Source organism: Niameybacter massiliensis (genome assembly GCF_001282685.1).
Taxonomy (GTDB): domain Bacteria; phylum Bacillota; class Clostridia; order Lachnospirales; family Cellulosilyticaceae; genus Holtiella; species Holtiella tumoricola.
Genome location: NZ_LN875035.1, coordinates 56,294 through 113,964 on the forward strand (window position 1 = coordinate 56,294; position 57,671 = coordinate 113,964).

Here is a 57,671-nt window from a genome sequence, read left to right on the forward strand (position 1 = left end):
AATGTAGTAGTTCCTATTCTTAATACAATGGCGAATGCTTTAGAGATGGTTACAAGTAAGTTGGCAGCATTCATGAATGCTTTATTTGGTACCAACTTTAATTCAGGTCCAGGTGCAAATACAAGTCAAGATTTTACCAGTATGGGAGAAGAGGCTTCAAAAGCAGGAGATGAAGCAGAAGAAGCAGGTAAAAAGGCTCAAAAGGCCCTTATGGGATTTGATGAAGTAAATAACTTAAATCAATCCAATGGTGAATCTAATGAAAACTCTGGCAATATCATGGATACCATTACAAAGCCTGATGTAAGTCCTTTAGAACAGGCTGCTGCTACTTTTGCAGATAGGTTAAAAGTAGAGATAGATAAAATTAAAGGGCTCCTTAAAGATGGGTTTGAAATTGGAATAGGTGGAGATTATAAAGAACGTTTAGAGGAATTATTGGCTTTAATCCCACGTATCAAATCTGCGTTACAAGATATATTTGATGATGATATCAAACAATCATTTAGAAATATGGTTGAATCTTTAGCGTTATCAGCAGGACAAACAGCGGGTTCATGGGGCAGTGTTGGAATAACTATTGCAACAAATCTATTAGGTGGTGTAACAAAATATCTAGAACAAAATGGGCAGTTTATTAAAGATAGATTGATAGGAATATTTGATACAAGTTCTGAGATAGCTACAATATGGGGAGAATGGGTAACTACATTTGCAGATATATTTAGCGTATTTGGTGGTGAAACAGGACAGCAGATAACTGCTAATATTATCGGAATGTTCTCTAATGGATTTTTAGGTGCTACAGAGTTGTCATTAAAGTTTGGTAGAGATTTATTAGATACAATCACAGGACCTATTATTGAAAATAAGGATAAATTTAAAGTTGCCATAGAGAATACGCTCAAACCTATAGAAACGATCACAGGTGATATAAAGAATTTAGTTACTAATACCTTTAAAAGTATACTGGATTCATACAATAAGTACATACAGCCGACATTTAATAACATTAAAGAAGGATTTAGCAAGATCGTTTCATCTTTGTTAGATGCATATAATACTCATATTGCTCCAACGATAGATAAACTAGCTAAAAAGTGGAGTGAATTCTATAGTGATACATTACAACCAGTAATTGATAAAGCTATTGATGTTTTAGGAAAACTAGTACTGGCCGTAAGTGAACTATGGAATAATTGCTTAGCTCCATTTGTATCTTGGGTTATTGAGATTATGGGACCAGGAGTTTCTGCTTGTTTTGAAGCTATAGGAAGTATATTTTTAATAATCGTAACAGCTATTGTAGAGCAGACAGGTAATTTGCTAGATGCCTTTAGCGGACTTATTGATTTTATATCAGGTGTATTTAGTGGAGATTGGGAAAAAGCTTGGAATGGTATTAAAGCGATTTTTGATGCAATTACATCAAGTTTTGAGACTATCATTAAGGAACCATTACAAAAAGGCTTGGACTGGGTTAAGAACACATTTAAAACAAGTTGGGATTTAGTATGTAATGGATTAAGTAATTCATGGGAAAATATGTGGACTTCTATAAAAAATGGTACAAGAAATGCAATAAATTGGATTATAGATAAAATGAATAATTTTATAAATGGCATAAATTCAAAGCTTAGATTTACTTTGCCTGAAATAATGGGTGGAGCAACGATAGGTTTTGAAATACCAAATATACCAAGACTTGCAAGAGGTGGAATTGTAGATGGAGCTACATTTATGGGGAATTACATTGCAGGAGAAGCAGGGAAGGAAATGATTGTTCCACTTGAAAATACATCTTTTGTAGACAAGCTTGCTTCTGCTTTAGGGAATGCAGTGTTAGTTAGCATGCAAGTATGGAATCGAGCAAGTAATTCAAATACAGGAGGTCCTACAGAAGTTGTATTAGAGCTTAATGATCGTGCATTTGCCAGAGTTATAATACCTGCATTACAAAAAGAGATTAAACGAACAGGGGTGAAATTAGGATGATACGTATCAATGGCGTAGATGTTCAAACACCTAGTAGTTATATGGTAAATATTATGGATATTACAAAGTCAGAACGTAATGCAAAAGGTAATATGCAAATTGATTTAATTAATACAAAGTATAAGTTAGAACTTACATGGAGTTTGCTTACACAAACTCAGATTACAAAAATACTAGATGCATTAGAAGCACGTGTGACATTTGAAGTTACTTTTGTCTCTCCAACAGGCTCTAAACTAACTAGGACCTTTTACAAGGGAGATAGATCTGCACCGTTGCTTGACTATTTAGATGGTCAGGCAAGGTGGAAAGATTTTAAAGTTAACTTAATCGAGGTGTAAGATGAAGCAAACAAATTTACAGTTTAAATTAGGAATTCAAAAAAGTGTAAGGATACTTGATACACGTTTTGTCTTTTATAATGGACAAGACAAGTATGTATTAACAAGTGAAGATATACAAAGTTTTACATATAATAGTGCCTGTGAAAAACATTTGGGTGCTATTGAAAAGAAAATCTTGATAGGTAAGCTACTTAAAAATAATAAGACAAAAAATATTCAAGAAGGTACAATGCTATACAAGGAAATATGGGTAAAGTATGAGAATAATTGGTATAGTGATTTTCAAGAACCTTTTATTGTTACAGAGAAAAAAGAACTACAGGAAAGCGGTTTATATAGTTTTGAAGCCGTTGATACTTTAACACCCATACGAGAATCCGCTATGCCATTTGTGAGTCATTTTAAGAATGTACCTTTAAATAGCTATTACAAAGAGGTTCTGAGTAAGTTATCACCTATCTATAGCTATTCTGATAGGCTACTTAATCCTAACTTGAAATTTGCATTTCTAAAGAGTACAGATACACATGAATGCTTATTAGAACTTTGTATTGCTTCACAAGCGTTACTTAAATCAGACTTCAATTTAGTACCTTTTGTCTTTGGCCCTATTTGTGATCGTTTAACTTATGAAACGGGATTAACAAGTTATACCATTGATACAGGCTCAACAGAGATTTATCAAAAAGTATATACAAGTTTATTCTCACCTACTGAAAGTGATATACAAAATTTAGGACATGTGCAGAAGACATTACCAGCTTATGCAAGTCAAGTCAGTTTAGGAGAAGTAAGCTTTCAAGATGCTAGTATTGTACAACTTATTAAATTTGATAATCGTGTGACGATTGCTGATTATACTTTAGGTAGCGACAAATGCATTGTAAAAGTAGGGCATAACGAAAGTGATATACTAAATCTTAAAACAACGTTTAATGGTGTTAAATTAAATGCATTACAAACCGTAGATAGTGAAGAAGAAACAAAAAAGACTTTAACGATTTCAAATATATATATGCAAAGTCCTATTGCTTATAATAAAAGCATTTTTAAAGGTATACCTATAAGCATTAAATATACTGGAAATAGCTTATATGAAGTAGGCGATACGATTGAAGTAGATGGTAAATATAAAGTACTTCTTTTAGAAAGCGAGCTTAATTTTGAAGGTTCTTTAAGAGGAACACTAAAAGGGGTGGTGCTAAATGATTAGAGAGCTTAGTAAAAATATTTTACCAAACGTACCAGAACCTTTAACAGTAACAGGATCATATACACAAACACAAAGCCTAACAGATCTATTTAAGACAGAATCTTATACATTAAGTTTTGATGCACAAGATATTCAAGGTGATAAGAACTACTTTTTAATGTATCTTACGTATGATGATGGCACTGTGCATACATACTTTTTACCAATACAGTTTTTAGGAGAGCAAAGCATTACATTTGATGTAGAGTTTCCAGTAAGTACGATTCAATTTTACATTTATGGCAGTTGCACACTAAGTCAATTAAAACTCCAGAGTGTTATTACAGACCCATTAACAGATGAGCAGAAAGAATCTATAGATAAAGTTACAACTAATAGTGCTTATTGGGATAGGATACTTGCTATTACTAATAGTTTAGGTAATGTTATTACGTCAAAGTTAGAAGGCACGATTAATACGTCACTTAACATGATTACAGATAGTAAAGGTCAAATGTACTGGGAAGATGGAAACTTTATTTGCCGTGATGGTGAAACAGATGCAACTTCTACAATGGCTATGAAGTTTTCTCCAGCAGGTTTTATGATTGCTAGTGGTAAAAATGTGAATGGTACTTGGAAATGGCGTACATTTGGTACAGGTAAAGGCTTTGTAGCAGATGAGATTATATCTGGTACATTGAGTGCAATTGCTATACAAGGGGTAACGATTACTGCAAGTACACTTACAGGTGGTACGATTAATGGGGTAACAATTAATGGTTCTACAATCTATGCAGGTGATAAGAAAGCAGGTAATTACATAGAAGTTTCACCCAATAACCCTGTTAAAGTATGGCAAAATGGAAAGGTTGTTTCGAGTTTAGGTTATAGTGCTATCGGTGGTGGTAACATTACTGTTTATGATAAGCATGGTGCCAAGGCGTTTTCTATTGAGTGCTTAGAAGATGGTGATTTAGAAGTCTTTGGTAATAGTGATAATGCACTTATACCAGATCCTAACCATGATGGCTATTATATTCCTAATCCTAATGCAAGAAAAGTTATCTTTAAAGCAGGTAAAGTTCAATTTGACTCACAAGTATATGCTCCTAGCTTATATGGGATGTCTGGAGCTGGTGAGAATACACCGTATTTAACAGAAGATCGCTTTAATGCCATTTTAACGACTAAGCTTTTAACAAATGAGATTGTATCGGGTACTTATCTTAGACAAACTTTAACAAACTATGCAGATAAATCACATACCCATACAGGCTACGCTGCTTCTACACATAGCCATTATAACTATGCGGAGTCTAACCATAAACATACTGATTATGCTTCATCTTCACATACGCATAGTGGCTATGCTTCCTCTACACACAGTCATAGTGAGTACGCTTCGTCAGGGCATACACATACTGTTAACTCTGACGGTAGCCACAGCCATAGTTTTACTTCAAACTCTTGGGGAGGTTCTGTTGGTACTGCTGGTAGTCATACACATACCTTAAGTAATTACTCAGATATTCGTTTAAAAGAGCATGTTGAGAGATTAGACGATGAAAAAATATTTGAATTTTTAAAGACATTAGATATTGTATCCTATAACTTTAAAGATAAAAATATAGATCAACGTACTTTGGTTGGTGTTATTGCTCAGCAATTAAGAGAAAGTGAGTTTGGCAAGCTTTTTACCATACAGGATGAAGAAGGTTACTATGGTGTGTTCTATCAATTTTTGGCTACTTCTGCAATTGGTGCAATAAGGGTTTTGGATAAGAAGAATAAGGAACTTGAACAACGATTAGAAAAACTAGAATTGCTTATTAAGGAGTGATAAGGGTGATTAATTATAATATAGATGTATATTTAAGACATACTGAAATGGAAAACATGTATGTAAGGGAATTGATTGAACTTGTAACAAATGATTATAACGGCAATGTATTTAACTTTACTATTTATGATACAGATAAAAAAGCTTATGATCTAACAAGTAAAACAGTTAGCCTTATTGTAAAAAGCGAATTAAGTACAGTAATAGAAGATAATTGTACAATTGTTAATGCATTAAGTGGTACTGCAAAGATTACATTGCCAAGTGATATGTTTTGTGAAAAGGGTACATATTATGCTGAACTTCAGATATGGGAAGGACTTAATCGCATTACATCATTACCTTTTGATTATACAGTAAGATTAAGCCTAGATAGTAATGAGGCGGTAAAAGCTGATAATAGATTCAATTTATTACAGCAGGCATTAAGTAATGTTTCGAATGCTGATGCTGTTTCTAAGGAAGCCTTGCAAACAGCTAATAATGCAAAGACTATTGTAGATGATTTGGTGCCTAAAACAAATCAAGCAGCTCAGAATGCACAAGAAGCATTAGATAGAGCAACTGGGGTAGCAACTAAAGAAGAACTCAATAATAAAATTGGTCATGATGGGATTTTCGATGAAACGAATTTTGATTTTATTGGTGATAAGATTGTGCATGATGGGTTGGTATCACACAAAGAAAATCAAAACCTTAATGGGTGGACGTATTTATTGCAAACACAAATAAATATTAATGAATGTAATTTTTACATTAAAAGTGAGCCAATAAATATCATAGGAGCTGGTGGTTTATATATTTTAGGAGAATGGTCATCAACGATGACAAATGCGTTATCGATTAGACGATTAGGGTCTAGCATTAACATTAGATACATTAATATATCTGGGGTAGGTGCTCCGATTGATAATTTTATTACAGGATTACCATCAACGACTAGTTCTATAGAGGAGTATGTGTATATAAAAGACAATACTTTGTATATAGTATCAAATGGAACAACATATAGTAAAAAACTGCCAGATGATATATCTAAAAGTAATTTATATTTTTCACATGTAAAACTATATGGAATATCTACTGGGAATGAAGCAAAAGGTTATTTGAAATATGCTTTTATATATAATCGCCAGCTCTATCCGCAGGATATCCAACATAATATCCAGACTATTAGTAATTCACCAAGTATATCACATCTTGAAACTACAGACAGTTCGGGTAAAAAATCTATTTTAAAGGTTAGTTCAGATAGTGAACATGTAACAATGCGTAACGGCTATAACGTAGAAGAGTATGCAACAGCTAGAATGTTGGAAAGCGCAAAAGAATTTACCAGTACAAACGGAGAACCAATTAATATACCTAATGCACAAGATAAAGGCAAAGTGTTAGGCATGAGTATTAAAGGGAGAACGGTAAAGAATATTATTAAAAGACCAGAAAACATTTTTACAGCAGAAGCAGCGGTAGAAGTAAGGTTCTTTAAGGCATATTTTGAAGGCGCAACAAACGGTAAGTATACTTTGATTTTTGAGCTAGAGAACGACGTAAGTAAGTTAAATGTGTCAATGAGAAATAATGACGATACACAGATGCAATCGAGTTTGTATATAACGTCAACAAGCACAAAAGGTACTATTGAGATTTTAATTGATGTAACAAGTGTAAAGACTAGTGACGGGTGGGTAACTTTTAGAGTAGAGTCAACATCGAACCCTGTAGTTATTAAAAATGTTAGACTTTTAGAAGGCGACTTAACAAGTAAAAATATAGGAGTTGTACCATTTGGCCTTTCCTCAACCCAAGCCATTATAGATTGCAATAGACTAAAATACCCAATTTATCATCCTACAGAAACTAATCCAGATGGAAGTAGAAAAGTTATTCTATTGGGTGAATTAGGTGAGTCAAAGGACATCTTAGATTATAGAGATGATGGCACGGGAATCCTGTCACAAAACATATTGTTTACAACCGCCAATAGCAACACTTGGACTAAAGCTGTGGAAACGGATACAATGATTAGCTTTGGAACAGCACTTCTAAATGCTAAAGGGTTTACAAATAGTTCGGTTGCCGCTTGCAGGTGTGAACCCATTAAGGTATTCGCTACTACAGCTATATACAATGCCACAATAAAAGGTATAGCTATAAATCAAAATGGTTGGTTATATTTGTCTGTTTTAAAAACTGACTTAGCTACACTTGATTCTAAAGGTGTAAACGAATGGTTAACTAACGTTGGGTTTAAATTGTGGTATCAATCAGCTACGCCAGTGGTTGTTCAAATATCAAAGGAATTAATGCCCACAATAGGTCTAAATAAAACTAATATTTGTAAAGTTGACAGTGCAGTTGCACCAACTGAATTTAAAATAGTAGCACCAGTTGATCGTGTAGCAGAATTAACAGCTAGATTAGAAGCTTTAGAAGCTAAAACAAATACACAGCCAGTTAATACGGCTTTTGTAGAAGAAACATACGCTAAAAGCGTAAATAAAATAGAAGAGGTGATTAAATAATGACAGGTAAACAATTAGCAGTATATGAAACAATGAAAAACTTTATCAGTGCAAAGTACTACACAACAGAAAATGATGCAGTAGAAATCTTAAAGGCGTTCCAGGTTACACAAGATATTACACCGGAGCAGTACACCGAGTTAATATTATTGTCCAGAAGTGTATATACACCACCAGTAGAAATGACACCTATTGAACCATTACCTGGAGAAGTACCACAAGTATAGAAGTTTATTAATTAAATATAAGGCATAGAGAAGGCACCAGAGATGGTGTATTTTTTATGCCTTTTCTCCATTTAGAAAGGAGTAATGTATGGATGAACAATTATACAAAGACATAAGGAAAATTAGTGATGATATGATCTTTGTTAAAACTACATTAGAAAATATGACTAAGAACCAAAATGAAAAATTTGAAGCACTTGAAGAAAAACAAGAAGCTAGGATTAAAGCGCTTGAAGAGAAACATGATGAAAAGATAAAAGTAGCAAATCATAGAATTACTGATCTAGAAGAACAAAATAAGTGGTTATGGAGAACCGTATTAGCAGCAGTCATAGTTCAATTAGTATCTTTGTTTTTTAGATAGGAGTGTTGAGAATGGGATTAAGATGGGTTAATACACATAAGCAAAAGAAGAAAAGACAATATACGAAGCTAGTAATGGACTTAGTATTAGGGCTGACGTTAATTACAACGTTGGCATCTATTTATATCAACTTTAAGAATGGCATGGGGCTGGACGGGATTGTGGCTAACTGTTGGGATGGTCTTAAGTATATTATACCCAGTTACTGCGCTAAGAGTTATTTTGAAACGAAAGAAGAACACAAATACAATGGAGTGGAGGATGATGTAGAATGTTAGAAATCAACTTAGCAACAATCATATTGATATTGGGTGTACTTGTATTTGCTGTAAATGTTATCGTAGAGGTTACTAAAAACCTCTATCCATTAGATCAAATACACACAAATTACTATGTAACAGGACTTAGTATTACACTTACAGTATTGTCTTACTTTGTGTACTTGAGCTACACATCAAGTAAGTTTATTTGGTACTACTTTGCAGCAGTCATTGTAGCAGGATTTATAGTAGCTTATCTTGCTATGTTTGGCTGGGATAAACTCATGAAGTTATGGCATGAATCTAGTAAAAAGGATGGTGATATACGATGAGTATTGAACGATGTGATGACATTGACCAATTACACCCTAAAGTAAAAGAACTCGCCGAGAAGCTTCTAAATGAGGCTAAAAAACAAGGTCTTAATGTGAAGATTATAGATACATATCGTTCTAAAGAACGTCAAGACTATTTATATGCTCAGGGGCGTACAAGGCCAGGAGCTATTGTAACAAATGCAAAAGGTTCAGATATGAGCTCTTATCATAATTGGAGATTAGCTTTTGACTGTATTCAGAATAAGAAAGGTGATGAATATAATAGTGTATTCTTAGCTAAACTTGGTAAGATTGGTCAATCAATAGGACTAGAATGGGGAGGTGGATGGAGTGGATTTAAAGACGCTCCACACTTCCAGTATACATTTGGTTTATCTATTAAGGACCTAAAGAGTGGCAAAAAACCTCCGCAAGTACCTGTAAAAGATGTGGCATATGAAAAGGCCATACAGAATCTGGTGCTGGAAGGGATTATCGGAAGTCCAGCAGCATGGAATAAGATTAATCTAAACAATGTACTAGCACTTATTAGTAAGATAGGCGTCAGACTATTTGATGTAAACGGATATGATCTTGCAGTGGCTAAGATGGTAGAAGCTAAGATTATTAGTTCACCAGCTATATGGAAAGATAAGAAGTATACTGAACAGAATACAAGGGATTTGATTGTTAAGATAAGTAGTTATTTAGGGTAGTCCATTGGGCTATCCTGCTTTTTATTGCATAAAATTATTAATTGACATATACTTTATTTATACAACTTGACATTTTTCTAGCAATATAGTAAAATTGCTAGAAAAATCATCATAAAGGAGGTAGTTTTATGGCATACAAGGCATTAGATATTGCTAAATATGTTATCAATTATTGTATTGATATCCAAGATGTAAATCTTATTAGTAATTTAAAATTACAAAAAATAATGTATTACATTCAAGCTGCTTTCTTAGTAGAAACAGGAGACTTAGCATTTAACGAAAAAATATCAGCATGGAGATATGGGCCAGTGGTAGAGATGGTATACCATGAATTCAAGCGGTATGTTAATAGTGGAATAGATGAGCGAATAGATACTGAGTTAGTATTGAAGAATGAGAATGCGAGATATGTATATAAAAGACAAAAGTACAATCCTAATGAGAAATTTATAGATGAGCATAAGGAAATTATTAATAAAGTAATACACGGACAAAATAAATTTACAGCATTTCAGCTTGTAGCACGTACGCATGAGGAATATCCATGGATGCATGCTATAGAAAATGATGAACCTTATATTGATATAGATGATATGAGGCGGTATTTTACACAACATGGAGAGCGTATCTATGGAGAATAAAAGTAGTATAAAATTAACTACTGTATTAAAAGAAATGGTAGAAGAAGACATTAATGATTTTATTGCCGGTGATGCTACTTGTAAGTTTTTTTATAAATTCAAAGCATACTATGATACTAACACAAGGCATCTATATCATGAATTAGCATATTTTATGGTTGATCTAGATGCTAGTGAAGAAATTGACTATTTGATTGATAAAGTTTATTGGATATATACACATTCAAAAGACTTATCATGTGAAACAACAAGAAAAAAAATATTAAAGTTGTATGATCATTTGAAATTAGAAAAGGTACATTTTGACTCTTTAGAAAAGCTGAACAATACCTTGAAAAATACACAATTGGGTCAAATAGAACAATTTACAGAAGACATGAAAGATCAACTAGAAAATCAAAGTATGCAACTATTAGAAAATATAAGCGATGCTGAGAAAAAAATTGAAACAGTTAAATTTTCTTTGACAGACGTACAAAGGGATCTTAAGAATTCAGAGAAACAGATGTACACACAAGTTGTAGCTATTCTTGGTATATTTACATCTATTGTATTTTCTATGTTTGCAGGCTTAACAATGATTAATTCAATAGTACAAGCGCTATCAACTAATGTTATACCTTTTAATAAAGCATGTGCGATATGTTTAATGATAGGATTTATTGTATTCAACCTGCTTTATACCATGCTATATGCAATATCAAAGTTAACAGGAAATAGCATTGCCTATAAACATCCTAAAACTAATGCAGAAGGTTTTGATAAGGTAGGTATTATAAAAAAAGCGGCAATGACACATCCATATTGTTTTTGGGTAAATATAATCACTACAACACTATTAATACTGTTGATGTGTAATATTTTTTTTAGTGGTAGTACTATGCAAAATAACAAAAATGATGCTACATATAATAAGATTACTACACCAAGTGCAATTATTAATAATAATTAATTTCTTGATGGTACAGTTATATTTTGAGATGTAATAGGTGACACACAGAGGTAGGTCTTAGACTCTACCTTTTATTTTTTTGCTCAAATACTGATTTTATCATTAATAGATGTTAGTATAAAATATATAAGGAGAGTGGAATATGAAAAAAAATAATAATTACTGGTTATGGGTTAGAATGCTAGTTATAAGTAGTATTTGCATAATACTTGGGATATGTGTATTAAATAGTCTGTTATGGGCATTGGAGTGGATGCATGATGTAACAGGATGGAATATTAATCTTCCAGGAGTAGATCATGGAGTATGGATATCATTTTTAGGAAGTGTATTTGGTGGGATTATAGGAGTTGGAGGAGTGTATTTAACTTTAACAATTTCAAAACAAAAAGATTTGAAAGACGAGTCTACTAAACAGATGGAAAATTTTATATTTAGACATGAGGAGAATTTAAAAATATTTCAGTTAGCTAAATATAAAGTTATATATAGTGAAGTACAAGCTATTACTCAGAATTTAGATTTAGAAATTAACAAGATTCAAGCAGACTTAGAGCGTAGAAAGGCAGAAATGCAAATAGCTGAATTCAAAACAATGGTAATAATGAATAGTATAGATGATACTAAGGCTAAGGAACTCTATATAAAGGCAATACAAGAAATTCAAAATACATCATTAGAAATAATTTTAGAGATAGAAAAGTTATGTATAGATAAGTATAAATTTGAAAGTATAGACAGAAGAAGAAGAAAAATAGAAGAAAAAAAAGAGGAATTAAAAGAAAAAGGGGAGATTTTATCTCCAGAATATAACAAATTGGGGGATGAAGATTTTCAGCTAGCGAAAGAAAGAATAGGTTTATTAGGTAAGGCACCTGTTGATTGGCGTAAATTTAATATAGAAACATGTTTAAAAGCAGTAAGGGTAGCTGGTAAAGTTATAGTTGAAGAACAAGAAAAAGAAATTAATCAGTATTTTAAATAAGAAATATTATTTTAGGGTAGGCATGATGCCTACTCTCTTTGTTTGTTTTTATGTAGTGTAGATGGCATAATGAATAAAAAGGGGGTCAATATGAAAAAGACATATGAAGTAGATGTAGATCAAGTAAAAGAAAATATAATTTTAGAAATTGGCAGATATGTTAGCTGCAATGGTGGATACAGTAGAGAGTTACTAGATCATAACCTTAAACAAATATTAGAAAAAGGGTACAAAGAGGTACCAACAGATTATAAAGGGTAGGGCTTAGGTTTTACCCTCTTTTTATTGGAGTAATTTACCTGTTGATATATATCTTACCAATAGATATACTTACTACGTGCTATATAGCAACTTTACTGTGAAAGTGAGGTGGCGACATGAAAGATTTATTAGCATTTCTAGTCATGATTTATGTATTAACGAGATAGTCTTAGGTAAGGTGTTATGATTTATTATCATAATACCCCCTCCAGTATTAAGTGGAGGGGGTACGGTTTAACAAAAACTTAAATAAAGTGTTAGGATAATAAATGATAATATCTTCCGTATAAATATATAAGAAATAGGCCATACTCTTGAAAATTAAGGAGTGTGGTCTATTTTTATGGATAAATTTAATTTGAGAAGAGTTTTAGTAACAAGCTACTTTGGAACGATACTTGTAATAACTGTTATATTAGCAATAGCCCTAAATGTATAGTTGTACATCAAATAAAATTGCTATATTATAGTAACTAAGAAGGGGTGATGATATGAAAAACAATAACAGATTTTTAGTATTTATTATGACTTTATTACTAGTTACTACTACGTTATTTGGAGCAAGTGTTCAGCCAGCTACTACTATTAAATCAGTTGAAGTACATTTTATTGACACTGGTAATAGTGATGCTATTCTTATCAAGGATAATGGTAAAAACATGCTTATTGATGGTGCTGAGAATGATGATGAGAAGTCTTTAGTTGATTACTTAAAAGCTCAAGAAATAAAAAAACTTGACTATATAGTACTTACACATCCAGATGCAGATCATAGTGGCGCATTAGATGCCGTAATTAAAAACTTTGATATTGGTACAGTATTGATTGGAAATGGTAGTGCAGATACTAAGACTTATAAATACTTTGTTCAGGCAGCTATAGATAAAAAACTACAGCCAAGTGTACCATTAGAAGATAAAGTATTTACATTAGGCAACGGTACATTCCAATTTTATAATACTAAAAGCCAAGCAAAAGATGTAAATGATAGAAGCCTAGTAATGCTTTATAAAAATGGCGAACATGAGTTTTTATTTACAGGTGATGCAGGTAAAGATGTTGAGAAATCTATAGTAGAAAAAATGGTAGATGTTGATGTACTTAAAGTAGGACATCACGGAAGTAATACTTCTACCAGCCAAGAATTTTTAGACAAGATTAAACCTGAGATTGCTATAATTACTTGTGGAAAAGACAATAAATATGGTCATCCACACAAAGATGTAAGTAATAGGCTTAAAGATATTAAAACATATAGAACAGATTTAAATGGTAATATTATTATTAACACAGATGGTAAAATACTTACCATATCTACACAAAAAGTCGATAGTAAGATGACACAAAAACCTACAATAACTAAAGTTGATGTTGCATCGAATACTATAAATAATGTATCCGTATCAACAAATCCTACTAATACAATTACATCACCAACTACAACACAATCAACAGGACAAAAGGTTTGGGTTACTGGATCTGGTAAAAAGTATCATTATAAAACTTGTAGATATGTTAATGCAACAAGCAGAGAACTGACAGTTGATGATGCTAAAAAACAAGGATACGAATCTTGTAAAGTATGCCATTAGATTAAGGGTAAATTTCATATTATAAGTATATAAGAAATAGACTGCATTCGATAAAACAATGAATGTAGTCTATTTTTATGCAAAGAGATTTTATAGATATAAGGGTATGCTTATGTATAATGGTAATTTCTAGTATTGTAGTATTATCTAAATTATTATAATATAATATCAAAATGGTTTAGGGGGATAATAATATGAGTGAAATTCAATTAGATCAAGTTAATGTTCAGGAGCAACCGCCTCAAGCAGCAACAAAGTTTTGTAGATTTTGCGGACAAAAAATAAATCTAGATGCAGTAATGTGCATACATTGTGGAAGGCAAGTAGAAGAGTTAAAAGCGCAACAAGTAGCTCCGCAAGTTGTTATTAATAACTCAAATGTAAACAGCAACACGAATACTACTCCAGGTATGGCATATGGGGTTAAGCCTAAGAATAAATGGGTAGCACTAGGCCTTTGCCTAGTAGGATTTTTCGGATTTGCAGGACTTCATAAGTTTTATGAAAAAAAGATACTGTTAGGAATCTTATATCTACTCACATTTGGATTGATTGGTATAGGTACAGTTGTAGATACTATCATCCTTTTATTTAAACCAAATCCATATTTCTAAAAAACAACCTAGTCTTAAGTGGCTAGGTTGTTTTTTATTATAGATATCATTTACGTTTATTTATCTATTTTTATCCTTGTTTAGGATATTTTTATTCATTGTTTAGCTCTATTTAGCTTTGTTTATAATACTTTTATCATTAAATTGATAAAAGTGATGTAATCAATGATAAAAACAAGTTAATTAAATCTAAAAATAGATAAATAAAAGCTAAAAATTGCACAAAAAATAAAAATAAAAATTAGGTATTTACAGACAATATTACCATGGTGTATACTCCGAATGTGTAAGGAACAGTTAAAAAGTTAGGAGATTTATAGGGGGGTATTCGTTTAGATAAATCATTATATATCAATACTTTATGATTATTTTAAATTTTATTACATGAGACATTAAAAGACATAGGAGGCAATATGAAAAATACAATAGATATGATAAAAAATACGTGTGAAGAGATAGAACAAGACTTACTGGTAGATAGATTAAGGGTGCTACAAATAATAGACGTAGTAGGGAATATAAAAAATAAATTACAGCTGGACGGTATACTAGATATATCTATTGATGAATTTCCGATACAGCCAACAGAAGAAGATACATATGAATGTGTTTTGCAATATCAGATAGTTAAAGACAAGCAAATGATACTAATTGCCATAATCTTAGAATTTGGCATATTAAATGGAAATTACATAGATTGGGATTTGATACTGAACAATGACAATGAGTACTTAAATTTATATTGTAGACTTATGGATTTTAATATACACGTTACACTTTAAAACAGGTTATAATATCTCTTCTCCTACGTAAGCTAATTTACTTTTAGAAAAAGTTAATAACTTAAGCAGGAGGAAATATGAGAGAGAAAGTGTTTACAAAAGAAAAGTGGAAGAATGTAAATAATCAAAATAAGGACCTTTTATATGATTATCTAACAGAATTAAGGTCTATGAAGAGGTCTTCCAAAACTTTATACCAATACGAAAGTGACGGTAAGATGATTCTTTGTTACATATATGATCAGATGGATAACATGAATATTCTTAACCTTACAAAGAAAGACTTTAGGCGTATAACTTTGTGGCTACTCGAAGAACGTGAAGTAAGTAATGCAAGATTTAATCGTATATTTGCTCTGGTAAGAGGTATGTGCGGGTTTGCTGAAGATGAAGACGATTACGAGTATGAAAAAAATATTGCTAGAAAAGTTAGAGGATTAGAGAAAAAACCTGTGAGAGAGATTCTGTTTCTTACAGATGAACAAATACATATACTCAGGAATTATCTAATAGAAAATAGAATGTATAGGGAATGTGTTTACTTAGATCTAGCATATGATTCGGCTGCTCGTATAGGAGAGATTGCACAGGTACATAAACATAACTTGTTAGAAAATCGTATGACCAATGTTGTTATTGGAAAGCGTGGTAAGAAGTTTAGGCTTTTATATCATAAAAATACACTTGAAAGCTTGAAATTATGGCTAACATATCGTGGAGAAGATGATCTAGATGAACTATTTGTAAGTACTAGGTACACAAATAAAAAGGCACTTACAAAAGAGGCTCTCTACGAATGGTGTGTAAAGTTTAGAAGTATTTTAAAAGAACTTGATGGTGAATATATAAAGTTTACTCCACATTCATTTAGACATTCGGCGTTAGAAAATTATAAAAGAGGTACACATTATATGTGTAGAGAGATAGGAAGAACATTTACGATAGAAGAGTTACAAGTGTTGGCGCACCATGAGAGCATTGACATGACTAAAAGTTACTTAAAGAAAGATGACGATGATATTTTAAGCAATATGTTTAATATAGATATTACATAGGAGAGAATTACATGGACATTGAACAATTAGAAATATTAAAAAACGATGGATATAAAGCAATTGAGAAGGTAACTATACCTAAAAAGCTACAAGAGGAGCTTAATGCACTAAAAGAAAAAGCTAACTCTATTACAAATACAAATGAGTTCTACATGGTTTTAGATGATATTATTGCAAAACAAAATCAAATAGACACAGATGCACTTGTACAAATGTATATACTTGGTAGTTTAAATGAATATAAAAGAATGTCAGAGATGCAATTAGCATTAAAAAGGGCCCAACTTTAATTTGTTGGGTCCCTTTTAATTTTGACTATATCCTCAATATTACAATTAAATTCTAAACAGATTTTTTCTACAGTAGACAAGTTAACACTTTCGCCTTTTTTAAACTTAGCAATAGTATCCCAACTTAATCCAACGTGATCATGCAGGTATTTCCTATCCTTACTATGCTCTCTTAGTATTTCCTCTAATCCTATGTAACTTATCATATAAATCCCCCTATAAATGGCATTAATATAAAAATACCATTAATTGTAAAATAAATCTAGTTTTATCGGAATAATCAAAGTTATCTCGGCATATATCTAGTAGTGTATAAGAGATAGCCACTAGGTAGCCACACATTATAAGATAGTTATTAGAGTGTAGCCACTAAGTGTAGAAAGGGTGGGTAGATGATATTAGCACTTAATGCAGGGTTTTATAATACAAAAGTGAGAACATGTAGTACTAGAGAAATACATCAAACTAGGATACAACTAAATGAAAATGGTAGCAGGACTCTTATATTAGGAGATTGCTACTATGAAATAGGAGCAGGGTCTAGAGATATAAGTGATAAGCAGTTAAGTACATGTCATAATGTCTGCACCAACTACAATATTTTAAAACATGCAACATCAAATGAAGTCCAGCTTATAACAGCTTTACCTATGGCATTATATCTTAATAATCAATACAGAGATAAATATCGTATAAGTATGTATGGTAATCATGATGGTATTGTTGATGGGGAATATAAGAAGATAACGGTTACAGATTGTACAGTTTTTGCAGAAGGAGCAGCAGCTTACTTACCTCATAAAGCAGAATTAAAAAATGAAGTAGTAGGATTACTTGACTTTGGTGGTAACACAATTAATTGTATGATCTATGAATATGGTAACCTTTTAAAAGATACGATAAGTACACTTGATTTGGGAATGATTAAGCTGGAAAGGTTGATTATTGATGAATTGAATATCACTAAAAACTGGAATGTGCAAGATTATGAGATTAGAGGAATAATCAAAAGTGGAGAATGCAAAGAGATAGTAGACAAATGCATACAGTCACATTTAAAAGAGATACAGCAAAGGCTTTTAGAAAAGAAATGGAATATAAATAAGCTACATGTTTTTGCTACTGGTGGAGGAAGTAATCAGCTGGAACAGTATCTAATGAACAGTTTCAACAGAATAACAATAAGCAGTAATGCTATTTGGGATAATGTAGATGGTCTGTATTTAGTCGGGAGGGAGATTTATGGCAAAAAAACATATTAGCATAACAAACAAAAGAGTTCTAGATGCTTATGAAGAAGCTGCAAAAGATGGGAGAGGGTCTAGACTAATAGAAGAAGCAATTATTTACTACTTGGATAATATCGAACACGACTACATCACAAAAGAGCAAGTGCAGAGTATGATTATGGATGCACTTAGAAATATTGAAATAAAAAATCCTAACTATTCATCTGAAGAGTTAGGTAATGATATTGCAAGTATATTAGATCTATAAGGGAGGAAGATGTATGAAGTATGAAAATATAATTAAAAAGTTAAGAAGTAATAGTGTGAGAGTATATGAGGGCGAGTTTGATTATAAGCAAGTAACAATGGTGTCTGGTACAGCTTTAATTGACTTGATAGATGGGAAAGCAGTTCCTACATCTGCTAAGTACAATGATGTCGTAAAGCAGATCCAAGAAGGGAAGTCACACATTATGACCATAGAGGGTGGAAAGAAATGTCTAACACAATATGATAAGTTGTAAAAGAAAAAAGACCACCTAAAAGGCAGTCTGGTTGATGGGTGCACTTACCCACGATGCAGTAGAGTGACGACTACTCGGCTTCGCACTTCGTACCCGCTCACACTACAAGCGTATGATTTGAATTTTGAAATTATGCAAGTCTACTAGGTGTAAGAGAGAATATTAACAAATTATTTACAATTAAAAGATTACTGATGCACATACAGCAGCATAAGCAATAAGGTAACCTACCATTACTGGGAACATTTATTTCACATCCTTTGATTTATTATATCTAAGCATCTCCGTTTATGCCGAGTTATATACATCGATTTTAGATTTTTTATAGGAGGAATTTTATGCGATTAGGAAGTATAGAAGTATGCTATATCTCGTACAATAAGAGCCAGTATCAGATTGCTAGAGAAGAAATGGCTAAGGTTACATTAAGTGAATTGAAAAGCATTGTGGTAGGTGCTAGTTTTTTAATGGCTACTACAGTTAATATGCTTTATGCAAAAGTTAATGTTAATAGCTTTACAGATAAAGTCAATACAGAAGGATACAAGGTGCTAGGTATGCTACAGGCAATAGGGTACTGGGCGGCGATAGTATTTGCAGGAATAGATATAGTAAAGAACTTTAAGAAACAGGATATTAGTGGGATTATATCAACTGTATTGAAGTATTTTGTAGCAGTAGCAGTTTTATATGGTCTACCAGATATATTTGATTTAGCACGTAGTTTCTTTGATTAAGGAGGTATGTATATGTTAATGGCATGTAAGATAGTTGGAACAGTAGGTATCATTATGCATATATGTAAGATTCAAAAAGGCAGAGATATAGCAGTAGGAAGTAGCATAGTAGCTATTACCTGGGAGATTATAAAGGCGGTGATATAGTAATGGGGCAGATAATACATTTTCCGAACAGCAAAAAAGATGATAGTAATATTGATGTTGTTCAGGTATCAAAAGATAAAATAATTATAAATGGTGTTGAGTGTAAATGCATGGACCTAGAAGAGTTTATAATGGGTATGGATATTTCACCAGAATCAGAAGAACGATTTATCAAGGGGCTGTTTGAGATAATAAAAGAAGCTTGTTTTGAGGACATTAGAATATTAAAGATATTTAAAGAGATATTTAAAGGGAAGTGATTTAATGAAGTCTATGCTACTAAGTAAATACTTTGAAGTAGTTAACCCAACTTATACGACATTTATGATCACACCACACTCTAGCTGTAGAAACTATAATTCAAGTACAATAGCCAAAACTATGTCTACGATAAGACATAGGATACATAAAGAAGAAAAGAAGTATGTAGTAGAAACTAAGATGAAGTGTGTTTACATGATAGATATTTATAAAGATGATGTTAGGTTTTATTTTGTAGTGCCTACTATGTATAAGACCATGGTAAAGGAAAAGTTAAGTGCAACATGGCCCACAGCTACTATAGAAGAAAGTGAAGAAGAAGTTAAGTTTAATAGTGATAGCGTATACTACACTTTACAGTACAAAAAGAATGATGCACTAGCACTTAACGTAGATAAGAAAAGTAATGTGCTTCTAAATAACATGCTCAATGTAATAGATGTAATGGAACAAGGAGATAGGATTACGGTTATGTATAATTTTGCCTACACAAACAACTGGGGATGGCAGACTAAGGCGGAACAGACACAGAATAAGTACCTTAATAATATTCCTATACCCAAAGAGCCTACAGGGTGGGCTATTGGACTTAACTTACTTTATAAGATATGTGACTTCTTAGATGATTTAACAAATAAATTAATAGGGGCTAATGTATCAGATGTTAACCCCTTAACAGAACTAAAAAATGCACTTGTACAGAACCCTAAGAAGCTGTCTAATGAATCTATGCATAAAAGAAATGATACTATTCTAGGATTAAATATTGGCATTGTAAGCCATTCTGATAATAAGACCAGAGCAAACCAAAATGCTATTATGACTTGCCAAAGTTTTAGGTCACTAGATGGGGATAATAAGCTTGAATATTATAAGTGCCAGCCTAATAAGTATGCAGCTAATAAGATAGGAGTGGAAGAAAGTAGCTGTTTGCTACAGTTACCCGGGCGTGACCTATTGCAACAGCATAAGATAAACCATGTGAATGTTCTTGAGAGCAAAGTATATGATGAATTACTTGAAGGTATTATAAAGGCGGGTAAAAGTACTTATAAAGGTAATACTGTGCAAACTTACTTTAGTCAAGATAAAGAAATCTCTAATTTGCCATTTATACTATTAGGACCTATGGGAGCAGGTAAGACATTCCAAAATACGGAGTATGCTAAAGATGTTATAGAAGCTAAACAAGGGCTTATAGTGATAGACTATATTAAAAAGTGTGAGTTAGCAGATAGTATAAAGGCTATTACACCAAAGGATAGGTTGTTAGAAATAGATTTAAGCAAAGAAAGTAGTTTACAAGCGTTTGCATATAATGAGTATCACATTACAGGGAACACGGTTTTTGAACGTGTAGAAAGTGCTAATTTACATCAACAACAAGTAACTGCTCTTATAGATGCAGTATACACCGGCGATCCATTGTCGGGGCAAATGAGAAAGTTTTTTACAAGTGCTGCTGATGTAGTACTTATAAATGATAACATGAGCCTAAGAGATGTTATTAGATGTCTAGAAAACTATGACGCTAGACATGAATTTATCTCCAAAGTACCACCAGAATATATGGTGTACCTTGAAGAACAAATTGTAATGTTAAAACAGTTAGATGATGGAAAAATTATTAAGACGAAAGAGAGTGGTGAAGACGGAAAAGAAGTGATTGTAGAAATTTTTCAAGGTGATACTCGCTATAGCAAGATCGAACATATCATGGATCGTGTAAATAGTTTGCGAGAAGATATTAGAATGAGAATGATGTTTAATAAACCATCTTGTGATAACATAGACTTTTCAAAAGCAATGGACCAAGGTAAGATTATCATAATAAAGATGCCTGCTGATAAGTTTAGAAGCCAACACGTTAGAAATGTGCTAGTTACTTTCTTCATATCTAAAATATGGTTAGCGTGCAATATAAGAGGGGCACAACAAGATAGCTTATTGCCTTATCATGTATTACTAGATGAGATATTCCAGGCTCCTACAGCTTATAATCCACTTAGTAACATCTTAAGAGAGTGCCGTAAGTTTAAATTAAGACTAGGATTCACGGCTCATCAATTAGCTGACTTAGGAGAACTACAGAGTGGCCTTAAGAGTGCTGGTGCAAGCTATATACTTTTACAGGGAACTGATAAAGCAAACTTTGCATACCTAGAGCAAGAGTTTAAACAGTTTGGATTTACTGTAGATGATCTTCTAAATCTAAAGCGCTATCATTCACTAAACTTAATTAAGTGCAGTAAAGGTTATTCTGCTTATGAATCTGACTTATATGTAAAATAGTTACCCAAATTGCTATGGGTAAAGTTTTGGGTAAAAGTTACTCATAAAACAGCCTATTTAAACTTAAATATAAAATCTAAACCGTATAGTTTGCAACGTATATACATGCTATTGTAGACATAGCAAACATACACACCACGTAGAGACTATTGCTTATTTAGTTAAGTAATTCAACGGTTGTAAGGTTTTTAAAAGTATTAATGGGTAAAAAATGGATAGATTTAAATAATAAAAAGGGTAGAATCAATCTACCCTTTTTATTATTTAAATGATGGATAAAGACTTATAGATAAGCAAGTATTTGATTTAATAAGGAGTTGGCTTGAAGGATATCTTTTAAAAGTGAAAATTGAGTCAAGGAGTCTTCAGCAATTAAAAATTCATTAATTTGATCTTTAATAAATTTTAAATAACCACTTGCAACAACTAAGGTTTGAAGTTTGGAATTTTGTTCTTTTTCGGAGGAACTATTAATGGTTTCATGAACAAGTTTATTAGAGAAGTTATCAACATTACCTGAGTAAATAGAGAGTTGGCCAATAAGCTTATCATTGCTTTTTTGAGTCGTATTATTGGAGTAGCCTTTTTCTAAAATACTGAGGAGCTGTTTTTGATTCTCTCTAACAGTTTTGTAATACGTATCAATGGTTGTATCGAGCGAATTATTTTGTGTAGCAAAAGTCACAGAAGAAAGGCTCAAACAACATATAAAAATACCTATAAGGATGAAAAAATAATGCTTGTTTTTAAACATAATGGTACCTCAATTTTAATTGATTTTTAAATATATTATGAACCATCAAGACATTACATATGTAGATAAAAATAGATTTTATTTAAAATAGAAGTTATTGACAAAATATGAGAAGACTGATATGATCACATTAATTGAATAGAACATCTTCAGGGCAGGGTGCAATTCCCTACCGGTGGTATAGCCCACGAGCCGTAAGGCATGATTCGGTGTAATTCCGAAGCCGACAGTAAAGTCTGGATGAAAGAAGATAGATTATAAATGCTTTTTTTGCATTTTCTTTTAGTATAGTATGCTCTGGAATGATTTTTCATTTCAGAGTTTTTTGTATTTAATACAAATGTGGATTATTACTAAACGCTTAAAAGCTATTTATAGAATTGTTGAAATGCCTTGAACCTGTTTTGTTCAAGGCATTTTTATTTTGGAGGAAAAGTGTATGACTGACCAAGAGTATATGACACGTGCTTTAGAACTGGCTCGAAAAGGTTGTGGTTTTGTAAGTCCGAATCCTATGGTTGGAGCTGTGATCGTTAAAAATAATAAGGTCATTGGGCAAGGCTGGCATGAAAAATATGGACAGCTTCATGCAGAAAGAAATGCACTGGTAGGTTGTAAAGAATCCCCTCATGGTGCAACACTCTATGTCACTCTAGAACCCTGTTGTCATTATGGAAAAACACCACCTTGTACAGATGCTATTTTAGAGAGTGGTATCACAAGAGTTGTAATCGGAGCACTTGACCCTAATCCACTTGTATCTGGAAAAGGTGTTTCAATCTTACAAGCTAAGGGAATTGAAGTGGTGAGCGGTGTATTAGAAAAAGAATGTCTAGAACTTAATCAGGTATTTTTTCATTATATCAAAACGAAGACGCCTTATGTGGTCATGAAGTATGCCATGACTATGGATGGAAAAATTGCAACTTCTACAGGTAAATCAAAATGGATTACAGGAGATCAAGCAAGAATACATGTACATAAAGAACGCCATCGCTATACGGGCATCATGGTAGGCGTTGGGACAGTAATTGCAGATAATCCTATGCTTACGTGCAGGTTAGAAAATGGATGTAATCCGATTCGTATTATCTGCGACACCCATTTAAGGACACCTTTAAACGCTCAAGTGGTAGCAACAGCTTCTAGTGTAAGGACCATTATTGCAACGTGTTGTGCGGAAAAGGACAGATACATGCCCTATGAAATAGCTGGATGTGAGATTTTACTTATTCCTAAAAAAGATAATCATATTGATTTACAAATATTGATGCAGCAACTAGGCATATTAAAAATCGATAGCCTTATTTTAGAAGGTGGCGGGACACTCAATGCTTCCGCTATGCAAAGCGGTATTGTCAACAAGGTACAGGCTTATATTGCACCAAAGTTATTTGGTGGTGATGAAGCAAGGACACCTATTGGGGGTAGCGGTATTGATGAACCAACTTATTGCTTTAAAATGAAAAATCAAAAACTCACATGGTTTGGAGAAGATTTGTTATTAGAAAGTGAGGTGGAATATCTGTGTTTACAGGAATAGTCGAAGAGATTGGTAAAGTACAAGGCATACAGAAGGGAATGAAATCCTCTATCCTTATGATTACCGGGAATAAAATCTTTGAAGACTTGAAGATTGGTGATAGTGTATCTACGAATGGCGTATGCCTTACAGTGTCAAAGTTAGGGAATTGTACTTTTTATGCAGATGTGATGAATGAGACACTTTCTCGTTCTGCATTAGGAAACCTTACCATTGGAAGTTGTGTGAATTTAGAACGTGCCATGGCGAGTAATGGACGATTTGGAGGACATATTGTTTCAGGGCATATTGATGGTACAGGAAAAATTGTATCTATTCATAAAGATGATAATGCTATTTGGTATACCGTACAAACGGATTCTAAGATTATGAGATATATCATTGAAAAAGGTTCTATAGCCATTGATGGCATCAGCCTTACAGTAGCAAAAGTAGAAAAGGATCATTTTAGTGTTTCAATCATTCCCCATACAGCAAAAGAAACCATACTATCTCTAAAAAGGGTAGGGGAACTTGTGAATCTTGAAAATGACATCATTGGTAAATATATTGAAAAGTTTGTTACTCCCCAGAGTAACATTACAGAAGCATTCTTATTAAAACATGGATTTTAGGAGGGTAATATGTTTGAGTATCATACAATACCAGAGGCTTTAGAGGCATTAAGAAAAGGTGAGATCATTCTTGTAACAGATGATGAAGATCGTGAAAATGAAGGTGACTTTATTTGTGCCACTGAATTTGCAACAACACAAAATATTAATTTTATGGCTACCTATGGCAAGGGGCTCATTTGTATGCCAATGGATGAAGCACTTTGTGAAAAGTTAGGACTTCATCAAATGGTAACCAACAATACAGATAATCATACAACAGCTTTTACAGTGTCTATTGATCATGTGGATACAACAACGGGTATCTCAGCAGCTGAAAGAAGTATAACAGCATTAAAAGCCATAGATGAAGAGGCATGCCCAGAAGATTTTCGTAGACCAGGACACATGTTCCCACTTTTAGCTAAGAAAAATGGGGTGCTTGAACGTAATGGTCATACAGAAGCGACAGTTGATCTCATGAAGTTAGCAGGATTAAAGCCATGTGGGCTTTGCTGTGAAATCATGAGAGAAGATGGACATATGATGCGTACACCGGAACTCATTGAATTTGCAAAAGATTGGAATATGAAGTTTATAACCATCAAAGCACTGCAAGAGTATCGTAAAAGATTTGATCACCTTGTAGAGTGTATGGCAACACCTATGCTTCCAACATCTTATGGTAATTTTAGAGCCTATGGCTATGTGAATAAACTTAATGGAGAACATCATGTAGCACTTGTTAAAGGTGACATTGGTGATGGAGAAGATATACTTTGTCGTGTTCATTCAGAATGTTTAACAGGAGATGTATTTGGTTCTTCACGTTGTGATTGTGGTGATCAATTAGCTACTGCAATGAAACAAATTGAAAAGGAAGGTCGTGGCATTCTTCTTTATATGCGTCAAGAAGGCCGTGGCATTGGATTAATAAATAAGTTAAAAGCTTATGAACTTCAACAAGCAGGAATGGATACAGCCGAAGCCAATGTTGCTCTTGGTTTTGAAGAAGATTTGAGAGAGTATTATATTGGCGCACAAATTCTTAAAGACTTAGGCGTCAAAACCATGAGACTATTAACTAATAACCCAGATAAAGTTTATCAACTTTCCGATTTTGGAATCAAGATTGTAGAGCGTGTATCTATTGAAATAGAGGCGAACGAACATGATGCTTTCTATCTTAAAACAAAACAATGCAAAATGGGTCATTATTTAAACATACATTAATAAAAAATTAAGGAGATTAAAAACATGAAAATCTATGAAGGAAAATTGGTATCAACAGACATTAAAATTGGAATTGTAGTCGCAAGGTTTAATGAATTTATTACAAGCAAATTATTAGGTGGTGCAGTAGATGCCCTTACACGCCATGAAGTCAGAGAAGAAAATATTGAAGTGGCATGGGTTCCAGGGGCTTTTGAGATTCCACTTATTGCATCTAAAATGGCAAAAAGCAATAAATATGATGCAGTCATCTGCCTTGGAGCAGTGATTCGTGGTAGTACAACACACTATGACTATGTATGTAGTGAAGTTTCAAAAGGCATTGCTAGTGTTTCTTTGAGTAGTGATATTCCGGTTATGTTTGGCGTAGTCACCACAGAAAATATTGAGCAAGCTATTGAGCGTGCAGGTACAAAAGCAGGAAATAAAGGTTTTGATTGTGCAATGGGTGCCATTGAGATGGTGAACTTAATAAGAGAAATAGAACAATAAGCATGCTGAACTTAGTATTTGACTATGATGGCACACTTCATAATAGTATTGAAATCTATGCACCAGCATTTAGACTGGCCTATAAGGAATTAGTTGAAAAAGGATTTGCAGAGCCAAGAGACTATTCAGATAAAGAAATAAGCTATTGGTTAGGGTTTTCAGCAGCTGAAATGTGGCATACGTTTATGCCCACATTAGAAGCATCTCAAAAACAACATGCTAGTATGAGAATTGGCAAAGAAATGATTGGGCTTATCAAAGAAGGTAAGGCTAAGCTCTATCCACACGCATTAGAAATTTTAGAACAACTTAAAATAAAGGGTTATAACCTTATATTCTTAAGCAATTGTAAGCGTGCATATATGGAAGCACATATTGAGGCCTTTCAATTAGAACAATACTTTACTGAATTTTATTGCTCAGAAGATTATGGCTTTATACCAAAATACGAAATCTTTAATGTGATCAAGACACGTTATACAGGTGACTTTATGATTATTGGTGATCGATTTCAAGATATGGAGATCGCTCAAAAATATCAACTTGAATCAATAGGTTGTTTATATGGTTTTGGTGATGAAAATGAATTAGAAATGGCAACTTATAAGATACATACTCTAGATGAAATAGAGCAGACGATTTGTCTATTAGAGTATCCCATTAAAGATCATACAAGCGTTTTTATAAAGGAGTAGCGAAGGCTACTCTTTTTTGATGTTAATTTATTTTTGTCTATACGACACTATACTACACAAAATGCTCTATAAATTTGTTACAATACTACTATATTTTCAGATAATGGTTCAACTTATTTATAAGGACAAGAAGGAACTGGGGGATAGCCAATGTTAAAAGTATTTTTAGTCGAAGATGAATTTGCTGTACGCGAACGTATGAAAAAGAACATGGATTGGGAGGTACATGGGTTCTGCTTAGTGGGAGAAGCAGGAGATGGGGAATTAGCTTATCCTATGATTCAGGAATTACAACCAGATATTTTGATTACAGATATTCGCATGCCTTTTATGGATGGACTACAACTTATAGAACTCATAAAGCCAAGTATGCCTAAGATGAAAATTCTTATTTTAAGTGGCTATGATGAATTTGACTATGCAAAGGAAGCCATTCGTCTAGGTGTAACGGATTATTTACTTAAGCCCATTACATCTAAAAAGCTTCTAGAATCGCTAAGTGAAGTGGCCAATCTTATTAATAAGGAAAAACAACAAGAAGCGCACTATGAGCAGTGGCAGTTTGAAAACCAAGAAAAGTTTCAACTTGCTAAAAAGAAGTTTTTTTATGATTTAGTAACGGGTAGGCAAGGTATTCAGGCATTGATTGAAAAAGCTAAGGAATTGGAGCTAGATTTAACAGCCACAGCTTATAATATTATGCTTTTTAAAGTCTCATTTATAGACAAGTTATCCCTAACAGATGAAGAAGCTTTAAGACAAACCTTAAAAAACTATTTAAGCTTACAAAAACAGCTATTAGTATGTGAACGAGATGGGGAGGGCTATGCCATTTTATTAAAGGGCTCAGATGGAAATCTATCAAGTTTAGAACAAAATCTCATTACCCAAATTTCTGAACTTTTAAAAGCCTATCCTATTATGCATTATACATTAGCACTAGGAGAAAAAGTCAGTAGAATGAGTGAAATCCCTCATGCCTATGATACAGCAAGCCAAGCTTTAGCTTATCGTTATCTTCTGAATGACACACAAGTCTTACGCTATGATGCACTCAAAGATTATAATACCTTTGTTTCCAATCATTCTTTGGATTTACAGGAAGTTATCATTCCCAAAATAGATAAGAGGAAGTTAGAAAACTTTTTACATGACGGAAGAATTGAAGAGGTTCCTACTTTTATAAGTACCTATTTTAATCATCTGGATGAAAGTTTAGAGTCTTATTTGTTCCGTCAGTATCTGGTGATGGATATTTATTTTAGTATGACTACTTTTTGTGAACAACTTGAAATACCACCAGAAAAAATTGAACAACTTTATGGCAATTTACAAAATGTAAATTGCTTTATGCAAGATAAAGCAATTTTTAAGCAAACCATTGAAAACTGGTTACTTCAGAGTATCAAACTTCGTGAGTCTATAAGTAGTAAGCGCTATAATGCATTAATCAATCAAGTTAAACGTTACTTACAAGATAACTATAATAAAGAAACCTTATCCCTCAATCAAGTCGCCGAGTATGTGGGGATTAGTCCTAGCCATCTGAGTACACTTTTTAGTCAAGAAACAGGCCAAACCTTCGTCTCTTATTTAACGGAAATACGTATGGAAAAGGCAAAAGAACTTCTCCGTTGCACCAATATGAAGACGTTAGAGATCGGCTATGAAGTCGGCTATAAAGATCCACATTACTTTAGCTACCTTTTTAAGAAAACACAAAGTTGTACACCTAAAGAATATAGGAGAGCTTAGCATGAACTGGACCAATATGTCACTTAAAACCAAGCTTAAGCTTTTCATGTTTAGTGTACTGATACCTTTGGTGTGCTTAGTTCTTTATATGATTGTACGCTTTAGTACTTATACCGATCGCTATGTACCGATTATTAATGATATCAATATTGCCAATGCATTTGATATGCACTTTAAACAAGATGTAGACTACGCTATGTATCGTATTGCCATAGGATCTGAAAAATTCGAAAATACACAGATTGAACAGATTCTAAAAAGGAGTAAGGTTTATTTTAAACAACTTGAAGATGGAACAAATTTAGAAAAAAGTCGCAAACAAGTACGTATGGCTCAAAGAAATCTTGAACTTTTAGAGAAAAAAATCTATCAAATCAAAGCCAATTGCGAAGAGAGCGGGCACTATGATGAGAATATGTTTATCTTAGAAAATGATATTTACGTTTTTACCGAACTGATTACAGATGAAATCGAAGAATATGTTTATTATGAAGCCCTAGAACTTGAAAAAGTAAAACATGCTATTGAGAATGATATTAATCATATGCTCCAGATTATTTTACTTATTTTTGCATGTGTACTAGTGGTTACATGGCTGCTTATCATAGTCATCTCAGATAGTATTTCTAAACCACTTCAACACTTGTGTGAACTGACTAAGCAAGTAGGGGAAGGAGACTTTAGTATCAAACAACCTAAAAGTCGTGGGGATGAGGTCATGGCACTGGAGCAGAGCTTTCATACAATGGTTGGTAAAATAGAGAGCTTAGTGGAAAATGTAAAGCAAGAGCAAATTAACTTACGACAAATGGAACTTAAGCTACTACAAGTTCAAATTAATCCTCACTTTCTCTATAATACGTTAGATGCCATCAGCTGGATGGCCGAAGATGGACAAACGGATCAGGTCGTTGAAATGGTTTCAGCATTATCTGAGTTTTTTAGGACAGGACTGAGTAAAGGACGTGACTATATTACCCTCAAAGAAGAAGAAAGTCACATTAGGAGCTACTTACAAATTCAGAAGTTTAGATATGCAGATATATTGGAATATGAAATAGACATTCCTGAAGCTATTGGTGACTTTATGCTACTCAAATTAACGTTGCAACCTCTTATAGAAAACGCACTTTATCATGGCATCAAACAAAAAAGAGGTAAAGGGAAAATTACAGTAACGGCAGACTATGATGTTTATTCCATATTCTTAAAGGTGAAAGATAATGGGATTGGTATGAAAGAAGATGAGTTGCAAGCTTTAAGAGAGCGTGTAGAAAGAGGTAATTTAGCCACATCCGATAAAGGTTTTGGTCTTGCTAATGTACATGAACGTATTAGACTAAATTATGGTAATGATTATGGTTTAGTGATTGATAGTACCTATGGAGAAGGAACATGTGTAACCGTTTGTCTTCCGTCTCGTACAAGTCTCCCTAAAGAAAACTTACTTTTTCTATAAGAAAACACACCTTTTGTTCAAAAATTACTTGAGCTTTAAAAAATCAATAAAAAATTGAAATAAAATCAAAATATATTCTGTATTAAAAGATTTTATTTCTCTTTATAATAAGCTCATAGAAAGTGATCAAAGGTAGTCAAAAATTTGAGGGGGTATTTTAGGATGAAAAGAAAATTTGTAAGTATTTTGTTAGGTATGACAATGCTTATGGGTTCATTAGTAGGCTGTAGTAGTGCACCAGCTGGAACAAGTAGCAATACTAACGATACACAAACCGAACAATCAAGTAGTACTCAGACCGAAGACACTGCTCAAGAAGAAACACCTGCTCCAGCAACTGAAACAGAAGATGAACCCATTACAATTGGTTTTTCACAAGTAGGTGCTGAATCCGACTGGCGTGTTGCTAATACAGAATCTATGAAAGGTACACTTACACAAGAAAATGGCTTTAACTTAATTTTTGCAGATGCACAACAAAAACAAGAAAATCAAATTAAAGCTGTACGTGACTTTATCTCTCAAGAAGTAGATGTCATTGTTATTGCTCCAGTTACGGAAACAGGTTGGGAAACAGTACTTGGTGAAGCAAAAGATGCTGAGATTCCAGTTATTATTGTAGATAGGATGATAGATGTATCCGATGATTCTCTTTATACTTGTTGGGTAGGATCAGACTTCTATCAAGAAGGCCTTGATGCTGTAACATGGCTTACAGGCTATATGGATTCTCTTGGTAAAGGTAGTGATGCGTTAAATGTAGCTGTTCTTCAAGGAACCATTGGTTCATCAGCTGAAATTGGTCGTACAAAAGGTGTACGTGATGGTTTAGCTAAACATAGTAATTATCAAATTGTTCTTGAACAAACAGGTGAGTTTACCCAAGCAAAAGGCCAAGAGGTTATGGAATCATTCCTTAAATCAGGTGAACGTATTGATATCCTCATTGCTCAAAATGACAATATGGCTTTTGGTGCCATTGATGCCCTTAAAGCTGTTGGTAAAAAACCAGCTGAAGATGTAGTTATCGTATCCTTCGATGCAGTAAAAGCAGCATTTGAATCGATGATTGCTGGTGAAATGAATGTTTCAGTTGAATGTAACCCACTTCATGGACCACGTGTAGCAGAACTTGCTAAAGCTATCATGAAAGGTGAAACAGTAGAAAAAATTCAATATGTAGATGAAGGTGTATACCCAGCAGATACAGCTGCTCAAATCCTTCCTGAACGTGCTTATTAAAACTGAATCTTAGTAAAAGTGTGAACCATGAACCATGAGAAGGTTCTCGTTCACACTTTTTTTATCCAATTTTAGAAAGGGTGAATAATGTGTCAGAGCAAATGAATGTTTTAACCATGACCAATATCAGCAAAAGCTTCCCTGGGGTTCTTGCACTTTCTCATGTTGATTTTTCTCTAAAACAAGGTGAAATCCATGCCCTAATGGGTGAAAATGGTGCCGGGAAATCTACACTTATAAAAGTACTTACAGGTGTGGAGGAGTTTGAAACAGGAGAAATTCATATTGAAGGAATAAAAGGTGCCATTATTAATAGGTCACCACAAGAAGCTGGACTAAATGGAATTAGTACTGTTTATCAGGAAGTCAACCTTTGTCCTAATCTATCTGTATCTGAAAATATCTTTATTGGAAGAGCGCCAAAGAAGTTTGGGCGTATTGATTGGAAGACAATGCATCAAAAAGCACGTGACATTCTTAAAAACTTGAATATTGAAATTGACGTTACCAAAAGTCTTGAAAACTACTCTGTAGCCATTCAACAAATGGTTGCTATAGCAAGAGCTATAGATGTATCTTGTAAAGTACTCATTTTAGATGAACCAACAGCAAGTTTAGATGATCAAGAAGTAAAAAAGCTCTTTCATGTCATGAGAAAACTTAAAAGCCAAGGTGTAGGTATTATTTTTGTTACCCACTTCTTAGAGCAAGTTTACGAAGTCTGTGATCGTATTACCGTACTACGTAATGGGATGTTAGTTGGTGCTTATGAAACAAAAGAGCTTCCTCGTGTACAGTTGGTTGCTAAAATGATGGGGAAAGATTTTGATGACCTTGCAAGTATAAAAAAAGAGCATATCTTATTCAGTGGTGATGCTCAAAAAGATGTTGTCATAGAAGCGAAAGGGTTAGGATGTACGAGTAAAATTCGTCCATTTGACCTAACCATTCATAAGGGAGAAGTGATTGGATTATCTGGTCTTTTAGGTTCAGGTAGATCAGAACTTGCAAGAACTTTATATGGTGCTGATCGAGCAGATGAAGGCAATCTGAAGGTCCATAATACGCCTGTTCATGCACATACGCCTCTTCGAGCCATGAAAGCAGGTATGGCATTTTGCCCTGAAAATAGAAAAGATGAAGGGATTATTGCAGACTTGTCTGTGCGTGAAAACATTATTATTGCCTTACAAGCCAAAAGAGGTGTTTTTAAACTCTTAAGTCGCAAAGAACAAGAAGCCTTTACAGATGAATACATTGAACTTTTACAAATTAAGACAGCAGATCGTGAAACACCGATTAAGCAACTGAGTGGTGGCAATCAACAAAAGGTAATCTTAGGACGTTGGCTTTTAACCCACCCCGACTTTCTCATTTTAGATGAACCCACTAGAGGGATTGATATTGGAACAAAAACCGAGATTCAAAAACTTGTGGTCAAACTGGCAAGTGAAGGGATGAGTGTCATGTTTATCTCTTCTGAAATAGAAGAAATGCTTCGTACGTGTAACCGTATGGTAATTTTAAGAGATGGTCATAAAGTGGGAGAGTTGGAAGAAGATGAGCTCTCAGAAGAAAATGTAATGAAAGCGATTGCAGGAGGTGACAAAGATGAGTAGGATTCAAGAAAGTATCAAAAAGGCAACAAAATATCATTTGTTTTGGCCGCTCATGTGTTTAGCTATTGTATTACTTTTTAATCTGATTAAAACACCCACTTTCTTTAACATCAGTTTGCAAAATGGTGTACTTTATGGTTATTTGATCGATGTTTTAAATCGTTCTAGTGAGTTGATTATTCTTGCTGTGGGAATGACACTGGTTGTTGCTGCATCAGGAGGGACAGATATTTCTGTAGGTGCAGTAAGTGCTTTTTCTGGCGCTGTTTGTATCTTTGCTCTAGGAACAGGTAACACCTATCAAGTGCCATACATTGTGGGCATCCTTCTTGCCATGTTAACTGGCGCACTTTGTGGCGCATGGAATGGTTTCTTAGTTGCTAAGATGAAAATTCAGCCAATGGTAGCGACACTCATCCTATTTACTGCGGGTCGTGGTATTGCCCAACTCATTACAGGTGGCAATATCCTTTATGTAAAAGTAGATTCTTTCAAAAGACTTGGTGCTTTTTTACCAAATGTTCCGATTCCAACGCCTATTTTTGTAGCCATCCTTGTTGTTCTTGTTACTAGTTTTATCTTAAAGAAAACAGCACTTGGTCTTTATATTCAATCTGTAGGGATTAATGCTAAATCAGCCAAACTTGTAGGACTTAACGCAACAGTGATTCAATTTATGTCTTATGTATTTTGCGGACTTTGTGCAGGGATTGCAGGACTTATTATTACTTCACGTATTTATTCCATAGATGCCAATAATGCTGGACTAAACATTGAACTGGATGCAATCTTAGCTGTTGCATTAGGTGGTAATAGCTTAGGGGGAGGTAAGTTCTCTATCGCAGGAAGTGTCATTGGTGCCATTACCATTCAAGCGCTTACAACCTCTTTATATGCCATGAAAGTGACTGCTGATCAACTCCCTGTTTATAAAGCGATTGTTGTTATTATTATCGTTACACTACAGTCACAAGAATTTAAGAAATTGATGAAACGTCTTCGTAATAAATGGAGTGTAAAAGGTGTTGAAGGGCAGGTGGAACAATGATTAAGAAAATACGTGAACGTTTAGATGGCAATAGCTTTTTATTACTTATTACTATTGTACTTTTTATTGCACTCTATATTGCTGGAATGATTCTCTTTAATAACAAAAACTTTGGAAAGCCTCAAGTATTCTTTAACTTATTTATTAATAATGCCAGTCTCATTGTAGCTGCTGTTGGCATGACTATGGTTCTTATTACTGGTGGTATTGATATTTCTATAGGTTCGGTTATAGGAATGACTTGTATGATGCTTGCTTGGATGATGGAAAAGCAAAGTATATCACCTTTATTAAGTATTGGGATTGTTTTAGTGGCTGGTGCATGTTTTGGCCTTGTGCAAGGATTTTTTGTAGCATATCTCAAAATACAACCTTTCATTGTTACCTTAGCGGGGATGTTCTTTGCAAGGGGGATGACTGCTGTCATTAGTTCGGATATGATTAGTATTACCAATGAAACTTTCCTTAAAATGGCCAATTCCAAGATCTATTTACCTTTCTTAGCAACTGTTAATAAAAAGGGAAACTTAGTTTATCCTTATATTTATCCCAGTGTGATTATTGCCATTGTTATTTTAATTATTGCGTTTATTGTGTTAAAGTTTACCCCATTTGGTAGGTCTATCTATGCTGTAGGTGGAAATGAACAATCTGCGCTTTTAATGGGGCTTAACGTACGGCTGACAAAACTTAAAGTCTATGTATTAAATGGTTTCTTAGCTGGACTTGCAGGCTTTGTCTTTTGTCTCAACTCCTGTGGTGGATTTGTTGAGCAAGCACGTGGCTTTGAAATGGAAGCTATTGCTTCATCTGTCATCGGTGGCACACTCTTAACAGGTGGTGTAGGCAGTGTGGTAGGAAGTTTGTTTGGTGTACTTATTAAGGGAACCATTGAATCCATTATTACTTTCCAAGGTACACTTTCTTCTTGGTGGACGAAGATTGTTATTGCTGCACTTTTATGTTTCTTCATTATTTTACAAAGTATTTTTGCTAAATTAAAACTGAAGAAAAAATAGTAGTTCATCCTCAAAGTAAGTTTTACTTTGAGGATAATTTTTTTTATTAAAATTATGAACTTGTATTTAAAATAAATAAGCTATATTATATAGTTATATATAAAAAAAACTAGAGTTTTGAAATTTCTTATAATATTTGCTTTAATTATGCTGAAAAGGGGCATTTGTAGTATGAAAAATTTCTTAAATGTACTGAGTGAAAGTATATGCCTAATAGATGAAGCTGGAAAAATTAGCTTTATAAATTCAGCCTTTTTCAATATATTAGGCTATCAACAAAATGAAGTTGATTTTTCCAGTGTTGTACAAAATATATTTATACAAGAGAACGAAGTCAATAATAGCATTATTGCTTACTCCAAATCGGGACAACGATTAAAAGGTTCTTGTCAGTTTGAAACCGTTCATTTAGAAGGTATTAACTATAAAGGTTGTATCATCAAATGGATTCAAGAAGATAAAGGTGAATTTTTAGAAGCTTTTTTAGATGCAATAGAAGAAAGTGTATCTATAAAAGATTTAGAGGGTTATTACGTTTTTGCTAATCAAAAATGTGCTAAAAATTATAAAACGACGAAAGAAGCAATCATTGGTCAAACATCAGAAGCCTTTTCCACAGTTAAAGAAAGTAAACGCATTAGTGAAAATGAAGCCTATATTATGCGTACAGGCGAAAAACTTACACTAGAACGACGAGAAGAAAAAGCTGGACTGGTTAACTATTTTGAAATTACAGGGATACCCTTATATGGTCCCAATGGAAATATGAAATATATAGGCATATTCAAAAAAAATATAACAGTTACCAAAAACCTTGAGCACTTTGTATCTGAAAGTGAACATCTCTTTAGTAAAGCAAAGGAAAGTTATTTATACGATCAAGAAATTGATGTGGGAAGTGATGAACCATTAAAAGAATTGGGCAATTTACTCAAATATTATTTTAAAACAGACTATTATGACATATGGTTATACAATAAAAAAGAACAAAATATATATGCTTATTTTAAAAATGGTATGTTAAAAGATTATAAACCGAATAACTTCACTTTTCCTATGACTGATGAAATGCTTAAGAAGTATTCAGAAGAAGAGGATGGGCTTATTAAAGAAACATTTGAAGTACATATTAGTGATAACGAATATATTTATAGAAAAGAACCTTACTATCTTATAGAATCTAAAATTGTTTATCGTGGTGAGCTTTTAGGTATACTTGTCCTAGTGTATGAAAAATATCCACAGCATTTTTATGCTAGGCGTTATTTAATGGGTAAAATTTGTAATCAACTTGCATTGATTATTAAGAATAGAAATCTAACAGAAGCACTTCATTGTGCAATGGTTACAGAAAAAACTTTACTTCAAGAAAGAGCTGAAGCTGAGAAAGCACTTCAACTTGAACGCATGAGAAGTGAGTTTTTTGCCAATCTATCTCATGAATTTAGAACACCTCTAAATATTATTTTATCAGCCTCTAAGCTTTTAGAATATACCCTTCAAGAATATCCTAAAGATCCAGAAATAGAGAAGTATTTAACCTATATCTGTAATATTAAGCAAAATGGCTATCGTCTTTTGAAATTGGTCAATAATCTTATTGATATAACACAAATTGACTCTGGTTACTATAAAATGTATTTTTCCAATTATAATATTATTTATATTGTAGAAGAGATTGTAGATTCAGTAGTCAATTATGCTGAGAGCAATAATATAAGTATAATATTTGATACAGAGGTAGAAGAAGAAGTCATTGCTTGTGATCCAGAGAAAATTGAACGAATTATGCTCAATCTTCTTTCCAATGCCATTAAATATGCCAAATTACCCGGACATATTAATGTTCTCATTTCATTAGAACAGGAGTATATAGTTATTGCAGTTCAAGATAATGGTGTGGGGATTCCACCAGATAAGATTGAAACGATCTTTGAGCGTTTTATTCAAGTCAATGACCTACTCACTAGACCTAAAGAAGGAAGCGGAATTGGGTTATCTTTAACAAAAGCACTTGTAGAAATGCACGGTGGTAATATTAGTGTCTTAAGCACTTTAGGTGAAGGGTCAACCTTTGAAGTCCGTTTACCTAGAATTCAAGTGAAAGAAGAAAAACGATATACTGAATCTGAAAGATTTGGATTTGAATCAAATCTGGAAAGATGTCATGTGGAATTTTCTGATATCTATACCTTTTAAAAAAGTCGCTACACGCCATGTGTAGCGACTTTTTTGTTTATATTTCATTCTATTTGTTATTGATTAGAGTATGAAATACTTCCAATTAGAAAATACTATAGGGATATAAAATTAACGGAGTGATTAGATGAAACGTCAATCGATAGTAGGCTATACCACCTTGGTCATTATTATAGTGAGCTTTGTTTTTCTCTACTGGATGCGCACTAGGCCACCAGAAGTTAATGCCATACTAGAAAGTAAGTGTATTCCAGTAACGACCTATACCGTCACTGAAAGAGAAATTGCAACCTATCAAAACTATTCTGGTAAGCTACAAAGTGGTGAAGAAGCAAAAATTATCCCACAGGTTCTATCTAAAGTTGTTGCTATCCATGTAAAAGAAGGCGATCTTGTAAACGTTGGAGATGCCCTTATGGATTTAGATACAACAACGCTTAATAACCAGATACAAAGTGCCTCTGAAGGTATTGAAAAACTAAAATCTTTTAATGAGACACTGGAATCTGGGGGTGAAAAACTAGCATCTATACTGCAAGACATTGATCATCAAATAGCTGACATTGAATCCCATTTAGATCGACTAGAAAAAGAACAATCCACTATGTATGCAGGTACAACCTATAAGAAAAATATGACAGCCTTAGAAAGTGAATTGGAATCACTAAAAATGCTTAAGCAAACCCTTACTGCGATTACACCTAATACAACAGATTCTATAGACCGTTTGGATGCTTTAGAAGACGGTTATCAAATGCTTATAGGGATGAAGTCTCAATATCATCTTACGTCTCCATTAAATGGACGTATCGTTGCAGTCAACGCTAAAACAGGTGAAGTGCCCAATTTTTTAGCCCCTTCTTTTATTATCACAGGAACAGAAAACTTAAAACTTAGCCTAGCAGTTCCGAAAGAACATTTGACTTATTTTCAAGATGTAAGTCCCTTAATAGTAGAGGTATTTACCTTAAAAGGGGAACCTTTAAATCTTGAAGGAAGGGTAGAAGAGGTCCATAATGAACCAGATGCAAAAACAGGGCTTTATGCAGTAAACATTGTCATGCCAAATCCAAACCTCCCTTTAGATACAACGAGTTTTGGGAAAGTGCATATTCCTTTACTTACTAAGTCAAACGCTTGTGTCATTCCAAAAGATGCTATCATACGTACACAAAATGAAAACTATATTTACATTTTAAGTTCAACCCTTCCCAATACCGTAGAAAAGCGTACAGTTAGAATTGGCATAGAAAATGATGATGAAATTGAAATCATTGAAGGGCTTATAAAGGGCGATATCATTATTTTAGATGGAAATGCCTATCTTCAAGATGGAGATACTGTAGAAGTTGTTTCACCTCTAGAAACCCATTCCTCTACAACATGGTAAATTTAGAAAGGAAAATACTATGAAGCTAACAGATTTAAGTATTAAAAGGCCTGTGACAACCTTTATGGTTCTATGTATTATTTTACTTTTTGGTTTTATTGCCTTTTTTAAACTTAATATTGATTTACTCCCTTCTTTTGATCTTCCTATGTTGATGGTCATGACCCATTATACAGGTGCTAGCCCCAGTGAAGTTGAAGACCTGATTACAGAACCCTTAGAAGGTGTACTTGCGACGACAAATCAAGTGAGTAGCATAGATTCTATCTCATCAGAAGGTACTTCCATGATGATGCTTTCTTTTGCAGAGGGAACAGATATGGATTTTGCCGCTCTTGATGTCAGAGAAAAGGTTGACCTAATCAAGCCCTTATTGCCAAATGGTGTGGTATCCCCTATTATTATGAAACTCAATCCCAATATGATGCCTATTGGTCATTATAGTATTACTCTTAATGCACGTAGTCTGAGTGAAACGACGGACTTTGTAACATCTACACTTGTTCCCACTCTGAAACGTATACCAGGTGTTGCCAACATTCAAGTAACCGGTGGCGTCAATAGAGCACTTCGATTAGTTGCAGATATAGATAGACTCAGTACGTATGGACTCAGTTTAAATCAGCTCAACCAACTGATTAGAAGTGAATATCGTACTTTACCAGGCGGGGTGATTGAAGAGAGCAACTCTAAACTGAATATTCATGTTCAATCGAGTGCACTTACCAAAGAAGATCTGAAGCATTTAGTTGTCAGTAACCAAGACGGTAGACCTATTACATTAGATGAACTTGTAGAATTTGAAGAAGTTTATGCGGAAACTTCAAGTTATGCCAACGTAAATGGTGAGCCTAGTATTTTATTCTCTATACAGAAAGAGTCTACAGCAAACACTGTAACTGTTTCAGAAGAAGTTGAAAAAGTGTTAAAACAACTCCAAGTAGACAACCCTGGACTTTCCGTAGATGTCTTATTTAATCAAGGAGTGATCATTAATCAGTCCATTAAAGCCATTGGAAGCAATGCTTTAATAGGTGCTTTATTAGCAGTTGTTATTCTCTTTTGCTTTTTAAAAGATTTCCGTACGACTTTAATTATGGCCGTATCCATTCCTATATCTGTTATTACAACTTTTGTCTTTATTTATTTCTTTCATCTTACACTTAATATGATTTCATTAGGTGGTATCGCCCTTGGCGTTGGCATGCTTGTTGATAATGCCATTGTTGTGATTGAAAATATTCATCGTTTAAAGCAACAAGGACTTTCACCAGCTGAAGCTGCCTATAAAGGTACAACAGAAGTAGCACAAGCTGTTACAGTTTCTACATTGACAACCATTAGTGTCTTTCTACCTGTTGTGTTTGTTCAGGGGATTTCTGCCCAAATCTTTAAAGAACTTGCTTTTACTGTTACCTTTTCTCTTGTAGCTTCCCTTGGTGTTTCGTTTACAATTGTGCCACTTCTTGCAAGTCGCCTTTTAAGCGTTGAATCATTAGAGAAAAAGCACTTGATTTTAAATTCACTACGACATAAATATAAACAAGTCCTTATATGGGGATTACACACTAAGAAAAAGGTGACTGTTCTTGTACTCCTTGTACTCATAATGGGTGGTTTTGCACTTCAAGGCGTAGGTTTTACCTTTTTTCCATCGGCCGACCAAGGTATTGTTTATGTTACAGTCAATCTTCCTAAAGGAAAGACAGATACTGCCGTACGTCTCGTATGCGACGAAGTCTTGCAGCGTATCAAAGGGATTGAAGATATTGAAACGATTTCACTTACAATGGATAAGTCAAGTAGTCGTGCAGATATTATGCTTGTTCTTGACCCTTTACAAACGAGAAAGCTTACGGATAAGGATGTAACAAAGGCTATTATGGAGACAACTAAAAATATTCCAGGAGCCAAAATCTCAGCATCTACAGGTGGAAGCCTAATGAGTAGTGGGAATAACGGTATCACCATTAATATACTGGGAGAGGAGCTAGAGGAACTTGAAGTACTGGGGGATGCCATACAAGGTTTATCTAAATCTATAACGGGTGTTATGGAAGTTGCTTTTAAAGAAAGCCGAAGTGCCCCCTCTGTAGCCATACAAGTCAATCAAAGTGAGGCAAGCCAATATGGATTAAGTAGTGCCCAAGTTGCCAATGCCATTCAAAATGCCATGCGTCCTATTTCTGTTATGACATTAGAGGATGAAGAGGGACCTATAGAGGTTGAACTTTATAGTCAAACAGCTTTAGGAAGTGGATTGACTGAAATCCAAAACTTAACATTAAGTTCCCTTAAAGGAAGTCGTGTACCTTTAAGTGCTGTAGCGACTTACCAAAGAGAAGTGGGGTATCACCAAATTGAACGGTCCAATCAAACCCATTTACTTAGTCTCGATGTAATCATAGAAGGGCGAACGATAGGACAAGTTTCAAAGGATCTTGAAAATGTATTTGAACAGTTAAATATACCAGAAGGATATCATGTGGTACTGGGTGGGCGGGTGGCACAAATGAAAGACTCCTTTAGCATGCTGTTTATGGCATTAGGGATTGCAGTATTATTGGTCTATATGATTATGGCTGCTCAATTTGAATCGTTTATTCAACCTTTATTTATTATGATGATTGTACCTATTGCATTTGCGGGAGGCATTTTAGCTTTATTTATTGGCAATGTCCCTGTTTCTATGCCTGCTCTAATAGGATTTATCGTATTGTCGGGTATTGTTGTAAACAATGGGATTGTCCTTTTAGATTTTATAAATAAACTTAGAAAAGAAGGGAAAGGTGTAGAAGAGGCTATTATAGAAGCTGGAATGACAAGAGTCCAACCTATTTTGATGACCACTTTTACAACAGTCCTTGGACTTTTGCCTATGACCTTAGGAATTGGTCAGGGGGCAGAAATCCAGCTTCCATTAGCCTTAACGGTTACAGGTGGATTGCTACTTTCTACAGTTTTGACCCTTGTCGTTATTCCAGTCATTTATGATCAATTTGTACAATAACTTTAGAGATTATCTAGCTAGTCTATAAAATGGATAGTTTATAAAAAGAGTAGAAAAGGTGGTATATGGAAATGACTCTATGTCATTTCCATATACCACCTTTTAAGTTGATCGTTAATGTGTATGCATATATACATCTGGATTTTGTTTATCTTCAACCCAATAGAGTTTATCTGCGACAAGTACTTCTTCATTTAGTTTAACAGGTACAACGCCTCTTGATTGAGCAAGTTCGCTGGTTCCTAGTATAAAGTCTCTAAAGACATTATAAGAGCCATCATCAATTAAGTGACCAAAGTGTCTATAAATAGGTTGGCCATCTAGCATATAATCTTCAAATTTGAAGATATTACCGATGACTTCAAGAAGAGGTTCTTCTTTAATCCATTTAAACATGGTTTGGCCTGCACGAGGTGTTTGTTTGCCTGTACGACCACCAATTTTAACCCAATAGTATTTTTGAGGGTTACGGCTCCATGCTTGTGTTGGGCAAACTTTAACGCAAGCACCACAACCAATACATTTTCCCGGTTGTTTGATTGCTTTACCATTTTGTGCACCTAAGGCTGCTGTTACATGTTGCCCACACTCGCGGACACAAGCACCACAGCCAACACAACGATTATAGTCCCAATCAATTTTAGACATACCCATAATACCGAAATCAGCCATATTGGCTTTTGCACAGTCATTAGGACATCCTGCAATGACAACTTTTAAATGATAATGATTCGGATAAATAATTTTTTCTACTTTTTTTGCTAGTGCAACCGTATCGATATTGCCAAATGGACAGTGGATACTTCCTATACAGTTAATAATATTACGTGCACCAATACTTGCATAGCCTTCTTGGGTTGTATCCAGATCAATACCACATACATCAACTTCCATTGTTTTAATAATAGGCTCGAGAAGCTTATTGACTGCCTCAACATCTTTATAAGAGATGTTAGGAATAGACAGTTTTTGTCTTGTTTGCATATGGATTTGCCCAGAACCATATTTATCAGCTATTTCTTGTACAATAGGAAGTAAACTTGATGGAAATAAACTTCCAGGAATACGAATACTTACCATAAACTCACCACGAACTTTAGATTCACGGTATTCATTACTTCTAAGTTTTGCAATATCAAGATTTCCAATCATCATGTCACCTCCTAATCTATAAGCTTTTTAGCTTGATCATATCTAAAGATTGGTCCATCTAAACAGACATATGTTTCATTAATTTTACAATGGCCACATTTACCTACTGCACAGCTCATATTACGTTCAAAAGAAAGCCAAATATGATGATCATTAATACCATAGTTACTACAAGCAAGTGCGGTCATCTTCATCATAATTGGAGGCCCAACAATAACAATATGAAGGTCTTGATATTTATCTTTATCTTTTAATAGAGGAAGTTTATCTAAATGTTCGGTTACACGCCCACCTAAATAATGACCTACATTATCAGGTTCATCTAGTGTAATTTGAAGAGATAAACATTCTGACCAACGTTTGATATCCTCTTGAAAAAGGATTAAAGATTCATTTTTAAACCCAAATAATACGTTAATATCTTTAACCAGCTTCATATCATTAGCAATTGTATCCACCATAGAGCGTACAGGGGCTACACCAGAACCACCTCCAATAATAATGATTCTTTTGTCTTTATAAACTTCAAAAGGAAAACCGTGTCCATAAGGACCACGTAAATAGATATTATCACCAGGTTTAAGTTCAAAGAGGGCATCTGTTACTGTGCCTACACGTCGAATGAGAAGCTCAATGATACCTTCATTTTTATCAAAACGACTTATAGAGATAGGTGCTTCACCAACTTTTGGTAAGGAGACTTGAACAAATTGTCCATATTGAATTTCATCAATATGATCGAAAGTTACACGGAACAAATACTCTACAGGTGTTTGTGGAATAATTTCTACAAGTTTATAGGCTTTGGGTAAAAGATTATTTTTCATGGAGATTTTCCTCCTTTAATACTTTGGTTAAAGTATTAACCGCATCAATATAGGAGATATATTTAGGACAACTTTCTTCGCACCTTCCACAACCTACACACATATTCCCTTGATGGAAACGTTTTCTGAAGTCATAAACTTTGTGTAATACATGGAAACGGCCTCGTTCTCTTTGTGTATTACGGAAACTATGCCCACCAGCCATGTCAGTAAATTTTTTAAAGTGGCAAGATGACCATACACGTCTACGTTCACCAACTGTTTTATTTTCGTTATAGAAGAGGTCGGTTGTTGTAAAGCATGTACATGTTGGACAATTTAGGTTACAGCGCCCACAATCAATACAACGATCATAGGTTTCCCACATAGGATGTTCAAAGATTGCTCTTGGCATATCATCTACATCAGGTGGCGTAACGGTTACATCATTATGTTGTGGAAAAGTAAAGGTATAATCAACTTGTTCACTTTCAACACCTTCAAGATAGTTTGTAAAGGTATCGCCGTTTAGCTCAAGATAAATTTCTTGATCTTTAACAGTCATACCCATTACAAAATCGTCAGTTTGGTCACCCCCCATAGATTTACAGAAACAACTTCTAAAACTATGTGGACACTCTAAAATAATAAAGTGTACTTTTTCACGTAAGCGATTGTAGTAGAAGTCAGGGTCACCATTTTTTTGATAGAGTGTATCTAGTCGGTGAATACCTGTAATGTCACAAGCACGTGCAATAACTAACTTTTCTTTAGAAGGAAGTTGAGGTACACGATACCCTGTTTCATCGAAATAGAGAATGGTTTGGGTAATTGGGAAAACCACTTCTTTTGCAGAGCTGTGAGAGCGTTCAGTCAGTTCCATCGTGCTATAGTCATGTACTTGATCATAGCGAATATAATCTGTATCAGCAAAGCTACCTTTGCCAATAAAGCGTTTAGGTGCCCAGATTTCATATTCATTTTCTAGAGCTTGTAGGAGATCATTAAACGCTTTGATTTTGAGTTTATAGCCCATCTGTTATACTCCTTTTCCATAAAATTTACTTTAAAGGTAGTATGTCCCAAAATATCTTATTCATTTATTCTTTTTAAAAAAGTCCTACCTTTATGTCTTTACCAATTTGTGTTATACTACATCAATCAAAGGATTTATTGTAGTAAGGAGAAATAAAATGATCGTATTAGGTAAAGTACAAACACTCAAAGCTGTAAGAAGAACAGATTTTGGAGTTTATTTAAAAGAATTAGAAGGAACAAGTGAAGAAGAAGTATTTATTCCTCGTCAAGAAGTTGAACAAGATTTAGAAATGGGGGCAGAACTTTCTGTTTTTGTCTACCGTGACACAGAAGACCGCCTTATTGCTACTGTGCATATTCCAAAATTAACACTTGGTAATGTAGCTAAGCTCAAAGTAGTTGATGTCACTTCTATTGGAGCGTTCTTAGAATGGGGACTTCAAAAAGACCTCTTCTTACCATTCAAACAACAAGTGGGTAAACCACAAAAAGATCAAGAAGTACTCGTTGGTCTTTATATTGATAAAAGTGACCGTCTCTGTGCAACAATGAAAATTTATGACATGTTAAAATGTGATGCACCGTACAAGCAAAATCAAAGTGTTAGTGGGATTGTTTATAGCATTAAGCCAGAACTAGGGGCTTTAGTAGCTGTTGAAGATGGTTACCATGGTCTTATCCCTACTAATGAAATGATGAATTCAATCCGTGTAGGAGATCAACTTAACGTGCGTGTTAAGAACATTCGTCCAGATGGTAAACTGGTTTTAAGCTTGCGTAAACAAGCTTTCCAACAAATGGAGGATGATGCCACTAAAGTTATGAACCTACTTGAAGCTCAAGGTGGTACATTGGCTTTAGGAGATAAGAGCTCTCCACAAGAGATTAAAGCACAACTTGGCATCAGTAAAGCTTCTTTCAAACGTGCTATAGGACGCCTTTTAAAAGAAGGAGCCATTTCACTTACAGACACAGGTATCAAACGTAACTGGTAGTCCATTTAATCCCGTATTTGAGATAAGTCTTATAAAGACTTACTGAAATACGGGATTTTTCTATATAAGAAGATAGATAGATGCTATAATATTATATAATTGTATAAAATTTAAGTCGTTTGCTAAGAATAAACGGAGGTCGTTATGGAAGCAACAAAAAGTTTTTTATTACTTCAAAAGCTTTATGAAACTCATGATTTATCGAAGGAAGAATGGCTTTATCTACTTGAACATTATACGGATGCATTAGCATGTAGCGCACGTGAACTTGCATATCAAGTAAGCACACATTATTTTGGAAAACGGGTTTATTTAAGAGGGCTTATTGAGTTTACAAATATTTGCCATAGGCACTGCCTTTATTGTGGACTTAGAAGTGAAAATGAAAATGTCGTACGCTATCGCCTAGATCAAGAGACCATTCTTGCATGTTGTGAAGAGGGGTATAAGTTAGGTTATCGTACCTTTGTTCTTCAAGGAGGTGAAGATACTTATTTTACGGATGAGCGTATAGAAGCATTGGTAAAAAGTATTCATGAGAGATATCCTGATTGTGCAATTACCCTCTCAATAGGTGAACGTAGTTATGCGTCTTATTTACGATTCTACCAAGCGGGTGCAAGACGTTTCCTATTGCGCCATGAAACAGCTTCTAAACAGCTTTATGAATCCCTCCATCCTCATATGAGCTTTGAACACCGTATAAAATGCTTAAAAGATTTAAAAACTATAGGCTATCAAGTAGGAGCGGGATTTTTAGTAGGCGTACCAGGGCAAACTATGGAGGATTTAGTAGAGGATTTTTGTTTCCTAAAACAATTAGATCCCCATATGGTAGGTATTGGTCCTTTTATGCCACAAAAAGATACACCTCTTGGTAACTTTACGAGTGGAACAGCTGAGTTTACAACCTTCTTATTAAGTTTGATTCGTTTGATGCTTCCAGATGTATTATTGCCAGCGACAACAGCTCTTGCAACACTTGATCCTAAAGGTCGTGAAATGGGGCTTTTATCAGGCGCAAATGTTGTTATGCCAAACTTATCCCCTATAGAAGTAAGGGACCAGTATGCCCTTTATGATGGAAAAGTCTATGTGGGAACAGAGTCTGCACTTTGTCAGCAACAAATCTTAAATAATATAGAAAATGTAGGATTTATACCTGATTTTTCTATAGGTCATAGTCCACGTTGTTGCTAACTTATATTTGACATACTCATCAAATATGCTATAAAGGATAAGACGGAATAATTATACATAAACAGCATAAGGAGTAGACATTATGAAAAAAAATCAATCCATGCAAGAAATTATCATCTTAGGATTTGCCTTATTTGCCATGTTTTTTGGATCAGGTAACCTTATATTTCCACCTTTTCTAGGACGCTTAGTTGGTGAACAATACTTAGTTGCATGTATAGGCTTTATCGCTATGGGTGTCGGTTTGCCACTTTTAGGTGTTATGGCAACAGCTAAAGCTGATGGTCAGTTTCACCTTGTTGCCGAACGTGTTGGAAAGGTATTTTCTATTGTTTTAATGACAGCACTCATTTTAGCAATAGGACCATTTCTTGCAATCCCAAGAACAGCAGCAACAACTTTTGAAATGAGTATTAGACCTTTTTTACCCAACTTAAGTCCTGTTATTGTCATTGCACTTTACTTTTGTTTAACATTATTTTTTGTTTTTAAACCTGGAAAAGTGATTGATGTCATTGGGAAGTTTTTAACACCAGCTTTATTAGTTATCTTAGCTATTATCATTATTAAAGGTATTTTCATTCCAATTGGTCCTTTAACTGAAAATACAATAGAACATGTCTTTACAACTTCTCTTATTGAAGGATACCAAACCATGGATGCTCTTGCAGCGGTATGTTTTGGCGGGCTGATTGTTGCTAATCTTAAGCAAAAAGGTTATTCAGATACATCGAGTATTATTAAAGCAACACTAAAATCTTCTCTGATTGCTTTAGTAGGATTAGGACTTATTTATGGAGGATTAATCTTTGTTGGCGCCCATACTTCAACTCTTGTAGGTGAGTATGAAAAAACAGCACTTGTTATAGAAATTACACGTCAAATTCTTGGTGAGATGGGTGCAGTTTTCTTAGCTTTAGCAGTAGGACTTGCTTGTTTAACAACTTCTATTGGACTCACAACAACAGGTGCAAACTATTTTTCAAATCTCTCTAAGGGAAGACTCTCTTATAATCTTGTAGCAGTCTTAATCAGTTTATTAAGTTTTGCGATTGCCTTACTTGGAGTAGACAATATTGTTGGTTTAACCGTTCCAGTCCTTAAGATTCTTTATCCAATGATTATTGTATTAGTCATCTTTACATTAGCAGGAAAAGTAGTAGATGATGATAGAATTTATCGTATCACTACCTATGTAACACTTATTGTCTCTATACTTGATGTACTAGGACAAAGTTTTAAAATCGAATTCTTACAAAATATTATAAGCTATTTACCTTTTGCAGCCTATGATTTTAGCTGGCTTATACCAGCCGTAGTTGCTTTAATTCTTACCAAATTCTTTGTAATATTTAAAACAAAAAAAGCATAAAATTAAAAAGCAGTTTAAGCAGTTTAATAAACTTTGAAAGAGTTTTTAAACTGCTTTATTCTTGAAAGTTGAATAAACATTTTTCTTTTTTATCATACTAGTGGAGTAACCCTTTCCGTTAATTCGTGTGAAATAATTATTGACATCTCTTAAGTTGTGCATTAGTCTAATAAGGTTAAAACAAGAAAGTTAGAGGACGAAACATGAATCAACAAGACATTATACTTAAAAAAGCCTTTCATGAGGAAATGATCGCACTTTACAAACGTATTGTCAAAGAGCTTAAATATAAATCACCACGTTTGCTTGAAATGATTAATAAGTATGGTGGGTATGAAGCAGCTATTAAAATTCTCCCAACAGATGCCCATACATTTGATTTTACTTTACTCTGGGAGCAACAGCGCCTAGATCTATCTATTGAAGCCTTAGTGACTAAAGAAAAATACCAACCCCTTTTCCCAGATGATGTCGTAAAACTTTGTCAGCGTAGATTGGACGAATATAATTACGCACCTAATCATATTGAAGAAGAGGTAGAAGAAGAGATTACACCTTTTGTAGAAGACTTATCCCTTTTAAAAGAAGAGCTTCTTAACATGCCAAAAGAACAAGAGCCAGAGCCACTTATAAGTGAAGATTATATGGCAAAACCTATTTTAGCTGCTGATTGGGCAGACATTTTTATGAAAACAACGATTTTCACCAAAATGAATCAAGACCTTATTCTAAAAATGTATAGTTTAGGAAGTCTTAATATCACACCAGAATTATTAGCGGAATTAGAAGGGTACTCTTCTAAATACCCATTTTATGAAGTTATTCTCTCTCTTTGTAAACGTATCAAAGCTGCCCTTAAAATTGAAGTACCAAAAAATGATGATGGTAAACTTCTTTGGTGGCAGTTACTCTTTACAGGTTATTATGAAAACAATCAGAAATTCTGTTTTAACCTTCGTATTGAATTAGACCAGGCACTTACAATGCTCATGGAAGAAAAGATGATTACACAAGTAGAGCGTGAACAGGCTCCAAATTATGAAACTTTAGAAGTTGAAGCTATTTTCCCACCAACTCCAGTGGACCTAGAAAACGAAGAGGCTAAAGCATCTAAAAAGTCTATCTTTAGTGAAACAGGTCAATTACCTTCTTTAGATGACTTTATTGACTTTCTTATTGATGATACGCCAAAAGAGGTTAAACCTGCACCAACTCAAACACAAGAACAGCCACAAACACAAACACCTTCTAAGCCTCCAATGATGGCATATCACAGTGATACACACGAAAGTGAAGCTTTTGAAAGTGAAAAGCAAGATGAAATTGTAGCTGATGAAGTAGCGGTTGAAGTTGAAAGACAAGAAGAAATACCAGTCATACCAACAGCACCAGTTAAGGTTGAACCTATTACTGAAGTTCTACCAGAGTCCACAGCAGAAGAAGTCTCTATAGATGTAGTCCCTAAAGAAATAGTATCTGAAGTAGCCCCTGAAACGAATACTATATGGGAAGAAAAGAAAGCCGAATGTCTAAGCTACTATGGTGCAGTATGTGACCTTTGTGGTTTTGACTTTGGATATACTTATGGTCTAGAGTTTGAAGGACTGATTGAAGTGCATAACTTACAACCTGAAAAAAATCTAGAATCTATTGATCCTCATCAAGACTTAATCCCTATTTGTCGCAACTGTAAAACTGTACTTCATGCAAGAACACCACATTTTACAGTAGAAGAAGTGAAAACTTTTATTGCAAAAGCTCAAGACGCAGAATAATTCTGCGCCTTGTTTGTTTCTCGCTCTTCCTATGCTATACTTAATATTAGATTTTGACTATTATACATAAGTGAGTTTGAGTAGGGAGGGATTATTATGAGAACAGCACTTATTACAGGTGCAACTAGTGGAATAGGACTAGCTTATGCTCAAGCATTTGCCGAAAGAGGTTATCAACTTATTCTAACAGGACGTAGGCAAGAAAAGTTAGAAGAAATAGCACATACCTTAAGTCATACCTATCATATTCCAGTTACAATTTGTGTCGTAGACTTTAAAGATACAAAGGCATTTGAACGCTTTAGTGATTTTATTAAGGCTCAAAAAGATATTGAGATTCTTGTTAACAACGCTGGTTATGGATTAAAAAAATCTTTCATAGAAGATGAATTAGAGACTCAACTTGAAATGCTTCAAGTTCATATTACAGCAAGTGTAACCCTTGCACATCTTGTTGCAAATCAACTTAAAACAGCACATAAAAATGGGTGTATTATTAACGTTTGTTCCCTTGCTGCGTTTACACCATTACCTTCATCGGCTATGTATTGCAGTACCAAACAATTTCTTATTAAGTTCTCTGAATCCTTAGCAATGGAACTTAAGCCTTATAATATCCAAGTACAAGCACTTTGCCCAGGGTTTGTACATACAGATTTTCACAGTCGTTTAGATATCTCAGAAGAAGCATGTAAAAACTATGGTATTATTACTTGGGGAACACCAGAAGAAGTTGTTAAAGCTTCTTTACGTGGCCTTATTCATCATCAGGTGTTTGTCATTCCAGGCGGTTTCAACAAACTTTGTTACAATCTTCTAAAATGGATACCACGCCCTCTTTATTTAGAACTTGTTGGTCGTTATAGTGGTCAGTTCAGTTCAAAAAACAAAGAGTAGGCATAATAATCCTCCTTTTTACACATTTTAAAAGTGTTAGTGCGATAACATTATAAAATGTACAAAGGAGGATTTATTTTATGCACAAACTTATGCTTAAGCTTTTTATACCGATGATTCTTATTTTTAGTAGTCTTACTGTCTATGGTGCTGAGCCTACAAAACCCTTTATTGTATGTATTGATCCAGGGCACCAAGCTAAAGGGGATGGCAAAAGTGAACCTATAGCACCTGGAAGTGGCAACTGTAAAGCACGTGTTTCTTCAGGTACAGCTGGTGTAGGTACTAAGAAGGCTGAATATGTTGTCAACCTTGAAGCTTCAATGATTCTTAAACAATTGTTAGAAGAAAAAGGGTACACCGTATATGTGACACGTGAATCTCATGATGTGAACATAAGTAATGCGGAACGTGCAACTTTTGCCAATAATAAAGGGGCACAAATGACCATTCGTATTCACTGTGATAGTATAGGGAATGGTGGAAAAACAGGTGCAACACTTCTTGTACCTTCAAAAGAGAGCCGTTATACTTCAAATATCTATGAACCAAGTTTTAAATTTGCTTCAGTTTTAAAAGAAAAGTTGGGATCTAAAGGGGTTAAAGTGAATGGAATTTTTGAAAGGGCAGATATGACCGGTTTTAACTGGTCTAAGGTACCTGTTGTTATCTTTGAAATGGGCTTTATGAGCAATTACAACGAAGACCGTATGCTTAGTGACCCATCTTACCAAAAGAAATTAATGGAAGCTGTTGTTGAAGCTTTAGACACTTATAAAGAAGCTCTATAATTTTAAAGTTATATAAATTGATAAAAAGTAGCCTTATACTGATAGAGTACAAGGCTACTTTTTTTAGCAGTAAATTTTAATAGTGCACATCAATAAGATGGAAAGTAATTGATTTGTTACTCCAACCTAAATCATAAGGGACAAGAAGTCTATCTGTATTATGACAAGTAACAAGTGGATAACCTTTAGAATCTAGTCCTGTTACAGTAGAAACATGGGTAATACGTCCTTTCTTTTCATAAGCTACAATATCACCTGGTCTTAACTGATAAGCAGCTTTATAGACTTCTTTATAGCTACCTTTAGCAATGCAAGAACCACGACCACTATTCACAAGATAGTTTTTAAGAGCTTGAGCATTGACCCATGCTTTTGTACCATCATTAGTATAGTTCCAAGTATTATTTTTTTTGAACTTACCCCCCTCATGAAGTATCTGAGAGGCAAAATTTGCGCAGTCTCCTCCACGAGGATTACAATTTAAATAGTTTTTATTATATTTAAATAAATGTTCGCCATCTCCAATTCCACAATATTTATGGGCATAATCAATGGCATTTTGGGTACGTTCATCAGGTGTGTATTCAGGCGCTTTATGATCTGCAATATAACTTTTCATTTCTGCAGATTTTTCCTCTGTAATATCTAGTGAATCTGCAAAAGGATCTGTATACCATTCTTTCACAATAAGATAATTTTCACCATGTTCTTTGAGATGGATATAGTGTGATGTTCCAAGTCTAAAATGTGTAATATTATCAGGATCATCATTATAACTGTAACTAAATTCTGTACTTATATTACAAGTCATCCCATATAAGCCATCTCCACGATCACGTACTTTACGCATATGGAGTGTAGAGTGAATATCTTGGAAAGTAACGCCTTGCTTATCTGCCCATTTATGCAAATATTCGCTTTTAATCTCTTCATTTTCAAAAGCATAAAGCCCTGTTTTAATGCTTGTATTATAGAGACTTTTTAAACCTTCTACATTAGCATCTAACATATAAGCATTACGTTTTGTAATAATACCTTCTAAAAGATCTTTAAACTTAGCGGTAAGCTCCTCTTCGGAAAGAGTAGGAGGCGCTTGGGGAGTAGCTTCTTCCTCTTCGGGTGTTTCTTCTTTTAAAGATGGAAGTTCGATCTCAATAGGTAAATCTTCGGAGTAATTAATTGGCTCTGCATAAAGTTGTGAAACACTGCTTGCTCCTACCCACAACAATGTTAGTAATGCCCAAATTTTTGAATTCATAGAGAAAAATTTCATAGGCATACTCCTTTCTCAATCATAACTGCTTACTTTATAGGTTTTGTAGATTTAATTATTTTATAGATGGAAAATATGTGAAGTAACCTTTTTTATTAGGAGTAGAAAGGTTATACTAAATAGTGGTATAATAAACGTCGAATAACTAATGAAATTGGAGGTTAATCATGGGAAAAAGACAAGAAATAGAAATTTCAACGACTGAAGCTAAAAGACAAATGGATATTATTTCCCAATTATCACATCATATACGAGACAAAAATCTTAAATTCTGTATTACAACATTCGGTTGTCAGATGAACGCACACGATTCTGAAAAAATCCAGGGTATGCTTACCCAAATGGGCTACACTGAAACCGATAAAGAGGCAGAAGCGGACCTTATCCTTTATAATACATGCTGTGTAAGAGAAAATGCTGAAAACAAAATTTTTGGTAAGCTAGGTTATCTTAAAAAACTTAAGCGTTTAAAGCCAGATCTTATGATTGCTCTTTGTGGCTGTATGATGCAACAAGATATTATACTTGAAAACCTTAAGAAAAATTATCGTCATGTAGATATTATCTTCGGAACTTACAATATTTATAAGCTTCCTGAACTTTTACAAACACGTTTTGAAACAGGTAAAAAAGTTATTGATATTTGGGATTCTCATCAAGATATCGTTGAAGATTTACCAAGTGAGCGTAAATTCCTTTTCAAAGCTTGTGTTAACATTATGTATGGCTGTAATAACTTCTGTACATACTGTATCGTGCCTTATGTAAGAGGACGTGAAAGAAGTCGTGAGCCACAAGATATCTTGAAAGAAATACGTACACTTGTAGAAGATGGTGTAAAAGAAATTATGCTTCTTGGACAAAATGTTAACTCTTATGGCAAGACTCTAGATACACCAATGTCATTTGCAGACCTTATTCGTGAGGTAAATAAAATAGAAGGTCTTGAGCGTATCCGCTTTATGACTTCACATCCAAAAGATTTAAGTGATGATTTAATTGCTGCAATGGCTGAGTGTGATAAAGTATGTAACAGTTTACACCTTCCATTCCAAGCTGGTAGCACAAATGTTTTAACACGTATGAATCGTCGTTATACAAAGGAACAATATTTAGAACTTGTTAGAAAAGTTAAGGCGGCAATGCCAGACATTGCATTAACAACGGATATTATTGTAGCCTTCCCAGGTGAAACAGATGAAGATTTTGAAGAGACTATGGATGTTGTACGTCAAGTACGTTTTTCAGGGGCATTTACTTTCGTTTACTCAAAACGTACAGGTACACCAGCAGCAACTATGGAAGATCAAATTCCAGAAGAAGTATCAAAAGAGCGTTTTAATCGTCTTTTAGATCTTGTTAATAGTACACAAGCAGAACATATGCAATCCTTTATTGGTAAAGTGACAGATGTACTTTTAGAAGAAGTTAACAAACAGGATGCAACGCTTTTAAGTGGACGTACTTCAGAAGGTATACTTGTTCATGTTAAAGCGGACCAAAGCTTTATTGGTGAAATTGTTAATATTAAAATCATTAGTGCAAAAACACATTATTTAATGGGAGAACTTGTAAGTGATGAGTGTGAATAAATTAAATGTAACACCTATGATGAGACAGTACTTAGACATTAAAGATGAGAATCCTGATTGCGTAATCTTTTTCCGTATGGGTGACTTTTATGAGATGTTTTTTGAAGATGCAGTAACTGTTTCAAGAGAATTAGAAATCACTTTAACTGGTCGTGATTGTGGCTTGTCAGAACGTGCCCCTATGTGTGGGGTACCGTTCCACGCTGCAGATAACTACGTTGCACGTCTTGTAGAAAAAGGATTTAAAGTTGCAATCTGTGAACAATTAGAAGATCCTTCTACAACAAAAGGCCTTGTTAAACGTGGTGTTGTACGTATTGTTACACCAGGTACTATTTTAGAAGGTAGTACGATTCAAGAAGGTAAGAATAACTACATTACATCTCTTGTACGTACAGAAGATCACTATGGTCTAAGCCTCTGTGACGTTACAACAGGAGAATGGCTTGTAACAGAAGTAAGCATTGACCAAGGAGACCATAAACTTATGGATGAATTGGCAAAATTCGCACCTGTAGAGTGTCTTTTAGATCACCGTGTTTATACTGATACTAAATTACCAACACATTTAAAAGACCGTTTTAATGCATTAGTAGAAGAAATACCAGACCATGTTTTAGATTATGATTTATGTGAAAAGTTACTCCTTAATCATTTTCATATTTTAGGATTAGATGGTATTGGTCTGAGTAACCATCCAGCTTGTGTGCTTGCTTGTAGTAGCTTATTAAACTATTTAAAAGAAACACAAAAGAATGAGCTTTCTCATTTAGGTCAAATTACATTCTATAATGTAAATGAATTTATGCTTTTAGATAGCGCAACAAGACGTAACCTAGAACTTACAGAAACACTCCGTGAGAAAAAGCGTAAAGGTTCATTACTTCATGTCCTAGATCATACGCAAACAGCTATGGGAGCACGTTACCTCAGAAAGTGTGTAGAACAACCACTTATTCATCAAGAAGCCATTAATGCTAGACTCTCAGCAACTGAAGAACTTAAAGAAAGCTTATTTTTACGTGATGATATCAAAGCCTCATTAAGTGCTATTTATGATATGGAACGTCTTGTTGGACGTATTGCATATGGTACATGTAATGCAAAGGACCTTATTGCTCTAAAAGAGTCCTTACGTGTACTGCCAGAGCTTCACGGTCATTTAGAGACAACTACAAGTCATGCACTTCGTGCTATGTACAATAGTTTTGATGACTTAAGTGATTTATTTGAACGTATTGATGTCTCTATCATTGATGAACCACCTATTTCGTTACGTGAAGGTGGGCTAATTAAAGGTGGTTATAATCAAGAAATTGATGAATTACGTGATGTCAAAACTCATGGTACCAACTGGCTGCGTGATGTAGAAACTAAAGAAAAAGAACAAACAGGAATCAAAAACTTAAAAATTAAATATAACAAGGTATTTGGTTATTTCTTAGAGGTTACTCAGTCTTATAACCATTTAGTACCGGATTATTTTATTCGTAAGCAAACATTATCAAATTGTGAGCGTTACATTACAGAAGAACTTAAAACAATAGAAGAAAAAATCCTAGGGGCAGATGAGAAACTCCAAGCTTTAGAGTACAAGCTGTTTACAGAAATACGCGATTTTATAGCTGAACATATGGATCGTCTTTTACGTATGTCTCGTCTCGTTGCAGAACTAGATATGTTAACTTCTTTAGCGATTGCTGCGGAAGTGAATGGCTATGTCAAACCACTGATTGATGAATCAGATACTTTAAATATTGTGGGTGGACGCCATCCTGTAGTTGAAAAGATTATAGGACAGCATCAATTTATAGCAAATGATGTCTATCTCAATGAAACAGATCATCAAATTAATCTGATTACAGGACCGAACATGGCTGGTAAATCTACTTTTATGCGCCAAACAGCACTGATTGTTTTAATGGCACAAATGGGGTCCTTTGTTCCAGCAGAGTCTGCTCATATTGGTGTTGTAGATCGTATCTTTACACGTGTTGGAGCGTCAGACGATTTAGCCTCAGGTCAAAGTACATTTATGGTAGAAATGATGGAAGTATCTAATATCCTACATCATGCAACGAAGAAAAGCTTATTGATTTTAGATGAAATTGGTCGTGGAACAAGTACAATTGATGGTTTAAGTATTGCTTGGGCTATTATTGAACATATTGCAAACCATAATAAATTAGGCGCAAAAACACTTTTTGCCACTCATTATCATGAGCTTACTGAACTTGAAAAAACTATACCTTCTCTACGTAACTATTGTGTACAAGTTAAAGAAATGGGTGAAACCATTATCTTCTTACACAAAATCGTACCAGGTAGTGTCGATCATAGTTATGGTATTCAAGTAGCTCATCTTGCTGGACTACCAAAAGAAGTACTTGACCGTGCTCATGCCATTATGGCAGAAATAGAAGGTGAAAGTTCAAGAGATTTACGTGCTGTAGTTGAAACTTCTTCAAAAGCTGTGGAAGAACATAAATTACAAACGGAACAAAATACAGTACCAGCTTCTGCACACGTAGAAGCCTCACAAGCATCTCTAATAGCTGAACCTATTAGTCTAGCGCAAACT

General features: G+C 34.2%; 54 protein-coding genes and 1 riboswitch (2 of these 55 running past the window's edge). Of the genes, 48 read left to right on the top strand and 6 right to left on the bottom strand.

Annotated features, from left to right (window positions below; all coding sequences use genetic code 11):
• The 19 genes from BN2390_RS05875 to BN2390_RS05960 form a co-directional block, all read left to right on the top strand.
• Window positions 1-1,995, top strand: partial view of a phage tail protein gene (locus tag BN2390_RS05875; protein WP_053983431.1) — the 3' portion only. 795 nt of this gene lie to the left of the window's left edge; only the last 1,995 of its 2,790 coding nucleotides appear in the window; its start codon lies beyond the left edge, outside the window; the stop codon is at window positions 1,993-1,995.
• Window positions 1,992-2,336 carry a DUF6711 family protein gene (locus tag BN2390_RS05880; RefSeq protein ID WP_053983432.1) on the top strand — a complete coding sequence of 115 codons (345 nt, stop codon included), beginning with the start codon at window positions 1,992-1,994 and terminating at the stop codon, window positions 2,334-2,336. Before BN2390_RS05875 ends, BN2390_RS05880 begins: the two co-directional genes overlap by 4 nt.
• Before the next feature lies 1 nt (window position 2,337).
• Window positions 2,338-3,552, top strand: a complete 1,215-nt coding sequence (locus BN2390_RS05885; RefSeq protein WP_053983433.1) for a hypothetical protein — start codon at window positions 2,338-2,340, stop codon at window positions 3,550-3,552.
• Window positions 3,545-5,374 (top strand): tail fiber domain-containing protein, encoded by a 1,830-nt coding sequence (locus BN2390_RS05890; RefSeq protein WP_053983434.1) that lies wholly within the window; start codon window positions 3,545-3,547, stop codon window positions 5,372-5,374. The genes BN2390_RS05885 and BN2390_RS05890 overlap by 8 nt, the downstream gene beginning before the upstream one ends.
• Window positions 5,375-5,379: 5 nt before the next feature.
• Window positions 5,380-7,899, top strand: coding sequence for a BppU family phage baseplate upper protein (locus tag BN2390_RS05895; protein ID WP_053983435.1), 2,520 nt, complete (start codon window positions 5,380-5,382; stop codon window positions 7,897-7,899).
• Complete coding sequence (locus BN2390_RS05900) at window positions 7,899-8,126, top strand: hypothetical protein (protein WP_053983436.1); 228 nt, start codon at window positions 7,899-7,901, stop codon at window positions 8,124-8,126. The genes BN2390_RS05895 and BN2390_RS05900 overlap by 1 nt, the downstream gene beginning before the upstream one ends.
• 88 nt (window positions 8,127-8,214) lie before the next feature.
• Complete coding sequence (locus BN2390_RS05905; protein ID WP_053983437.1) at window positions 8,215-8,490, top strand: hemolysin XhlA family protein; 276 nt, start codon at window positions 8,215-8,217, stop codon at window positions 8,488-8,490.
• An 11-nt stretch (window positions 8,491-8,501) separates the two neighbouring features.
• Window positions 8,502-8,768 carry a hypothetical protein gene (locus BN2390_RS05910; protein ID WP_053983438.1) on the top strand — a complete coding sequence of 89 codons (267 nt, stop codon included), beginning with the start codon at window positions 8,502-8,504 and terminating at the stop codon, window positions 8,766-8,768.
• Window positions 8,762-9,082 (top strand): hypothetical protein, encoded by a 321-nt coding sequence (locus BN2390_RS05915; protein WP_053983439.1) that lies wholly within the window; start codon window positions 8,762-8,764, stop codon window positions 9,080-9,082. The genes BN2390_RS05910 and BN2390_RS05915 overlap by 7 nt, the downstream gene beginning before the upstream one ends.
• Window positions 9,079-9,783, top strand: coding sequence for a M15 family metallopeptidase (locus BN2390_RS21340; RefSeq protein WP_082238625.1), 705 nt, complete (start codon window positions 9,079-9,081; stop codon window positions 9,781-9,783). The genes BN2390_RS05915 and BN2390_RS21340 overlap by 4 nt, the downstream gene beginning before the upstream one ends.
• A 128-nt stretch (window positions 9,784-9,911) precedes the next feature.
• On the top strand, window positions 9,912-10,427 hold the full coding sequence (locus tag BN2390_RS05925; RefSeq protein WP_053983440.1) for a Panacea domain-containing protein: 516 nt from the start codon (window positions 9,912-9,914) through the stop codon (window positions 10,425-10,427).
• Entirely contained in the window at window positions 10,417-11,379 is a 963-nt protein-coding gene (locus tag BN2390_RS05930) for a hypothetical protein (RefSeq protein WP_053983441.1), read from the top strand. The genes BN2390_RS05925 and BN2390_RS05930 overlap by 11 nt, the downstream gene beginning before the upstream one ends.
• A 142-nt stretch (window positions 11,380-11,521) precedes the next feature.
• Complete coding sequence (locus BN2390_RS05935; RefSeq protein ID WP_053983442.1) at window positions 11,522-12,364, top strand: hypothetical protein; 843 nt, start codon at window positions 11,522-11,524, stop codon at window positions 12,362-12,364.
• A gap of 90 nt (window positions 12,365-12,454) precedes the next feature.
• Entirely contained in the window at window positions 12,455-12,625 is a 171-nt protein-coding gene (locus BN2390_RS21620) for a hypothetical protein (protein ID WP_154668784.1), read from the top strand.
• 491 nt (window positions 12,626-13,116) lie between these two features.
• Window positions 13,117-14,217 (top strand): ComEC/Rec2 family competence protein, encoded by a 1,101-nt coding sequence (locus BN2390_RS05940; protein ID WP_053983443.1) that lies wholly within the window; start codon window positions 13,117-13,119, stop codon window positions 14,215-14,217.
• Window positions 14,218-14,411: 194 nt separating this feature from the next.
• The gene (locus BN2390_RS05945) at window positions 14,412-14,831 is read left to right on the top strand and encodes a TM2 domain-containing protein (protein WP_053983444.1); all 420 of its coding nucleotides are present in this window, start codon (window positions 14,412-14,414) and stop codon (window positions 14,829-14,831) included.
• 413 nt (window positions 14,832-15,244) lie between these two features.
• A complete protein-coding gene (locus BN2390_RS05950) occupies window positions 15,245-15,613 on the top strand; it encodes a hypothetical protein (protein ID WP_053983445.1) in 369 nt (122 codons plus the stop codon).
• 77 nt (window positions 15,614-15,690) lie between these two features.
• The gene (locus BN2390_RS05955; RefSeq protein WP_053983446.1) at window positions 15,691-16,668 is read left to right on the top strand and encodes a tyrosine-type recombinase/integrase; all 978 of its coding nucleotides are present in this window, start codon (window positions 15,691-15,693) and stop codon (window positions 16,666-16,668) included.
• Between the two features lie 11 nt (window positions 16,669-16,679).
• Window positions 16,680-16,958 (top strand): hypothetical protein, encoded by a 279-nt coding sequence (locus BN2390_RS05960; protein WP_053983447.1) that lies wholly within the window; start codon window positions 16,680-16,682, stop codon window positions 16,956-16,958.
• On the opposite strand, the gene BN2390_RS05965 is transcribed toward BN2390_RS05960, so the two are convergent.
• The gene (locus BN2390_RS05965) at window positions 16,955-17,164 is read right to left on the bottom strand and encodes a helix-turn-helix domain-containing protein (RefSeq protein WP_053983448.1); all 210 of its coding nucleotides are present in this window, start codon (window positions 17,162-17,164) and stop codon (window positions 16,955-16,957) included. The two genes, BN2390_RS05960 and BN2390_RS05965, sit on opposite strands and share 4 nt — an antisense overlap.
• Window positions 17,165-17,350: 186 nt before the next feature.
• Between BN2390_RS05965 and BN2390_RS05970 the strand changes: the two genes are divergently transcribed.
• The 7 genes from BN2390_RS05970 to BN2390_RS05995 all read left to right on the top strand — a co-directional run bounded on the left by BN2390_RS05970 (window position 17,351) and on the right by BN2390_RS05995 (window position 22,148).
• Window positions 17,351-18,220, top strand: a complete 870-nt coding sequence (locus tag BN2390_RS05970; RefSeq protein WP_053983449.1) for a ParM/StbA family protein — start codon at window positions 17,351-17,353, stop codon at window positions 18,218-18,220.
• Window positions 18,201-18,455: a hypothetical protein gene (locus tag BN2390_RS05975; RefSeq protein WP_053983450.1), complete on the top strand. Its 255-nt coding sequence runs from the start codon at window positions 18,201-18,203 to the stop codon at window positions 18,453-18,455. Before BN2390_RS05970 ends, BN2390_RS05975 begins: the two co-directional genes overlap by 20 nt.
• A gap of 13 nt (window positions 18,456-18,468) precedes the next feature.
• Entirely contained in the window at window positions 18,469-18,711 is a 243-nt protein-coding gene (locus BN2390_RS05980) for a hypothetical protein (protein ID WP_053983451.1), read from the top strand.
• A gap of 338 nt (window positions 18,712-19,049) precedes the next feature.
• Window positions 19,050-19,448 carry a hypothetical protein gene (locus tag BN2390_RS05985; protein WP_053983452.1) on the top strand — a complete coding sequence of 133 codons (399 nt, stop codon included), beginning with the start codon at window positions 19,050-19,052 and terminating at the stop codon, window positions 19,446-19,448.
• A gap of 12 nt (window positions 19,449-19,460) precedes the next feature.
• A complete protein-coding gene (locus tag BN2390_RS22225) occupies window positions 19,461-19,595 on the top strand; it encodes a hypothetical protein (protein WP_278308256.1) in 135 nt (44 codons plus the stop codon).
• A 2-nt stretch (window positions 19,596-19,597) separates the two neighbouring features.
• Window positions 19,598-19,855: a hypothetical protein gene (locus BN2390_RS05990; protein WP_053983453.1), complete on the top strand. Its 258-nt coding sequence runs from the start codon at window positions 19,598-19,600 to the stop codon at window positions 19,853-19,855.
• Between the two features lie 13 nt (window positions 19,856-19,868).
• Window positions 19,869-22,148, top strand: a complete 2,280-nt coding sequence (locus tag BN2390_RS05995; protein ID WP_207642817.1) for an ATP-binding protein — start codon at window positions 19,869-19,871, stop codon at window positions 22,146-22,148.
• A 283-nt stretch (window positions 22,149-22,431) separates the two neighbouring features.
• On the opposite strand, the gene BN2390_RS06000 is transcribed toward BN2390_RS05995, so the two are convergent.
• Complete coding sequence (locus tag BN2390_RS06000; RefSeq protein WP_053983455.1) at window positions 22,432-22,902, bottom strand: hypothetical protein; 471 nt, start codon at window positions 22,900-22,902, stop codon at window positions 22,432-22,434.
• A 141-nt stretch (window positions 22,903-23,043) separates the two neighbouring features.
• A riboswitch (FMN riboswitch) is annotated at window positions 23,044-23,158 on the top strand.
• Window positions 23,159-23,341: 183 nt separating this feature from the next.
• On the opposite strand from BN2390_RS06000, the gene ribD reads away from it, so the two are divergent.
• The 14 genes from ribD (at window position 23,342) to BN2390_RS06070 (ending at window position 42,199) form a co-directional block, all read left to right on the top strand.
• Window positions 23,342-24,445, top strand: coding sequence for a bifunctional diaminohydroxyphosphoribosylaminopyrimidine deaminase/5-amino-6-(5-phosphoribosylamino)uracil reductase RibD (gene ribD, locus BN2390_RS06005; protein WP_053983456.1), 1,104 nt, complete (start codon window positions 23,342-23,344; stop codon window positions 24,443-24,445).
• On the top strand, window positions 24,430-25,059 hold the full coding sequence (locus BN2390_RS06010; protein WP_053983457.1) for a riboflavin synthase: 630 nt from the start codon (window positions 24,430-24,432) through the stop codon (window positions 25,057-25,059). Before ribD ends, BN2390_RS06010 begins: the two co-directional genes overlap by 16 nt.
• A 9-nt stretch (window positions 25,060-25,068) precedes the next feature.
• Window positions 25,069-26,271 carry a bifunctional 3,4-dihydroxy-2-butanone-4-phosphate synthase/GTP cyclohydrolase II gene (locus BN2390_RS06015; RefSeq protein ID WP_053983458.1) on the top strand — a complete coding sequence of 401 codons (1,203 nt, stop codon included), beginning with the start codon at window positions 25,069-25,071 and terminating at the stop codon, window positions 26,269-26,271.
• A 24-nt stretch (window positions 26,272-26,295) separates the two neighbouring features.
• Window positions 26,296-26,763, top strand: a complete 468-nt coding sequence (gene ribH / locus BN2390_RS06020; RefSeq protein ID WP_053983459.1) for a 6,7-dimethyl-8-ribityllumazine synthase — start codon at window positions 26,296-26,298, stop codon at window positions 26,761-26,763.
• 2 nt (window positions 26,764-26,765) lie between these two features.
• On the top strand, window positions 26,766-27,458 hold the full coding sequence (locus tag BN2390_RS06025; protein WP_082238626.1) for an HAD family hydrolase: 693 nt from the start codon (window positions 26,766-26,768) through the stop codon (window positions 27,456-27,458).
• Window positions 27,459-27,608: 150 nt separating this feature from the next.
• Window positions 27,609-29,213, top strand: a complete 1,605-nt coding sequence (locus tag BN2390_RS06030; protein WP_053983460.1) for a response regulator — start codon at window positions 27,609-27,611, stop codon at window positions 29,211-29,213.
• Between the two features lies 1 nt (window position 29,214).
• Complete coding sequence (locus BN2390_RS06035; RefSeq protein WP_053983461.1) at window positions 29,215-30,672, top strand: sensor histidine kinase; 1,458 nt, start codon at window positions 29,215-29,217, stop codon at window positions 30,670-30,672.
• A 162-nt stretch (window positions 30,673-30,834) separates the two neighbouring features.
• Window positions 30,835-31,914 carry an ABC transporter substrate-binding protein gene (locus BN2390_RS06040; protein WP_053983462.1) on the top strand — a complete coding sequence of 360 codons (1,080 nt, stop codon included), beginning with the start codon at window positions 30,835-30,837 and terminating at the stop codon, window positions 31,912-31,914.
• Between the two features lie 101 nt (window positions 31,915-32,015).
• Entirely contained in the window at window positions 32,016-33,533 is a 1,518-nt protein-coding gene (locus tag BN2390_RS06045) for a sugar ABC transporter ATP-binding protein (RefSeq protein ID WP_053986276.1), read from the top strand.
• Window positions 33,526-34,581 (top strand): ABC transporter permease, encoded by a 1,056-nt coding sequence (locus tag BN2390_RS06050; protein ID WP_053983463.1) that lies wholly within the window; start codon window positions 33,526-33,528, stop codon window positions 34,579-34,581. The genes BN2390_RS06045 and BN2390_RS06050 overlap by 8 nt, the downstream gene beginning before the upstream one ends.
• The gene (locus BN2390_RS06055; protein ID WP_053983464.1) at window positions 34,578-35,600 is read left to right on the top strand and encodes an ABC transporter permease subunit; all 1,023 of its coding nucleotides are present in this window, start codon (window positions 34,578-34,580) and stop codon (window positions 35,598-35,600) included. The genes BN2390_RS06050 and BN2390_RS06055 overlap by 4 nt, the downstream gene beginning before the upstream one ends.
• Window positions 35,601-35,771: 171 nt before the next feature.
• A complete protein-coding gene (locus BN2390_RS06060) occupies window positions 35,772-37,799 on the top strand; it encodes a sensor histidine kinase (RefSeq protein WP_053983465.1) in 2,028 nt (675 codons plus the stop codon).
• A gap of 127 nt (window positions 37,800-37,926) precedes the next feature.
• A complete protein-coding gene (locus tag BN2390_RS06065) occupies window positions 37,927-39,189 on the top strand; it encodes an efflux RND transporter periplasmic adaptor subunit (RefSeq protein WP_053983466.1) in 1,263 nt (420 codons plus the stop codon).
• Between the two features lie 19 nt (window positions 39,190-39,208).
• Window positions 39,209-42,199, top strand: a complete 2,991-nt coding sequence (locus BN2390_RS06070) for an efflux RND transporter permease subunit (RefSeq protein WP_053983467.1) — start codon at window positions 39,209-39,211, stop codon at window positions 42,197-42,199.
• Between the two features lie 114 nt (window positions 42,200-42,313).
• On the opposite strand, the gene asrC is transcribed toward BN2390_RS06070, so the two are convergent.
• From asrC to asrA, 3 genes are read right to left on the bottom strand one after another with little or no spacing between them, the layout of a single operon-like run.
• A complete protein-coding gene (gene asrC / locus BN2390_RS06075) occupies window positions 42,314-43,351 on the bottom strand; it encodes a sulfite reductase subunit C (RefSeq protein WP_053983468.1) in 1,038 nt (345 codons plus the stop codon).
• Window positions 43,352-43,362: 11 nt separating this feature from the next.
• Window positions 43,363-44,178: an anaerobic sulfite reductase subunit AsrB gene (gene asrB / locus BN2390_RS06080; protein ID WP_053983469.1), complete on the bottom strand. Its 816-nt coding sequence runs from the start codon at window positions 44,176-44,178 to the stop codon at window positions 43,363-43,365.
• Window positions 44,168-45,193, bottom strand: coding sequence for an anaerobic sulfite reductase subunit AsrA (gene asrA, locus BN2390_RS06085; RefSeq protein ID WP_053983470.1), 1,026 nt, complete (start codon window positions 45,191-45,193; stop codon window positions 44,168-44,170). The genes asrB and asrA overlap by 11 nt, the downstream gene beginning before the upstream one ends.
• A gap of 157 nt (window positions 45,194-45,350) precedes the next feature.
• Here asrA and BN2390_RS06090 point away from each other — a divergent pair, with 157 nt between their 5' ends.
• The 6 genes from BN2390_RS06090 (at window position 45,351) to BN2390_RS06115 (ending at window position 52,225) form a co-directional block, all read left to right on the top strand.
• Window positions 45,351-46,190 carry a CvfB family protein gene (locus tag BN2390_RS06090; RefSeq protein ID WP_053983471.1) on the top strand — a complete coding sequence of 280 codons (840 nt, stop codon included), beginning with the start codon at window positions 45,351-45,353 and terminating at the stop codon, window positions 46,188-46,190.
• A 144-nt stretch (window positions 46,191-46,334) separates the two neighbouring features.
• Complete coding sequence (gene hydE, locus BN2390_RS06095) at window positions 46,335-47,390, top strand: [FeFe] hydrogenase H-cluster radical SAM maturase HydE (protein WP_053983472.1); 1,056 nt, start codon at window positions 46,335-46,337, stop codon at window positions 47,388-47,390.
• An 82-nt stretch (window positions 47,391-47,472) separates the two neighbouring features.
• Window positions 47,473-48,762, top strand: a complete 1,290-nt coding sequence (gene brnQ, locus BN2390_RS06100) for a branched-chain amino acid transport system II carrier protein (RefSeq protein ID WP_053983473.1) — start codon at window positions 47,473-47,475, stop codon at window positions 48,760-48,762.
• A gap of 203 nt (window positions 48,763-48,965) precedes the next feature.
• The gene (locus BN2390_RS06105) at window positions 48,966-50,537 is read left to right on the top strand and encodes an HNH endonuclease (RefSeq protein WP_053983474.1); all 1,572 of its coding nucleotides are present in this window, start codon (window positions 48,966-48,968) and stop codon (window positions 50,535-50,537) included.
• A gap of 96 nt (window positions 50,538-50,633) precedes the next feature.
• Entirely contained in the window at window positions 50,634-51,434 is an 801-nt protein-coding gene (locus BN2390_RS06110; RefSeq protein ID WP_053983475.1) for an SDR family NAD(P)-dependent oxidoreductase, read from the top strand.
• Window positions 51,435-51,514: 80 nt separating this feature from the next.
• Window positions 51,515-52,225, top strand: a complete 711-nt coding sequence (locus tag BN2390_RS06115; RefSeq protein ID WP_053983476.1) for an N-acetylmuramoyl-L-alanine amidase — start codon at window positions 51,515-51,517, stop codon at window positions 52,223-52,225.
• Between the two features lie 76 nt (window positions 52,226-52,301).
• Here the strand turns inward: BN2390_RS06115 and BN2390_RS06120 are convergent, their stop codons facing one another.
• Window positions 52,302-53,483, bottom strand: coding sequence for an amidase domain-containing protein (locus BN2390_RS06120; RefSeq protein WP_082238902.1), 1,182 nt, complete (start codon window positions 53,481-53,483; stop codon window positions 52,302-52,304).
• Window positions 53,484-53,665: 182 nt separating this feature from the next.
• On the opposite strand from BN2390_RS06120, the gene miaB reads away from it, so the two are divergent.
• Window positions 53,666-55,090 carry a tRNA (N6-isopentenyl adenosine(37)-C2)-methylthiotransferase MiaB gene (gene miaB / locus BN2390_RS06125; protein ID WP_053983478.1) on the top strand — a complete coding sequence of 475 codons (1,425 nt, stop codon included), beginning with the start codon at window positions 53,666-53,668 and terminating at the stop codon, window positions 55,088-55,090.
• Window positions 55,077-57,671: the 5' portion of a DNA mismatch repair protein MutS gene (gene mutS, locus BN2390_RS06130; RefSeq protein ID WP_408633737.1), read on the top strand. 222 nt of this gene lie beyond the right edge of the window; only the first 2,595 of its 2,817 coding nucleotides appear in the window; the start codon lies at window positions 55,077-55,079; the stop codon falls past the right edge of the window. Before miaB ends, mutS begins: the two co-directional genes overlap by 14 nt.

What these genes read in the sequence shown, in the direction of transcription:
- BN2390_RS05955 (WP_053983446.1), top strand. Translation starts at nt 15,691, where the DNA reads ATGAGAGAGAAAGTGTTTACAAAAGAAAAGTGGAAGAATGTAAATAAT.
- BN2390_RS06040 (WP_053983462.1), top strand. Translation starts at nt 30,835, where the DNA reads ATGAAAAGAAAATTTGTAAGTATTTTGTTAGGTATGACAATGCTTATG.
- BN2390_RS05940 (WP_053983443.1), top strand. Translation starts at nt 13,117, where the DNA reads ATGAAAAACAATAACAGATTTTTAGTATTTATTATGACTTTATTACTA.
- BN2390_RS06120 (WP_082238902.1), bottom strand. Translation starts at nt 53,483, where the DNA reads ATGAATTCAAAAATTTGGGCATTACTAACATTGTTGTGGGTAGGAGCA.
- BN2390_RS05970 (WP_053983449.1), top strand. Translation starts at nt 17,351, where the DNA reads ATGATATTAGCACTTAATGCAGGGTTTTATAATACAAAAGTGAGAACA.
- BN2390_RS06055 (WP_053983464.1), top strand. Translation starts at nt 34,578, where the DNA reads ATGATTAAGAAAATACGTGAACGTTTAGATGGCAATAGCTTTTTATTA.
- BN2390_RS05890 (WP_053983434.1), top strand. Translation starts at nt 3,545, where the DNA reads ATGATTAGAGAGCTTAGTAAAAATATTTTACCAAACGTACCAGAACCT.
- BN2390_RS05925 (WP_053983440.1), top strand. Translation starts at nt 9,912, where the DNA reads ATGGCATACAAGGCATTAGATATTGCTAAATATGTTATCAATTATTGT.
- BN2390_RS06050 (WP_053983463.1), top strand. Translation starts at nt 33,526, where the DNA reads ATGAGTAGGATTCAAGAAAGTATCAAAAAGGCAACAAAATATCATTTG.
- BN2390_RS06000 (WP_053983455.1), bottom strand. Translation starts at nt 22,902, where the DNA reads ATGTTTAAAAACAAGCATTATTTTTTCATCCTTATAGGTATTTTTATA.
- asrB (WP_053983469.1), bottom strand. Translation starts at nt 44,178, where the DNA reads ATGAAAAATAATCTTTTACCCAAAGCCTATAAACTTGTAGAAATTATT.
- BN2390_RS05910 (WP_053983438.1), top strand. Translation starts at nt 8,502, where the DNA reads ATGGGATTAAGATGGGTTAATACACATAAGCAAAAGAAGAAAAGACAA.
- BN2390_RS05995 (WP_207642817.1), top strand. Translation starts at nt 19,869, where the DNA reads ATGCTACTAAGTAAATACTTTGAAGTAGTTAACCCAACTTATACGACA.
- hydE (WP_053983472.1), top strand. Translation starts at nt 46,335, where the DNA reads ATGGAAGCAACAAAAAGTTTTTTATTACTTCAAAAGCTTTATGAAACT.
- BN2390_RS05990 (WP_053983453.1), top strand. Translation starts at nt 19,598, where the DNA reads ATGGGGCAGATAATACATTTTCCGAACAGCAAAAAAGATGATAGTAAT.
- BN2390_RS06025 (WP_082238626.1), top strand. Translation starts at nt 26,766, where the DNA reads ATGCTGAACTTAGTATTTGACTATGATGGCACACTTCATAATAGTATT.
- BN2390_RS05980 (WP_053983451.1), top strand. Translation starts at nt 18,469, where the DNA reads ATGAAGTATGAAAATATAATTAAAAAGTTAAGAAGTAATAGTGTGAGA.
- BN2390_RS05965 (WP_053983448.1), bottom strand. Translation starts at nt 17,164, where the DNA reads ATGATAAGTTACATAGGATTAGAGGAAATACTAAGAGAGCATAGTAAG.
- BN2390_RS05885 (WP_053983433.1), top strand. Translation starts at nt 2,338, where the DNA reads ATGAAGCAAACAAATTTACAGTTTAAATTAGGAATTCAAAAAAGTGTA.
- BN2390_RS21340 (WP_082238625.1), top strand. Translation starts at nt 9,079, where the DNA reads ATGAGTATTGAACGATGTGATGACATTGACCAATTACACCCTAAAGTA.
- ribD (WP_053983456.1), top strand. Translation starts at nt 23,342, where the DNA reads ATGACTGACCAAGAGTATATGACACGTGCTTTAGAACTGGCTCGAAAA.
- BN2390_RS05905 (WP_053983437.1), top strand. Translation starts at nt 8,215, where the DNA reads ATGGATGAACAATTATACAAAGACATAAGGAAAATTAGTGATGATATG.
- BN2390_RS06090 (WP_053983471.1), top strand. Translation starts at nt 45,351, where the DNA reads ATGATCGTATTAGGTAAAGTACAAACACTCAAAGCTGTAAGAAGAACA.
- BN2390_RS06070 (WP_053983467.1), top strand. Translation starts at nt 39,209, where the DNA reads ATGAAGCTAACAGATTTAAGTATTAAAAGGCCTGTGACAACCTTTATG.
- BN2390_RS06045 (WP_053986276.1), top strand. Translation starts at nt 32,016, where the DNA reads ATGAATGTTTTAACCATGACCAATATCAGCAAAAGCTTCCCTGGGGTT.
- BN2390_RS05975 (WP_053983450.1), top strand. Translation starts at nt 18,201, where the DNA reads ATGGCAAAAAAACATATTAGCATAACAAACAAAAGAGTTCTAGATGCT.
- BN2390_RS05935 (WP_053983442.1), top strand. Translation starts at nt 11,522, where the DNA reads ATGAAAAAAAATAATAATTACTGGTTATGGGTTAGAATGCTAGTTATA.
- BN2390_RS05945 (WP_053983444.1), top strand. Translation starts at nt 14,412, where the DNA reads ATGAGTGAAATTCAATTAGATCAAGTTAATGTTCAGGAGCAACCGCCT.
- BN2390_RS21620 (WP_154668784.1), top strand. Translation starts at nt 12,455, where the DNA reads ATGAAAAAGACATATGAAGTAGATGTAGATCAAGTAAAAGAAAATATA.
- BN2390_RS06115 (WP_053983476.1), top strand. Translation starts at nt 51,515, where the DNA reads ATGCACAAACTTATGCTTAAGCTTTTTATACCGATGATTCTTATTTTT.
- BN2390_RS06030 (WP_053983460.1), top strand. Translation starts at nt 27,609, where the DNA reads ATGTTAAAAGTATTTTTAGTCGAAGATGAATTTGCTGTACGCGAACGT.
- BN2390_RS06015 (WP_053983458.1), top strand. Translation starts at nt 25,069, where the DNA reads ATGTTTGAGTATCATACAATACCAGAGGCTTTAGAGGCATTAAGAAAA.
- BN2390_RS05900 (WP_053983436.1), top strand. Translation starts at nt 7,899, where the DNA reads ATGACAGGTAAACAATTAGCAGTATATGAAACAATGAAAAACTTTATC.
- BN2390_RS06105 (WP_053983474.1), top strand. Translation starts at nt 48,966, where the DNA reads ATGAATCAACAAGACATTATACTTAAAAAAGCCTTTCATGAGGAAATG.
- miaB (WP_053983478.1), top strand. Translation starts at nt 53,666, where the DNA reads ATGGGAAAAAGACAAGAAATAGAAATTTCAACGACTGAAGCTAAAAGA.
- BN2390_RS05950 (WP_053983445.1), top strand. Translation starts at nt 15,245, where the DNA reads ATGAAAAATACAATAGATATGATAAAAAATACGTGTGAAGAGATAGAA.
- BN2390_RS05915 (WP_053983439.1), top strand. Translation starts at nt 8,762, where the DNA reads ATGTTAGAAATCAACTTAGCAACAATCATATTGATATTGGGTGTACTT.
- ribH (WP_053983459.1), top strand. Translation starts at nt 26,296, where the DNA reads ATGAAAATCTATGAAGGAAAATTGGTATCAACAGACATTAAAATTGGA.
- BN2390_RS05880 (WP_053983432.1), top strand. Translation starts at nt 1,992, where the DNA reads ATGATACGTATCAATGGCGTAGATGTTCAAACACCTAGTAGTTATATG.
- BN2390_RS22225 (WP_278308256.1), top strand. Translation starts at nt 19,461, where the DNA reads ATGTTAATGGCATGTAAGATAGTTGGAACAGTAGGTATCATTATGCAT.
- BN2390_RS06065 (WP_053983466.1), top strand. Translation starts at nt 37,927, where the DNA reads ATGAAACGTCAATCGATAGTAGGCTATACCACCTTGGTCATTATTATA.
- brnQ (WP_053983473.1), top strand. Translation starts at nt 47,473, where the DNA reads ATGAAAAAAAATCAATCCATGCAAGAAATTATCATCTTAGGATTTGCC.
- BN2390_RS06110 (WP_053983475.1), top strand. Translation starts at nt 50,634, where the DNA reads ATGAGAACAGCACTTATTACAGGTGCAACTAGTGGAATAGGACTAGCT.
- asrA (WP_053983470.1), bottom strand. Translation starts at nt 45,193, where the DNA reads ATGGGCTATAAACTCAAAATCAAAGCGTTTAATGATCTCCTACAAGCT.
- asrC (WP_053983468.1), bottom strand. Translation starts at nt 43,351, where the DNA reads ATGATTGGAAATCTTGATATTGCAAAACTTAGAAGTAATGAATACCGT.
- BN2390_RS06060 (WP_053983465.1), top strand. Translation starts at nt 35,772, where the DNA reads ATGAAAAATTTCTTAAATGTACTGAGTGAAAGTATATGCCTAATAGAT.
- BN2390_RS06035 (WP_053983461.1), top strand. Translation starts at nt 29,215, where the DNA reads ATGAACTGGACCAATATGTCACTTAAAACCAAGCTTAAGCTTTTCATG.
- BN2390_RS05930 (WP_053983441.1), top strand. Translation starts at nt 10,417, where the DNA reads ATGGAGAATAAAAGTAGTATAAAATTAACTACTGTATTAAAAGAAATG.
- BN2390_RS05960 (WP_053983447.1), top strand. Translation starts at nt 16,680, where the DNA reads ATGGACATTGAACAATTAGAAATATTAAAAAACGATGGATATAAAGCA.
- BN2390_RS05985 (WP_053983452.1), top strand. Translation starts at nt 19,050, where the DNA reads ATGCGATTAGGAAGTATAGAAGTATGCTATATCTCGTACAATAAGAGC.